This is a genomic window from Wolbachia pipientis, assembly GCF_030373985.1.
GTDB lineage: Bacteria > Pseudomonadota > Alphaproteobacteria > Rickettsiales > Anaplasmataceae > Wolbachia > Wolbachia pipientis_D.
On sequence record NZ_JAUCRB010000005.1, the window covers coordinates 1 to 57,671 of the forward strand.

At 34.8% G+C, this 57,671-nt stretch carries 47 protein-coding genes, 1 tRNA gene, 1 other RNA gene and 2 pseudogenes (1 of these 51 running past the window's edge); 31 read left to right on the forward strand and 20 right to left on the reverse strand.

The features are described 5' to 3' along the window. From QUS22_RS04630 to QUS22_RS04670, 9 genes are all read left to right on the forward strand, one after another. A partial coding sequence (locus tag QUS22_RS04630; protein ID WP_289513904.1) for an EF-Tu C-terminal domain-related protein occupies positions 1 to 92 on the forward strand: 92 nt, incomplete at its 5' end. Positions 93 to 104: 12 nt separating this feature from the next. Next, positions 105 to 177 (forward strand) — tRNA-Trp (locus QUS22_RS04635). 19 nt (positions 178 to 196) lie between these two features. Continuing rightward, the gene (secE, locus tag QUS22_RS04640) at positions 197 to 397 is read left to right on the forward strand and encodes a preprotein translocase subunit SecE (protein WP_289513825.1); all 201 of its coding nucleotides are present in this window, start codon (positions 197 to 199) and stop codon (positions 395 to 397) included. Beyond that, entirely contained in the window at positions 387 to 1,223 is an 837-nt protein-coding gene (gene nusG, locus QUS22_RS04645; protein ID WP_289513826.1) for a transcription termination/antitermination protein NusG, read from the forward strand. Before secE ends, nusG begins: the two co-directional genes overlap by 11 nt. A 2-nt stretch (positions 1,224 to 1,225) precedes the next feature. Further along, positions 1,226 to 1,666 (forward strand): uL11 family ribosomal protein, encoded by a 441-nt coding sequence (locus tag QUS22_RS04650; protein WP_289513827.1) that lies wholly within the window; start codon positions 1,226 to 1,228, stop codon positions 1,664 to 1,666. Positions 1,667 to 1,670: 4 nt separating this feature from the next. Beyond that, the gene (gene rplA, locus QUS22_RS04655) at positions 1,671 to 2,324 is read left to right on the forward strand and encodes a 50S ribosomal protein L1 (RefSeq protein ID WP_289513828.1); all 654 of its coding nucleotides are present in this window, start codon (positions 1,671 to 1,673) and stop codon (positions 2,322 to 2,324) included. 12 nt (positions 2,325 to 2,336) lie between these two features. Beyond that, a complete protein-coding gene (rplJ, locus tag QUS22_RS04660; RefSeq protein WP_289513829.1) occupies positions 2,337 to 2,855 on the forward strand; it encodes a 50S ribosomal protein L10 in 519 nt (172 codons plus the stop codon). Positions 2,856 to 2,880: 25 nt separating this feature from the next. Then, complete coding sequence (rplL, locus tag QUS22_RS04665) at positions 2,881 to 3,282, forward strand: 50S ribosomal protein L7/L12 (protein WP_289513830.1); 402 nt, start codon at positions 2,881 to 2,883, stop codon at positions 3,280 to 3,282. A 65-nt stretch (positions 3,283 to 3,347) separates the two neighbouring features. Next, complete coding sequence (locus QUS22_RS04670) at positions 3,348 to 11,873, forward strand: DNA-directed RNA polymerase subunit beta/beta' (RefSeq protein WP_289513831.1); 8,526 nt, start codon at positions 3,348 to 3,350, stop codon at positions 11,871 to 11,873. A 483-nt stretch (positions 11,874 to 12,356) separates the two neighbouring features. Here QUS22_RS04670 and ubiA read toward each other — a convergent pair whose 3' ends face one another. The 7 genes from ubiA to acnA form a co-directional block, all read right to left on the reverse strand. After that, on the reverse strand, positions 12,357 to 13,214 hold the full coding sequence (gene ubiA / locus QUS22_RS04675) for a 4-hydroxybenzoate octaprenyltransferase (protein WP_289513832.1): 858 nt from the start codon (positions 13,212 to 13,214) through the stop codon (positions 12,357 to 12,359). 3 nt (positions 13,215 to 13,217) lie between these two features. Then, on the reverse strand, positions 13,218 to 13,562 hold the full coding sequence (locus QUS22_RS04680; protein ID WP_289513833.1) for a ribosome-binding factor A: 345 nt from the start codon (positions 13,560 to 13,562) through the stop codon (positions 13,218 to 13,220). Positions 13,563 to 13,571: 9 nt separating this feature from the next. Then, positions 13,572 to 15,893: a translation initiation factor IF-2 gene (infB, locus tag QUS22_RS04685; protein ID WP_289513834.1), complete on the reverse strand. Its 2,322-nt coding sequence runs from the start codon at positions 15,891 to 15,893 to the stop codon at positions 13,572 to 13,574. 8 nt (positions 15,894 to 15,901) lie between these two features. Next, positions 15,902 to 17,464, reverse strand: a complete 1,563-nt coding sequence (gene nusA / locus QUS22_RS04690; protein WP_289513905.1) for a transcription termination factor NusA — start codon at positions 17,462 to 17,464, stop codon at positions 15,902 to 15,904. A gap of 87 nt (positions 17,465 to 17,551) precedes the next feature. Then, positions 17,552 to 20,626: an efflux RND transporter permease subunit gene (locus QUS22_RS04695; RefSeq protein ID WP_289513835.1), complete on the reverse strand. Its 3,075-nt coding sequence runs from the start codon at positions 20,624 to 20,626 to the stop codon at positions 17,552 to 17,554. A gap of 699 nt (positions 20,627 to 21,325) precedes the next feature. Continuing rightward, the gene (gene putA, locus QUS22_RS04700; protein WP_289513836.1) at positions 21,326 to 24,466 is read right to left on the reverse strand and encodes a bifunctional proline dehydrogenase/L-glutamate gamma-semialdehyde dehydrogenase PutA; all 3,141 of its coding nucleotides are present in this window, start codon (positions 24,464 to 24,466) and stop codon (positions 21,326 to 21,328) included. A gap of 132 nt (positions 24,467 to 24,598) precedes the next feature. Beyond that, on the reverse strand, positions 24,599 to 27,202 hold the full coding sequence (gene acnA, locus QUS22_RS04705; protein ID WP_289513837.1) for an aconitate hydratase AcnA: 2,604 nt from the start codon (positions 27,200 to 27,202) through the stop codon (positions 24,599 to 24,601). A 912-nt stretch (positions 27,203 to 28,114) separates the two neighbouring features. Here acnA and QUS22_RS05670 point away from each other — a divergent pair. Beyond that, positions 28,115 to 28,272, forward strand: a pseudogene (locus tag QUS22_RS05670) (IS982 family transposase); the annotation flags it as partial. 108 nt (positions 28,273 to 28,380) lie between these two features. Here QUS22_RS05670 and QUS22_RS04710 read toward each other — a convergent pair. Beyond that, positions 28,381 to 29,592 carry an MFS transporter gene (locus QUS22_RS04710; RefSeq protein ID WP_289513838.1) on the reverse strand — a complete coding sequence of 404 codons (1,212 nt, stop codon included), beginning with the start codon at positions 29,590 to 29,592 and terminating at the stop codon, positions 28,381 to 28,383. Positions 29,593 to 29,830: 238 nt separating this feature from the next. Between QUS22_RS04710 and rsmH the strand changes: the two genes are divergently transcribed. Both rsmH and ftsL read left to right on the forward strand, forming a co-directional pair. Beyond that, the gene (gene rsmH / locus QUS22_RS04715) at positions 29,831 to 30,826 is read left to right on the forward strand and encodes a 16S rRNA (cytosine(1402)-N(4))-methyltransferase RsmH (protein WP_289513839.1); all 996 of its coding nucleotides are present in this window, start codon (positions 29,831 to 29,833) and stop codon (positions 30,824 to 30,826) included. After that, on the forward strand, positions 30,823 to 31,128 hold the full coding sequence (gene ftsL / locus QUS22_RS04720) for a cell division protein FtsL (RefSeq protein WP_289513840.1): 306 nt from the start codon (positions 30,823 to 30,825) through the stop codon (positions 31,126 to 31,128). Before rsmH ends, ftsL begins: the two co-directional genes overlap by 4 nt. Positions 31,129 to 31,155: 27 nt before the next feature. Here the strand turns inward: ftsL and QUS22_RS04725 are convergent, their stop codons facing one another. The 3 genes from QUS22_RS04725 to QUS22_RS04740 form a co-directional block, all read right to left on the reverse strand. Next, positions 31,156 to 32,283 carry an ankyrin repeat domain-containing protein gene (locus tag QUS22_RS04725; protein WP_353477746.1) on the reverse strand — a complete coding sequence of 376 codons (1,128 nt, stop codon included), beginning with the start codon at positions 32,281 to 32,283 and terminating at the stop codon, positions 31,156 to 31,158. Between the two features lie 15 nt (positions 32,284 to 32,298). Beyond that, positions 32,299 to 32,541, reverse strand: coding sequence for an ankyrin repeat domain-containing protein (locus QUS22_RS04735; protein WP_289513843.1), 243 nt, complete (start codon positions 32,539 to 32,541; stop codon positions 32,299 to 32,301). Positions 32,542 to 33,093: 552 nt separating this feature from the next. Further along, positions 33,094 to 33,768, reverse strand: a complete 675-nt coding sequence (locus tag QUS22_RS04740) for a septal ring lytic transglycosylase RlpA family protein (protein WP_353477744.1) — start codon at positions 33,766 to 33,768, stop codon at positions 33,094 to 33,096. 26 nt (positions 33,769 to 33,794) lie between these two features. Between QUS22_RS04740 and QUS22_RS04745 the strand changes: the two genes are divergently transcribed. The 10 genes from QUS22_RS04745 to QUS22_RS04790 all read left to right on the forward strand — a co-directional run bounded on the left by QUS22_RS04745 (position 33,795) and on the right by QUS22_RS04790 (position 44,479). Then, entirely contained in the window at positions 33,795 to 35,333 is a 1,539-nt protein-coding gene (locus tag QUS22_RS04745; protein WP_289513845.1) for a UDP-N-acetylmuramate--L-alanine ligase, read from the forward strand. Positions 35,334 to 35,337: 4 nt separating this feature from the next. Next, positions 35,338 to 36,603, forward strand: coding sequence for a phosphopyruvate hydratase (gene eno, locus QUS22_RS04750; RefSeq protein WP_289513846.1), 1,266 nt, complete (start codon positions 35,338 to 35,340; stop codon positions 36,601 to 36,603). Next, complete coding sequence (gene cgtA, locus QUS22_RS04755) at positions 36,600 to 37,622, forward strand: Obg family GTPase CgtA (RefSeq protein ID WP_289513847.1); 1,023 nt, start codon at positions 36,600 to 36,602, stop codon at positions 37,620 to 37,622. Before eno ends, cgtA begins: the two co-directional genes overlap by 4 nt. Before the next feature lie 368 nt (positions 37,623 to 37,990). Next, positions 37,991 to 38,326: a transfer-messenger RNA gene (gene ssrA / locus QUS22_RS04760) on the forward strand. Between the two features lie 22 nt (positions 38,327 to 38,348). Beyond that, positions 38,349 to 38,786: a ClpXP protease specificity-enhancing factor SspB gene (locus tag QUS22_RS04765; protein ID WP_289513848.1), complete on the forward strand. Its 438-nt coding sequence runs from the start codon at positions 38,349 to 38,351 to the stop codon at positions 38,784 to 38,786. 743 nt (positions 38,787 to 39,529) lie between these two features. Beyond that, positions 39,530 to 39,805 (forward strand): hypothetical protein, encoded by a 276-nt coding sequence (locus tag QUS22_RS04770; protein ID WP_289513849.1) that lies wholly within the window; start codon positions 39,530 to 39,532, stop codon positions 39,803 to 39,805. 623 nt (positions 39,806 to 40,428) lie between these two features. Continuing rightward, positions 40,429 to 40,704 carry a YggT family protein gene (locus QUS22_RS04775; protein ID WP_289513850.1) on the forward strand — a complete coding sequence of 92 codons (276 nt, stop codon included), beginning with the start codon at positions 40,429 to 40,431 and terminating at the stop codon, positions 40,702 to 40,704. A gap of 4 nt (positions 40,705 to 40,708) precedes the next feature. After that, positions 40,709 to 42,832, forward strand: a complete 2,124-nt coding sequence (locus QUS22_RS04780) for a DNA translocase FtsK (RefSeq protein ID WP_289513851.1) — start codon at positions 40,709 to 40,711, stop codon at positions 42,830 to 42,832. A 66-nt stretch (positions 42,833 to 42,898) separates the two neighbouring features. After that, positions 42,899 to 43,879: a phospho-N-acetylmuramoyl-pentapeptide-transferase gene (mraY, locus tag QUS22_RS04785; protein ID WP_289513852.1), complete on the forward strand. Its 981-nt coding sequence runs from the start codon at positions 42,899 to 42,901 to the stop codon at positions 43,877 to 43,879. Between the two features lie 6 nt (positions 43,880 to 43,885). After that, the gene (locus tag QUS22_RS04790; RefSeq protein WP_289513853.1) at positions 43,886 to 44,479 is read left to right on the forward strand and encodes a ribonuclease HII; all 594 of its coding nucleotides are present in this window, start codon (positions 43,886 to 43,888) and stop codon (positions 44,477 to 44,479) included. 12 nt (positions 44,480 to 44,491) lie between these two features. On the opposite strand, the gene QUS22_RS04795 is transcribed toward QUS22_RS04790, so the two are convergent. The 5 genes from QUS22_RS04795 to QUS22_RS04815 form a co-directional block, all read right to left on the reverse strand. After that, entirely contained in the window at positions 44,492 to 45,160 is a 669-nt protein-coding gene (locus QUS22_RS04795; protein ID WP_289513854.1) for a VirB8/TrbF family protein, read from the reverse strand. Positions 45,161 to 45,209: 49 nt separating this feature from the next. Then, positions 45,210 to 45,854, reverse strand: a complete 645-nt coding sequence (locus QUS22_RS04800) for a hypothetical protein (protein ID WP_289513855.1) — start codon at positions 45,852 to 45,854, stop codon at positions 45,210 to 45,212. Further along, on the reverse strand, positions 45,838 to 46,005 hold the full coding sequence (locus QUS22_RS04805; RefSeq protein ID WP_289513856.1) for a hypothetical protein: 168 nt from the start codon (positions 46,003 to 46,005) through the stop codon (positions 45,838 to 45,840). Before QUS22_RS04805 ends, QUS22_RS04800 begins: the two co-directional genes overlap by 17 nt. Before the next feature lie 67 nt (positions 46,006 to 46,072). Then, positions 46,073 to 46,900 (reverse strand): DNA polymerase III subunit delta', encoded by an 828-nt coding sequence (locus QUS22_RS04810; RefSeq protein ID WP_410543821.1) that lies wholly within the window; start codon positions 46,898 to 46,900, stop codon positions 46,073 to 46,075. Between the two features lie 17 nt (positions 46,901 to 46,917). Then, on the reverse strand, positions 46,918 to 47,505 hold the full coding sequence (locus tag QUS22_RS04815) for an L-threonylcarbamoyladenylate synthase (protein ID WP_289513857.1): 588 nt from the start codon (positions 47,503 to 47,505) through the stop codon (positions 46,918 to 46,920). A gap of 624 nt (positions 47,506 to 48,129) precedes the next feature. Between QUS22_RS04815 and yajC the strand changes: the two genes are divergently transcribed. The 4 genes and pseudogenes from yajC to QUS22_RS04835 all read left to right on the forward strand — a co-directional run. Continuing rightward, the gene (gene yajC, locus QUS22_RS04820) at positions 48,130 to 48,570 is read left to right on the forward strand and encodes a preprotein translocase subunit YajC (protein WP_289513858.1); all 441 of its coding nucleotides are present in this window, start codon (positions 48,130 to 48,132) and stop codon (positions 48,568 to 48,570) included. A gap of 27 nt (positions 48,571 to 48,597) precedes the next feature. Then, the gene (glmS, locus tag QUS22_RS04825; RefSeq protein ID WP_289513859.1) at positions 48,598 to 50,418 is read left to right on the forward strand and encodes a glutamine--fructose-6-phosphate transaminase (isomerizing); all 1,821 of its coding nucleotides are present in this window, start codon (positions 48,598 to 48,600) and stop codon (positions 50,416 to 50,418) included. 1,039 nt (positions 50,419 to 51,457) lie between these two features. Continuing rightward, positions 51,458 to 51,682: an ankyrin repeat domain-containing protein gene (locus tag QUS22_RS04830; protein WP_289513907.1), complete on the forward strand. Its 225-nt coding sequence runs from the start codon at positions 51,458 to 51,460 to the stop codon at positions 51,680 to 51,682. Between the two features lie 49 nt (positions 51,683 to 51,731). Beyond that, positions 51,732 to 52,121 (forward strand): annotated as a pseudogene (locus QUS22_RS04835) (ankyrin repeat domain-containing protein); the annotation flags it as partial. 470 nt (positions 52,122 to 52,591) lie between these two features. Here the strand turns inward: QUS22_RS04835 and QUS22_RS04840 are convergent. Next, complete coding sequence (locus QUS22_RS04840) at positions 52,592 to 53,389, reverse strand: SDR family oxidoreductase (protein ID WP_289513861.1); 798 nt, start codon at positions 53,387 to 53,389, stop codon at positions 52,592 to 52,594. A gap of 5 nt (positions 53,390 to 53,394) precedes the next feature. Next, complete coding sequence (locus tag QUS22_RS04845; RefSeq protein WP_289513862.1) at positions 53,395 to 54,039, reverse strand: alpha/beta hydrolase; 645 nt, start codon at positions 54,037 to 54,039, stop codon at positions 53,395 to 53,397. Positions 54,040 to 54,197: 158 nt separating this feature from the next. On the opposite strand from QUS22_RS04845, the gene QUS22_RS04850 reads away from it, so the two are divergent. The 5 genes from QUS22_RS04850 (at position 54,198) to QUS22_RS04870 (ending at position 56,848) form a co-directional block, all read left to right on the forward strand. Further along, positions 54,198 to 54,497 carry an ETC complex I subunit gene (locus QUS22_RS04850; RefSeq protein ID WP_289513863.1) on the forward strand — a complete coding sequence of 100 codons (300 nt, stop codon included), beginning with the start codon at positions 54,198 to 54,200 and terminating at the stop codon, positions 54,495 to 54,497. A 209-nt stretch (positions 54,498 to 54,706) separates the two neighbouring features. Beyond that, positions 54,707 to 55,078: a hypothetical protein gene (locus QUS22_RS04855; protein WP_289513864.1), complete on the forward strand. Its 372-nt coding sequence runs from the start codon at positions 54,707 to 54,709 to the stop codon at positions 55,076 to 55,078. Between the two features lie 10 nt (positions 55,079 to 55,088). Beyond that, positions 55,089 to 55,469 (forward strand): hypothetical protein, encoded by a 381-nt coding sequence (locus QUS22_RS04860; RefSeq protein ID WP_289513865.1) that lies wholly within the window; start codon positions 55,089 to 55,091, stop codon positions 55,467 to 55,469. Positions 55,470 to 56,081: 612 nt separating this feature from the next. Then, positions 56,082 to 56,279: a hypothetical protein gene (locus QUS22_RS04865; protein WP_289513866.1), complete on the forward strand. Its 198-nt coding sequence runs from the start codon at positions 56,082 to 56,084 to the stop codon at positions 56,277 to 56,279. Positions 56,280 to 56,419: 140 nt separating this feature from the next. Then, positions 56,420 to 56,848, forward strand: coding sequence for a hypothetical protein (locus QUS22_RS04870; RefSeq protein WP_289513867.1), 429 nt, complete (start codon positions 56,420 to 56,422; stop codon positions 56,846 to 56,848). Between the two features lie 343 nt (positions 56,849 to 57,191). On the opposite strand, the gene QUS22_RS04875 is transcribed toward QUS22_RS04870, so the two are convergent. Continuing rightward, positions 57,192 to 57,602: a DUF1284 domain-containing protein gene (locus tag QUS22_RS04875; protein ID WP_289513868.1), complete on the reverse strand. Its 411-nt coding sequence runs from the start codon at positions 57,600 to 57,602 to the stop codon at positions 57,192 to 57,194. Then, positions 57,599 to 57,671: the final stretch of a biotin transporter BioY gene (locus QUS22_RS04880; RefSeq protein ID WP_289513869.1), read on the reverse strand. The gene runs 455 nt beyond the window's last position; only the last 73 of its 528 coding nucleotides appear in the window; the start codon falls outside the window, past its right edge; the stop codon is at positions 57,599 to 57,601. Before QUS22_RS04880 ends, QUS22_RS04875 begins: the two co-directional genes overlap by 4 nt.

Here is a 57,671-nt window from a genome sequence, read left to right on the forward strand (position 1 = left end):
CATCGATAGCGATGGATAAGGGATTACGTTTTGCAATAAGAGAAGGTGGTAAAACTGTTGGTTCTGGTGTCGTTTCCGAAATTTTGGAGTAGATGAGAAACCATAGGAGTGTAGCTCAATTGGTAGAGCGCTGGTCTCCAAAACCAGAGGCTGTAGGTTCAATCCCTATCGCTCCTGCATTAATTTTATGTGAAAAATGTTAAAAAGTTTGAGTGTTTTTTTTTGTGGTATAAAACAAGAAATAAGGAGAATTGCCTGGGTGAAGAAGCAAGAGGTGCTATCATCTTTATTCGTTGTGGCAATCTTTATATTATGCTTCTCAGTTTTCTTTTGTCTTGTAGATTTCACATCTCTTTGCACGATTAAGGCTTTATTTGGGATTATTTATGGAACATGAATATAAATGGTACACTATTAAGGTTAATTACGGGCATGAGAGACATGTGCGTAAGTTGGTAAGTAGTGCTATCTATTTCAAAGAGGTATTTATTCCTTATCAAACGGTATGTAATTCAAAACCTGATATAAAAGAGTTATATGAAGTGTACGTGTGCATGCATTTATGCGATGAGAGCAAAGATATTTTGAATCAAACGCCAGGGTTCTGCAATGGTGAACCTGGGAATTTTGACGTAGTTTCAGATAATGAAGTGAGTTTAAAGCGTAGAGAGTTCAATAAATACAAATGGTATATTTTGAGAGTCGCTTCCAATTATGAAGAGAAAGTTTGCCAACATATATTAGAAAATTCCATAAGATTAGGGATTAATGATTACTTTAAGGAAGTTTTTATCCCATACGAAGAGCCAAGTGAGGCAGAATTAAGATCTAAAAAAACTGCTAAGCGAAGGAAATGCTTTCCTGGTTATGTTTTTTTATATGTAAATTTGTGTGATGAAGTGTTAAACTTTGTCAATAGTATACCAAAGTCCCTTAAAGTCTATGGATTCTTAAAAAATGGCAATATTCCCAAAGTAATTTCAGACAATGAAATTCTCTCAATGCGTGATGCACTTTATAATGCTCAAGAGGCAAAAAAGTTAAGTCACGGTTATGAAAAAGGGGAAAAGGTGAAAATTAATGATGGTCTCTTTCAAAATTTTACTGGTAGGGTAGATACGATTAATGATGAGAAAAAAATTATTAATGTAGAAGTGTTGATTTTAGGTAAGCCAACAATAATAGAGTTAGATTTGGCTCAAGTAGAGAAAATAAAGGATTAATTATGAGTGTTGTAGTTGCTAAGATTAACTTACTAATGGAAGCTGGAAAAGCAGTACCCGGACCAAAAATTGCTTCAGTGCTTGGTCCGCGCGGTATACCTGTTCCTAAGTTTTGCGAGGCTTTTAATAAAGTGGCTAGCAGAGCTAACGCTAATTATAAAGTAGGTGACCTGGTAACAGTGCGAATCTCCATAAAGGACGATCGCTCTCACGATTTTACTGTCAGTGGACCACCTGTGGCTTACTTGCTTAAACAGGAGGCTAAATTGAGCAAAAGTTCTAGTAATCCAGGTAAAGAATTGGTGGCTAAATTGCCTATGTCTGCTATAATTAAGGTAGCAAAATGTAAAATGGCTGACATGAAAGTGGATAATGAGAATTCAGCAGTAAAAATGGTTGTCGGTACTGCTAAATCTATGGGTATAGAAGTTATAGAAGGTTAGAAACATGAACACATATCACGATAGCCCTAAACAATGTTTAGAAAAGATTATTGAATCTGCTTCAGCAAAGTTTAAAGAATCAATTGACATTGCGGTTAACTTAGGTGTAGATTCACGTAAATCTGAAGAACAGGTGCGTGGTACGGTAATTTTGCCTAAAGGTATTGGAAAAGACATCAAAGTAGCTGTTTTTGCCCAAGATAAGCATTTATTAGAAGCTGAAAAAGCTGGTGCCGACATTGTAGGAGGAGAAGATTTAGTTGAAGAAATGAAAAAGGGTAGAAAACTAGATGTTGATTGGTGCATCACTACTCCCGACTTCATAGCAAAGATCACTCCTATTGCAAAAATATTAGGTGCTAAAGGATTGATGCCTAACCCCAAGTTTGGTACCGTAACTTCTAACTTCGTAGAAGTTATTAAGATCATTAAGTCTGGTCAAATAAAATTTAAGACAGATAAAAATGGTATTATTCACGGTAAATTAGGAAACATCAAGTTCGGTGTTGATGATTTGCTAGAAAATTTGAAAGCCTTTCTTAAAGTAATTAAAAATAATAAACCTATTTCCGTAAAAGGGGTGTATTTTAAGAGTGTTTTTTTAAATTCAACTATGGGCAAAGCTTATAAGATAAACAAAGTGGAAGATATAATTTAAGGGAGTAACACTGTGAAGCGTGAAAGTAAGGATGAGTTTATACAGAACATAATGAATGTGTTTGTAAATAATGATTTCTTAATACTGGTAAATTTTAAATCTATAAATGCCAATGATTCATTAATTCTTAGGAATGGCCTAAAGTCTATAGCAGGTGGGATATTAGTAGTTAAAAATACTTTAGCGCGTTTAGCTTTGGAAAGAGCCGATAGATTTTCTTATTTATCAGATAAATTCTCTGGTCCTGTAGCTATTATATACTCCAGTAGTGTAGTAGAAGCTGCAAAGCTAATAGTTGATTTCACTGATGCTAATAAAGAAAAGATGTCTGTGATTTGCGCAGCTCACTTAAATCAACTACTTACAGTGGAAGATGTTAATAAACTGGCTAAGTTGCCCTCTCTGGATGAGTTGCTTATTAAAATTATGCGTTTAATATCTTATAATATTCCTGCACGGTTGGCGTCATCTGTTAATTCATCTTCCATGAGACTTATCAGGGTGTTGGATTATTATAGTTCTAAAAAATAAATTTGTTGTTAAGTAAGGTAATAGTATGAGTAATGTAACAAACGATTTGGTTGATAAAATATTATCTTTAAACCTACTAGAGGCATCTGAACTTGTAAAAGCTCTAGAACAGAAAATAGGGTTACCTACTGGTTCTTTCACTGGTGGAGTTGTTGGTGCTAGCGCACCTACTAGTGATAATACTGCTGGTTCTGCTGCTCAAGAAAAAGCTGAATGCAAAGTTGTGATTAAAGAAATTGATGCAAGCAAAAAAATGGAAATTATCAGGACGGTAAGAAAGATTAATTCTGAACTAGGCTTAAAAGAAGCAAAAGAGTTAGTTGAATCTTTGCCTAAAGATTTAACTGCTAATATTTCTAGAGATGAAGCAGAAAAAATAAAGCAACAACTCATTGAAGCAGGAGCAATCAAAGTGGAACTCGAATAGGACGCTTATTTTAATATATTAATTTTATATTAATGTAGCGCTTTTAGTTAATTTAGGGTATTTTAATGGATGGTTCTTCTTATATGTGTGTTTCTGGTGCTTTTGTTCCTAGGGTCTCTTATTCTAGGTCGATTGACTTAAAAGATTCTTTACTAGATTTGGTTAAAGTTCAAAAAGAGTCATACAAGTCGTTTACTCCCGGCAGTCATGGTAATGAAAGACTTGAATCAATCTTTCATTCAGTTTTTCCGGTAAATGATCCTCTACATAGGGCTACTATTGAGTTTATAAGCTGTAAAATAGATAATCCTAGGTATGATGAGTCTGATTGTATAAAGCGCAGCATAACTTTTTCTGCTCGAGTCATTGCTTCTATACGTCTTGTTGTTATGCAGGATGGTATTTCTCTTGATGAATATAGAGAGATTAAAGAGAGTGGAGATCATTCTAAGCTTGCAACCATTATAAAGTTTATAGAGGAGCAGGAAGTTCACTTTTGTGAGTTGCCGATAATGACTGACAAAGGTACTTTTATCATCAATGGTGTAGAAAAAGTTATCGTCTCACAGATGCACAGGTCTCCTGGTGTATTTTTTGATAGTGATAAGGGAAAAACCTACAACTCAGGTAAACTAATCTATTCCGCTAGGGTTATTCCTTATAGAGGTTCCTGGCTTGATATTGAATTTGATGTTAAAGACCATTTATATTTCCGTATTGATAGGAAAAGAAAATTACCAGTCTCAGTTTTATTAAAGGCATTGGGCTTATCAAATAATGACATATTTGATAAATTTTATGAAAAGATAAAATATGTAAAATATAGGAATGGTTGGAAAGTACCTTTCATTCCTGATAAATTTAAGGGAGTTAGGTTACCTTTTGACTTAATTGATGTTGAAGGCAATGTGTTACTTAAAGCTAATGTTCGTATTACCTCAAGATTAGCTAAAAAGCTACATGAAGATGGACTAAAAGAGTATTTAGTACCTTTTGATTCTATATGTGGTTTATTCCTCGCAGAAGATTTAATAGATAGCGTTAGCTCTACAAAAATTTTATCTGCTGGTGAGACTATAAAGGTGGAAGACGTAAAAAAGCTTGAGTTACTATCTATAGGTGAAATATCAGTATTAAATATCGACAATCTATCTGTTGGACCTTATATATTAAATACACTTTTTCTAGATGAAAACATGTCTTATCAGGATGCGCTGTATGAAATATATAAAGTCTTGCGTCCTGGTGAAGTTCCTGTTTTGGAGATAGTAGAAGAGTTTTTCCATAACCTTTTCTTTAATCCTGAGTATTACGATCTGTCTAATATTGGTAGATTGAAGCTTAACTCCTATCTTGGGTTGCACTATGACGAAAATTTAACTGTTCTAACACATGAAGATATTATTGAAATTGTAAGAAAAATAGTACTGTTACGTGACGGTCAAGGATCTGTGGACGACATTGATCACTTAGGAAATAGAAGAGTAAGATCAGTCGGAGAGTTTGTAGAAAATCAGTTTAGAGCTGGGTTGCTAAAACTGGAACGTGTAATAATTGATTCTATGTCTACTTCTGGTTTAGATAAAGTTTCCCCATCTGATTTTATTAATCCTAAAGTGTTAACTAACGTTTTAAGAGATTTTTTCAATTCTTCTCAATTATCCCAGTTTATGGATCAGACTAATCCATTATCTGAGATAACACATAAAAGAAGGTTATCAGCATTAGGTCCAGGCGGTTTAACGAGAGACCGTGCAGGGTTTGAAGTGCGTGATGTTCATCCAACTCATTATGGGAGAATTTGTCCCATTGAAACTCCTGAAGGACAAAATATAGGACTAATCAATAGTTTAGCTATATATGCACGCGTTAATAAATATGGTTTTATTGAAAGCCCTTATAGAAAAGTAGTTAATAGAGTTGTCACTGGTCAAATTGAGTATCTATCTGCAATAGATGAAGGTTCATATTATATAGCTGATACCAGTGCAAAGCTTGACGAAAGTAATCGTTTTATCGATGACATGCTATACTGCAGATATGCTGGCAGTTTCGTCATGGTAAGTAGTGATCAGGTGAGCTATATCGACATATCTCCTAAACAGGTAATATCAGTTGCAGCTTCCCTAATCCCATTTTTAGAAAATGATGATGCCAACAGAGCATTAATGGGCTCGAACATGCAACGTCAAGCTGTACCTTTATTAAAGCCAACTGCTCCTTTGGTTGCAACTGGTATGGAATCTTTTGTAGCTTCTGGTTCTGGTGCTGTAGTTTTGGCAAAGCGTGATGGTATAGTCGATAGTGTTGATAGTAATTCTATAGTTATACGTGCTTTTGATGAGAAAAGGGTTAATTACCTGGGTGTGGATATTTATCATTTAAAGAAATTTCAACGTTCCAACCATAACACTTGCATTAATCAAAGACCGCTAGTACGCGTAGGTGATTATGTTAAAGAGAGTGATGTAATAGCTGATGGCGCTGCAATTAATAGCGGCGAGCTAGCACTTGGTAAAAATTTGCTAGTCGCTTTTATGTCTTGGCAAGGTTATAATTTTGAAGACTCGATTATTATTTCCAGCGAAGTTGTTAAAAAAGACCTATTTACCTCTATCCACATAGAAGAATTTGAATGTGTTGTACATGATACTCCTTTAGGGTCAGAGAAAATAACTCGCGCTATACCTGGTATTAATGAAGAAAATTTATATCACTTAGATGATAACGGTATAGTAAAAATTGGTACAAGAGTAGGTCCAGGTTATATTCTGGTAGGTAAAGTTACACCTAAACCTTCTCTTTCATTACCTCCTGAAACAAAGTTGTTAATGACGATTTTTGGTGAAAAGTCATTCGATTGTGCAGATTCCTCTTTGTACACATCTCTGGACGTTGAAGGAACAGTGATTGATGTACGAGTCTTTACGCGCAGAGGGGTTGAAGAAAATGAAAGGGCATTGCTTATTAAGCAAAAAGAAATAGATGACTTAGAGAAAGAGCGAGACTATATAGTCAATGTTACTAGTGAGTATTTCTATGATGAACTGAAAAAGCTTTTAGTTCATTCTGGCTCTCAAGACCAAGAAAAACTTGATACTATTGAACATGAACAATGGTGGAATATAGGATTAAAAAATCGATCTATTTCTGAACAAGTTAAGAGTTTAAAAAAGGATTTTGATGAAAAAGTATCAAATGTAATAACACAGTTTAAGCAGAAAGTAGAAAAACTGGATGAAGGCTATGACTTACCTCAGGGTGTGTCAATGTCAGTAAAAGTTTTCATTGCTGTAAAGCACAGTCTACAGCCGGGAGATAAAATGGCTGGTAGACATGGAAACAAAGGTGTGATTTCCCGAGTTGTACCAGTGGAAGATATGCCTTATTTGGAAGATGGTACTCCTGTTGATATTATCCTCAATCCTCTTGGTGTTCCATCAAGAATGAATGTGGGACAAATACTGGAAACTCATATAGGTTGGGCTTGCAAAAGATTAGGAAAAAAGGTAAGTAACATTCTTGATGAAATCAATGAAACTAAGAGTGTTTTCTGTAAAGAAATTAGATCTCTTAATGATGACAGTTTTGCAAAATTTGCAGCAGCGTATCTTGATAACAGAAACATTGAGGAAGTTAGTGATAACGAAATAACTGTTTCTATTTTTAACACATCTAGTACAAATACACTAGATGGTGAGCTAAACGCGTTAGTGGAAAATTATTTAAACTCTTGTAAAAGCTTGTATGACAGTTTACGTAACTTCCTTATCAAAGTATATAGCTGTGGTAGTGATGTATCCATCTGTAACAATATTCGTGAGGTTAGTGATAGTGACTTGATTGAGTTTGCATATAAATTACGTGATGGCGTCCCTGTTGCTGCACCTGTATTTGAAGGTCCAAAAGATGAAAAAATAACAAAATTATTTGAACTTGCTGATTTGGACAATTCTGGACAAACTGTATTGTACAACGGTTGCACCGGTGAAAAATTTGACCGTAAGGTTACGGTTGGTTATATGTACATGCTTAAGTTACACCACCTAGTTGATGATAAAATTCATGCACGTTCAGTAGGGCCTTATAGTTTGGTTACCCAGCAACCTCTTGGAGGGAAATCCCATTTCGGTGGTCAGCGTTTTGGTGAAATGGAATGTTGGGCATTGCAAGCATATGGTGCTGCTTATACTTTACAGGAAATGTTAACCGTAAAGTCTGATGACATTAATGGTAGGATTAAGATTTATGAATCAATAATAAAAGGTGACAGTAATTTTGAATGTGGGACTCCTGAATCTTTCAATGTGATGATAAAAGAACTACGTTCTTTATGTTTAAATGTCGCCTTAAAGCAAAATGATGTGGTCATTGGAGATATATCTCATACTAACATCGCACAGTCTTTTGATAAGATTAGTATATCGGTTGCTAGCCCTGAAAATATAAAATCTATGTCTTATGGTGAGATAAAAGACGTTTCAACTGCAAATTATCGCACATTTAAAGTTGAGAAAGGTGGATTATTTTGTCCAAAGGTTTTTGGTCCTGTTAATGACGACGAATGTTTATGTGGAAAATACAAAAAAAGAAGACATAGAGGTCGTATATGTGAAAAGTGTGGAGTGGAAGTTACATCTTCTAAAGTAAGAAGAGAAAGAATGGGTCATATAGAGCTTGCGTCTCCTGTTGCTCATATATGGTTTTTGAAGTCACTTCCTTCAAGGATTGGAGCATTATTAGATATGTCTCTTAGAGATATTGAGAATATTTTATATAGCAATAATTATATTGTAATAGATCCTCTCGTTTCTCCCTTTGAAAAAGGTGAGATTATTAGTGAAAAATCCTATAACGAGGCTAAAGATAGCTATGGGGTTGATAGCTTTGTAGCTATGCAAGGTGTTGAAGCAATAAGAGAGTTGCTAACTCGTCTAGATTTACATGAAATTAGAAAGGATTTAAGACTAGAGTTAGAGTCCGTTGCTTCCGAAATAAGAAGAAAGAAAATTATAAAGAGATTACGTATTATTGAAAATTTTATCAAGTCTGGAAATAGACCTGAGTGGATGATACTTACGACTATACCTATTTTACCACCTGACTTGCGCCCTTTAGTATCTCTCGAAAGTGGCCGTCCTGCAGTTTCTGATCTGAATCATCATTATAGGACTATTATTAATAGAAATAATCGATTGAGAAAACTATTAAGCTTGAATCCTCCTGAGATTATGATCCGTAACGAGAAAAGGATGTTGCAAGAAGCAGTTGATTCCCTTTTTGATAATAGTCGTCGTAATGCCTTGACAAATAAGGCTGGTGCTGCCGGGTATAAAAAATCTATTAGCGATATGCTAAAAGGGAAACAAGGTCGTTTCCGCCAGAACCTTTTAGGAAAAAGAGTAGACTATTCTGGACGTTCCGTAATAGTTGTTGGCCCAACTTTAAAGTTAAATCAGTGTGGATTACCAAAAAGAATGGCTCTTGAGTTATTCAAGCCTTTTATTTACTCAAAGCTTAAGATGTATGGTATGGCTCCAACTATTAAGTTTGCTAGTAAATTGATAAGAGCAGAGAAACCGGAAGTTTGGGATATGCTTGAAGAGGTAATAAAAGAACATCCTGTTTTGCTCAATAGAGCACCCACTCTACATAGACTTGGTATTCAGGCTTTCGAGCCAATTCTTATTGAAGGTAAAGCAATACAGCTTCATCCACTTGTCTGCACAGCATTTAACGCTGATTTTGATGGCGATCAAATGGCAGTACATGTGCCGATTTCATTAGAAGCTCAGCTTGAAGCTAGAGTGTTGATGATGTCAACTAATAATGTTTTAAGCCCTTCTAATGGCAGACCGATCATAGTTCCTAGTAAAGATATAATACTTGGCATATACTACTTAACTTTGCAAGGACAAACTGACAAAAAAAATAATCTACCATTTTTGGGTACCTTTGGTGAAGTTGAACATTCTTTGATTGATGGTACTTTGCATATCCACTCTAGTATAAAGTATAGGATGGAATACATTAGCAGTAACGGTGAAACTTACTATAGAACTATTTGTACAACCCCTGGCCGCTTAATATTATGGCAGATATTTCCTAAACATGAGAATCTAAGCTTTGACCTTGTAAATCAGGTATTAACAGTTAAGGAAGTAACTAACATAGTTGATTTAGTATACCGTAATTGTGGTCAAAGTGCCACGGTGGAATTTTCTGACAGATTAATGGTACTCGGCTTTGAGTACGCTACATTTTCTGGCATTTCTTTCAGTCGTTGTGACATGGTTATACCTGAAACTAAAGCTACACACGTTAATCACGCGAGGAACGAAATTAAGAAATTCTCTATGCAATATCAAGATGGGCTAATAACCAGAAGTGAGAGGTATAACAAAGTTATAGACGAGTGGTCTAAGTGTACAGATATGATAGCCAACGATATGTTAAAAGCTATATCTATATACGATGCAAGTAGTAAGTATAATTCAGTGTATATGATGGTTAACTCTGGTGCAAGAGGTTCTACTTCACAGATGAAACAGCTAGCTGGAATGCGAGGGCTCATGACCAAGCCTTCTGGTGAGATTATAGAAACACCTATAATTTCCAATTTCCGTGAAGGGTTAAATGTATTTGAGTACTTTAATTCTACTCATGGTGCACGTAAAGGTCTTGCTGATACTGCACTTAAAACTGCAAACTCAGGATACCTAACTCGTCGTTTAGTTGATGTGTCTCAAAATTGTATAGTTATAAAGCATGACTGTAAAACCAAAGATGGTCTTGTTGTGAGAGCTACAGTTGAAGGAGGAACTATAGTTGCATCTTTAGAGAGTGTTGTGCTTGGTAGAACAGCTGCAAATGATATATATAATCCAGTGACAAAAGAATTGCTGGTGAAAGCAGGAGAATTAATCGATGAGCACAAGGTAAAACAAATCAGTATTGCAGGTCTTGATGCTGTAAAAATCAGATCACCTTTAACCTGTGAAGTAAGCCCAGGTGTATGTGCTTTGTGTTATGGAAGAGATCTTGCAACTGGTAGAATTGTTTCAATAGGCGAAGCAGTTGGCGTGATAGCTGCTCAATCTGTTGGAGAGCCAGGTACTCAGTTAACGATGCGTACTTTCCACATAGGTGGAGTAATGACCAGGGGTGTTGAATCCTCAAATATTATAGCTTCTATTAATGCTAAAATAAAATTAAACAACAGTAATATAATTGTAGATAAAAATGGAGATAAAATTGTAATAAGTCGTTCTTGTGAAGTCGTATTGATTGACAGTCTTGGTAGTGAGAAGTTAAGGCATAGTGTACCTTATGGTGCTAAACTTTATGTAGATGAATGCCAGTCAGTAAAAATTGGTGATAAAGTTGCAGAATGGGATCCTTACACATTACCTATCATTACGGAGAAGACTGGTACAGTGTCTTACCAAGATCTAAAAGATGGAGTGTCAATCACTGAGGTTATGGATGAATCTACAGGAATATCAAGTAAAGTAGTAAAAGATTGGAAATCGCACTCTGGTGGAGCTAATTTACGTCCTCGTATAGTGCTACTTGATGATAATGGTGAAGTAATGACACTCGCAAGCGGCGTTGAAGCATGTTATTTTATACCAATCGGTGCAGTACTCAATGTACAAGATGGCCAGAAGGTTCATGCAGGTGACATCATTACAAGAACGCCAAGGGAATCAGTCAAAACTCGTGATATTACTGGTGGTCTGCCTAGAGTTATAGAGTTGTTTGAAGCACGACGTCCTAGGGAGCATGCTATTGTTAGTGAAATAGATGGCCATGTAGCGTTTTCTGAGAAAGATCGGAGAGGCAAACGTAGTATATTAATTAAACCTGTGGATGAGCAGATTTCTCCAGTCGAGTATTTGGTACCAAGAAGCAAGCATGTAATAGTTAACGAGGGTGATTTTGTGCGTAAAGGTGATCTATTGATGGATGGTGATCCAGATCTCCATGATATTTTGCGTGTACTTGGGCTAGAAGCCTTAGCACATTACATGATTTCTGAAATACAGAAAGTTTATAGATTGCAGGGTGTTCGTATAGATAACAAGCATTTAGAGGTGATATTAAAACAGATGTTACAAAAAGTAGAAATTACTGATCCTTGTGATACTATGTACTTGGTCGGTGAAAGTATTGACAAGTTAGAAGTTGATAGAGAAAACGATGCTATGAATAACTCTGGCAAGCGGCCAGCTAGCTATCTTCCTATTTTGCAGGGGATTACTAGAGCAAGTCTTGAAACTAACTCCTTTATTTCTGCTGCCTCCTTTCAAGAGACAACGAAAGTGCTAACAGAAGCAGCATTCTGTGGAAAAGAAGACCCTTTAAATGGATTAAAAGAAAATGTCATAGTAGGAAGATTAATTCCTGCTGGTACGGGTTTGATTATGAGTAAGATCAGAGCACTTTCACTTTGCGATGATATAGATAAATATGAAAAATATTTTGATATCGAAGCTTACGATGAGAAGTTGTTAGAAAGTAATAGTTGTCACTCACATCCTTGCGAGAAAGAAAGCGTAGAAGCTTCACATTACGATCAGTCAAATTAAATGAGCTAGTAAAGACTAGTAACTGTACTATTTACAACTGCATGTATGTTGTAATTTAAAGACAATAGCTAAAAATATTTGTATTCCTTCAACAGAGTAGCTTCGAAGGAAAAAAATAGATGGTAGCGCATAATTAAATGGTCAATAACAAAACATTGGTGATAATGAAAGGTCAAATGTTTAAACTGTTAATTAGCCTTGCAGAGCTATGCAGGATTTGAAGGAAAAAATACTAAAAATTTGAGGAAGAAAATAGAGTCTTAAAAGCAGAAAATGCTTAGCTGAGAAAGTTTCTGCATATTGACGAAACCGGCTATCATACTAAGGGTAAAGCAGGTTGGTGCTAGATGTTTGTCAATAATGAGGTAAGCTTTATTCAGTTACCAAACTCAAGAAGAGTGAAATTTTTAAAGAACTACCCAAATAAGGCGCCCTCAAGTACCCTAAATTTCTTGGAGAACCTTTTTATTGGTTAACTATATTTCAGTTTACAACCCTATCTAAAAAAATGCTAAAAAAAAGCAGCAGTCCTACGTAAGAGTTATTTTTAAATATGGACATACATTGACTAGAGTCGTCAAGATTGAGATCTTTATATTGGAGGTGAAACATGAACCCTATGACAAGTAGAGTGATATAAAAAATGTTATTTAATGATGACAAGATACCAGCATATAGCCATGCCATAAGAGATATTAAGTAAAACCTTTTCAACCAACATTTTGTTGCATCACCAAAATACAATGCTGTTGATTTTATTCCTAGTTTTTCATCATCCTTTTTATCTTGATGAGCGTATATGGTATCATAACCGAGTGTCCAAAAGATGCATCCTGCATAAAAGAGCATAGGCTCTATACTGACCTGGTTCTTCACTGCCGACCAGCCCATGAGCGATCCCATATTAAAAGTAAACCCTAAAAACAACTGCGGCCACCAAACATAACGCTTTAATAAAGGATAAACAGTTATCATACACATTGAAATTATCCCAAGTATAAGTGTAGTTTTATTGGTGAGTAGTAGGATTATTAGTGCAATAGATAGTAATAGAAAAAGTAAAATCAAAGCCTGCTTTACGTTTAGTGCACCACTTGCAAGTGGTCTACATTTTGTTCGTTCAACATGTGCATCTATTTCTCTGTCGAAAATATCATTGATTATGCAACCTGCAGGTCTCATTAAGAATGCACCTACAGTAAACAAAATAAGGAGAAAAAAAGTCTTCCATGATAGAGAAGTTGAGGCTAGGACAACGCCACTCAAACTGGGGAACAATACAAGCCACAAACCTGTTACACTATACAGCCTCATCAATGAAAAGTAATAGTTGAAATGCATTGATTAAGTGTGGTTACTTAGTATCTTGCTTACATTGACGAAATTATCGAATGCTAAATCAGGTTTGAAAACTAACTGAGGTATAAATCGCAAATCAACATAACTCAATATGGATTTACGTATTAACCACGCAGATTGGTTGATTTCATTAACAATAGTGTTAATATTGCAATTCCTTTCGCTTAGTGAAGACAACACGATATATACATCTGCTTTTTTTAAATCTTTACTTAATTTTACATCAAATACCACTATATCTTTATCGAATATCTTACCTTCCATTAAGACTCTAGATATTGCTCTATGTAACACAGACGCTATTTTTAGGCTTCGGATTTCTTTTCTCATATTTAGCTACTACAATATTCTTTCCTCTTGCACTAATTGATAAACTTCTAGAATATCTCCCGCTTTAATGTCGAAATTACCATCCAGAGACATTCCACACTCAAAGTTTGTAACTACTTCTTTAACATCATCCTTAAATCTACGCAATGTTTTCAATTTTCCTTCGTGTATTAATTTATTGTTGCGTATTACCTTAATTAAAGAATCTTTTTTTACGACTCCATCATTCACATAACATCCAATAATATTGCCAGCTTTAGATGGATTAAATATCTGCCTCACAGAGGCAGAGCCAATACGCACTTCTCGTGTTACAGGCTTTAACATTTTAATTAAGCGCATTTGCATACTGTCAATAAGTTCATATATTACATTATAAGTGTGTATTTCTATACCTTTTTGCTTTGCCAAATCTCTTATTTTTGAATCTACTTTGACATTAAACGCCAAAATTACTGAGTTCGATGCTTCTGCAAGCAGTACATCAGAATCTGTTATTCCTCCTACTGCTTTGTGTAGGATATTTAATTTCACTTGACCTTTACGAAGCTTATCAATTGAATTTGATATTGCTTCAATAGAACCACTTACATCGCACTTTAAAACTACAGATAGCTCTTCTATTTCACTATCGTTACAACTGAATATATCTAAATTACTATTGCTTGAATTTTCTTCCTTTTTCTTGATTAACTCTAACCTGTATTCAACTATTTCACGTGCCTGCTTTTCAGAACTTACAACAACAAATTTATCTCCAGCATTTGGCACGCCGTTTAAACCAGTAATTTCAACCGGAGTAGAGGGTAATGCTGTCTTTTCTCTTTGACCAAGGTGATTAACCATACTGCGTACTTTACCATACGTTGTACCCACCACCAACATATCACCAACTTTTAGTGTTCCTTCTTCAACTATCAATGTAGCTGATATTCCTTTGGCTTTATCTATCTTAGATTCTACCACCCACCCAAGTGCTCGACAATCTTCTATTGCCTCAAGCTTCATTAATTCAGCAATTAACAAAATTGCCTCTTCTAGTTTGTCTAAGTTGATTTTCTTTTTTGCTGATACTGGCACAACCATAACATCACCACCAAGTTCTTCAGGAATAAGATCATATTGAGGTAAACTACTAACTATCCTTTCTACATCACCAGATTGCGACTTATCGATCTTATTAATAGCAACTATAATAGAAACATCTGCTGCTTTTGCGTGGCTTATTGCCTCAACTGTCTGTTTCATTATTCCATCATCAGCTGCAACTACTATTACAACTATATTGGTAATGTTGGCGCCACATTCACGCATTGCAGTGAACGCCTCATGCCCTGGTGTATCAATAAAAGTAATTTTCTGCTCATCTTTTGTAATTATCTGATAAGCACCTATGTGTTGAGTTATCCCACCTGATTCATTTTCTGCAACATTAGACTCGCGAAATGCATCGAGCAATGAAGTTTTACCATGATCAACGTGCCCCATAAAAGTAACAACCGGCGGCTTAGGTCTTTTAAGTAAGTTTCCTCTGTCTTCTATGAAAAATAAATCCCTCTCTTTGTCAGCATCACTTACTCGTTTAGCTGCATGATTGAATTTTTCCACTATTTCACATGCTATATCCGGGTTCACCAAATCATCCACTCCGTAACTCTCATTAACTTCTTCTTTTAACACTTTTAGCACACTTTTACTATCTTCTGCCATACGAATAGATAATTCCCTGATTGTGATCTTGTCTGGTACTATAACTTCCCTTGATATATTTTTACCTTTAGTGAACTTTGATTTTTTATTTCTTATACCAAACCTTTGCTTAAACACAAAAGATTGTTCAAGCTTATCATCTATTGAATGTGCAATTATTAGCTTGGAATGCTTAGAATATATATCTTTGCTAGCCTTTAAAGGCTTTTTATTAGCATTCTCATCGTCAATTCCATCTTCAGTTAGCTTAACTAAGCTAGCACCATTCAAGCCTTTCTTTTTGGTTTCTTTAAATGCAGCATCCGAAATGCCATCTTCATCATCAACCTTTTTACAACTATCTTCTTCCGCTACTACTTCTTTTTCTTCTTTTAGATTCCTTTCTTTCAGTAAAGCAGCATTCTGTACAGCATTAATACGGAAAACTTGCTCTTTTTCTGTTAAAGAACCTAATTTACTCTTATATTGTTCTTCTGACCCATGAGGTTTTTTTCTTCTTTTTTTTACTATCGTAGCTACTGTACTTGCACTTGCCGAAGAGGCCAAATTAACACCCAATTTAAGCTTGCTAAAGCCTTGAAGTGTTAATTTTTTACTACTGATATCTTCTTCATTATTCATATTGTTTGTTATACTACACCAAGCCTCTTACGCGCTTCCATGATTATTGAGTCCACTGTATCTTTTAAATTTTCTTTATCGCTTGCTGAAGAAGAAAGTATACTACAAAATTCATAACTTGACAAATCTGCTATGTCCTCTAAAGTTTTGATACCATGTTTACTGAGAGCAATTTTATCATCTATTGACAAAGGTAAATTTATTACCTGATCTTTCATACCTAAACCTCTTAAACCTTCTATTTTTTTATCATTTTCTGCTTTTAGATACTTATTTGCCCTGTTACGCAATTCATTCGCAATATCCTCGTTAAAGCCTTCTATTGAAGCAAGCTCTTTAATTGAAGCATTGGATATATCCTCCACACTTGAAAAACCTTCTGTGACTAACAGTTGACCCATAATCTCCTCTAAATTTAGAGCTTCAGCAAACAAAACTGAACACTGACTAAGTTCCCTACCCCGCCTCTCTGATTCCTGCTGAGTACTCAGTATCTCAATCTTCCACCCAACAAGCTCTGAGGCTAATCTTACATTTTGACCTTTCTTTCCTATAGCTAAGCTCAATTGATCTTCAGCAACTATTAATTCTACACAATTTTCATTCTCGTCAATAATAACCTTCGACACTTCTGCAGGAGTAATTGCCTTAATAACAAATTGGCCTAGGTCTGAAGAGTAATGTATGACATCAATTTTTTCTCCATTTAATTCATGTATGATGGTTTTTATTCTCTCCCCCTTAACTCCAACACAAGCACCTACTGGATCGATGTTCTTATCAGGAGAAAAAACAGCAACTTTAGACCTTGAACCAGCATCTCTAGCTATACCTTTAATTTTTACCAAACCATCAGCAATTTCTGGTATCTCTTGATTTAACAATGCTTCCAAAAAACCCTCATGGGCCCTAGAAAGAATAATTTGGCGCCCATCGTCAGAACGCTTAACAGTTTGTATATAAGCTTTAACCTTATCACCTTCACGAAATGACTCACCACCGATTAAATTTCGCAATGGAAGGTACGCCTTAGCACCATTTATGTCTATAATCAGATCTGAATATTCCACTTGTTTAACAATACCATATCTTATTTCTCCCACCTTATCTTTAAATTCCTCATATTGCTTTTTTAATTCTTCATATTTAATTACTTGAGCAATTCTTTGTTGGGCAATTCTTGCTGAAGCAAGATCAGTGTTAAGAGAAAGCAATTCATTAATAGTATCCCCAACTTTTGCACCTTCTTTTATTAACTTGGCTCGTGTAAGAGTAATTGATTCACATCCAGCAGTCTCTTCCCTATTTGGTCCATCATCAATAACCTTTAACTCTCTGTATGAGGTAACTTTTCCTGTGCTTCTATTTATATTAACTACAATCTTATTTTTGCTACCATATTTTTGACGGGCCACTGCTTCTATGGCACTTTCTAATGCCTTCATTATAACTTCAAAATCTAGACCTTTTTGCAGTGAAAGCTCCCCTGCTGTCTTTATTATATCAATGCTTCCAACCAAATTATTTTTGTCACTTTTCTGTTTAACACTGCTTTTGCGATTAGCAACCATACAAATAAACCCTATACAATTAGTTATAATTATAACTTCAACGGGCAAAAAATACTATCCTCAATGTTAAATAATTGTTAATTTAAGTCAAGTTTTTTCATGTCTTTGCATCACAAGCAAAGCAGGAGTAAAAAATAAGGTTAAAGCCGTTGCAGCTAATACTCCACATGCTATTGTTGTTGAAATGTCAACCCACCACTGGCTTGATGGGGCATCATATGTGATTTGTAACGTGAAAAAATTGATATTTAACTTGGTGATCATCGGTATTAAGCCAAGAACTGTGGTTGAAACAGTAAGCAATATTGGCCTAACACGAGAAATTGAAGCATTTATTACACATTGCTTAATGTCATTTTTGCGTACCTTAACTTGGTGATGAAAATCATCAAGTAATAGTATATTATTATTCACTATGATCCCTGCTAAAGCAATTATTCCTACTCCACACATAACAATTACAAAAACTTTATGGATGAGGAAGAAAACAAAGAACACACATGTAGTAGATAAAAATACTGCCGTCATTACAATGAACGTATGATATACACTATTAAAGTGTGTCATTAATACCAAGATCATCAAAGTAATTGCCAGTATAAAAGCCTTTAACAAAAAGGCCCCTGACTTTTGTTGATTTTCTTTATCACCTTTAAAATCAATTTTTATTTTCTTACCCCAGTCTCGAGCAATTGAATCTTGAATGAACTTAACTCTTTCATCAACCAAATAGCTAGGGTCAACATCAGCAGAGATTGTCACTGCGCGTGATCCATTAGTCCTATTCAGTTTGCTTATCTTTTTTTCGGGAGCATATTTCACTATGTTGCTCATAGGATACGGGCCATTGGCCGTACTAATAAAAAGATTCTCTATAGCCTTCATGTTACGATCCCTTTCAGGAAAACGAAGTATAATATCTACTTCCTGATCCAGGTTACTTGATCTATATTTTCCAATCAATAATCCACTTGTAACCATTTTTATGAAATCGCCAATAGTTGAAACACTTACTTCAGAACTTGCAGCCTTGTTCTTGTCAACACTTATGTTCCACTCTATTTTAGGTGTTGACCTGCTATCTTGGATATTTATAAACCCTGATGAAGGTTGATCCATAATTTTTAGAATTTGCCCTGCTGCTAAATCCAAACTAGACTCATCCCCACTGAGATTAATTTGTATTGGCTTGTCAGCTGACGGTCCTAAATTCTCTTCTTGAATATCAATTACCACTCCCTTAATACCCTGCACACTGCTTCTTATATCATTCAATATGTCACTAGCTTTGCGCCTGAGGTTCCAATCCACAAGTTCTAGTTGGATCTTAGCGATAACATCATCATCAAACAATCCTGACTTAGCGTAGAAAACTTTAACATCTTTTTCCACATTTAAAATAAGATTTTCTACTTCTCTAAGTAGAAGATCTCGTTCCTTAGCTGATAAGCTTTCTTTTGCTTTAACACTGATAAAAATATTATCTGAGTCCACCTTCGGGAAAAACTTTACTCCAGGGCCAAAAGTGAAGTACAACACACTAAACGAAAACAAAACGAATACAACAGCACATACAAATTTTTTAGGATGGTTTAAGACTTTTTCTAGCATGCATACGTAAGCCCTTATTATAGGCCCAGTACTCTTTATTTCACCGCTTTCTATTGCACTCATCCTTTCAATTTTCTCTTTCGAAGTTACCGAGGGCCTGCCAAATATAGCACCAAGTGTTGATATGAAAACCAAAGCCATGATGAGCGAACCAATCAAAGTTAAAATCATTGTAATTGGTATATACTGCATGAACTTACCGACTGTGTCAGGCCACAATAACAGAGGAAAAAATACTACCAATTTAGTCAACGTTGACGATAGAACTGGACAGAACATATCATGGACTGAAGTGTGAAAGGCTTCTACCTTATCCATTCCGCAGATCATCTTTCTATCAGCATATTCGCTAATTACAATTGCATCATCAACCAACATACCAACTGCCATAATTAAGCTAAAAAGTACAACTATATTTAAAGTTATGCCCATGAAGTAAAGAGCTATTATTCCAATAAGAAAGGAACCAGGTATCGAAAGGGCCACAAGGATAGCTATCCTTGTGCCCATAGAGAGTATTATTATAACTAATACTAACAACACAGCAAATATTATGCTATTTTCCAGATCATCAAGTACATTGCGGACATTTTTCGATTGGTCGTTCAAATACACCACTTTTAGATTTTTAGGTAACTGATCTTTTGCCTTATCCATTAAGTATTTTACTTGATTCACTGTATCTATTATGTTCTTGCCATTACGTTTTGAAATTTCTAATACAACACTAGACAATCCGTTAATGCGAGCAAATTCTTTATAATCTTCAAATCTAGGATACACTTTTGCCACATCCTTTATTCTCAAGACTGCATCGCCTTGAGATCTAATAGGAATATTCATAATATCTTCTATATCTTTTAATAATCCTGATACCTTGATTGAGTATCTGCCTGTGTCACTGTCAAGAGACCCAACTCTTACTAATTTATTATTGTTTAACATAGCATGAAATATTTCATCTAATTGAATGTTATATCTTGTGAGAACTGTGGGCTCAATTATCACTTCCACGGTCTCCTTACGCATACCTGCCACTTTAACTTTGAGAACATTTGGCAGAGATTCTATTTCCTTTTTTAATTTAAGCGCTATCTCAGTTAAAGCCCTTTCCGGTAAATTACCAATCAATCCAACATTTAATATAGGAAATAAGCTTAAGTTTACTTCACTGATTATCGGAGATTCTGCTTCAATAGGTAATTTTGATTTTATATCTGAAAGCTTTGAACGGACGTTACTGAGCACTTCCTTATTACTGTACTCTATGCCAAATTTAAGTATTATATGGGCACCACCATTAGTTGCCAGAGCCTGCAGCTCCTTAACTCCTTCTATAGACCTTAATTCATTTTCTATTGGAATAACTAATAACTTCTCACTATCTTCAACGGAAATTCCAGAAAATCCAATAAACACACTTATTATAGGAATTTGTATACCTGGGTTGCTTTCTCTTGGCATTTTTATATAAGCATATGAACCAAAGGTAAAAATCACTATAAGCAACAATATTACTGTCCTGTTCCTCTCTACGAGCAAGCTTTTCATGTTAATATTTTATTGAATATGCATACTTTTATACAACATTATATCTAAGATACGTTATATATTAATTAATTCTTATATAACTTTTAGAATATCTATATTAAGTATTAAAATCATCACTAAATTACAATAGACCTCCTGTATAACCTAGAAAAAAGGTAATTATTTAAAATATTAGCTTTTTTGTGTGCTCTTAAATTGCAACTAATCAAAACATTAGGAAATTTACTAAATAAAAAAAGGCAAAAGAAGCCCCGGTTAATATCTATTTTCAGTATTGGCGTTTTTTAAGTCTTAAACAGTGCAATCTAGCTGCCTTTAAACTTCAACTAATCTTAGCTTTAATGCTTAAGCAATTTACCAAGCAGAAAAAAGACAAAAAAACCACGTGGTAGCTAATTACTCCACTCTTTATTAAAATTTGACGTTGGGTGATGTCTTGAACGCTTTATAAGCGCATTTCAACTTATATAAGACAAAACCTAGAAATTTCATAAAGACATACGACGCACATAGTACAAAAAATTAAACAATAGTACGCCAAACACAAGTTTTCTTGTCTTTTTAATCTGCACAGACTGGGAAGTTAAATAATACCTTTAAGGACTGGCAAGATTTGTCAAGGAATTTCTTCATTTCTGACGGTCCTAACACACTATCAAAAACTATACAAGAAGTCTATTTTCAAAAGAAAAATTCAAATCAATCCAAACACATAAGCTTAGTATTGCCGCCAAATGCTGTAGTATTGACACTTACAACCTTTTCTGTAGAAAAACGCTGTAAATAATGAGGCCCCCCAATTTTCGGCCCAGTGCCAGATAATCCTCTACCGCCAAATGGTTGTACGCCAACTACTGCGCCTATCTGATTGCGATTGATGTACACATTTCCAACCGATATCTTCTTACTTATTAAATCAATCCGACTTTGTATACGGCTTTGCAAAGAAAACGTAAGCCCATATCCTGTATTGTTTATATCACTTATAACTTCACTTAACTGTGACTTATTAAAGCGAATGATATGTAAAATAGGGCCGAACACTTCTTGCTTTAGTTGCGAAATTTTTTGTATCTCATAAATGTATGGAGGAAAGAAATAACCACTATGAGAATTTGCATCTATGGATACTTTAGATAAAAGGCTTGAATCTTTATCCCTCGACTTTTTCTCTGTGTATTTAGTCAGCATATCAATAGATGCTTTGTCAATTATTGGACCAATATCAGTGCTAAGTTGTATTGGATCACCAATCTTTAATTCTTGAGCCGCATCACATATCATTTTTATCTGTCTTTCTGCTATATCTTCTTGAATAAATAGCACTCTAAGCGCAGAACAACGTTGACCACTACTCCGAAATGCAGAAAGTAAAACGTCTGTAGTCACTTGCTCTAAGAGAGCAGAACTGTCAATAACCATGGCATTTAATCCGCCAGTTTCAGCGATAAGTGGTACAATGGGGCCATCCCTACTAGCAAGCATTTTGTTAATCATTTGAGCGGTTTGTATCGAACCAGTAAAAGCTACACCAGAGATTCTATTATCTAGCACTAATGTTTTACCTAAATATTGACCATCCCCTGGAATAAAGTGCAGCACATTCTTTGGTATTCCAGCTTCATGTAGTATCTTAACAGCTTCATAGGCAATAATTGGCGTTTGCTCTGCTGAGCTTGCCAGCACTGTATTACCTGCTGCAAGCGCAGCTGAAACCTGTCCAATAAAGGTAGCGAGTGGAAAATTCCACGGTGATATGCACAAAAAAACTCCTCTGCCTTCAAAAAAAATGAAGTTATCTTCACCTGTTGGGCCTAGTAATTTTTTCCAGTTATTCAGTTCATTTTTTGCTATCATTGCATAATAACGCAAAAAGTCGACTGCCTCTCTTACCTCTGCTATTGCATCGGGTAAAATTTTTCCTGCTTCTACGATCAGGATGTAAATCACATCTTTCATTCTTTCCTCAAGCAAATCTGCAGCTCTTTCAAGGTGTTTAGCACGCTCTTCTGCTAAAACATTCTGCCATTCAATAAAAGCACTATGTGCTATTTCAAGAGCACTTAAAGCTTGATCACTTGTTGTATTCGACACTTCTCCTATTACATTTTTCAAATGTGCTGGATTAACCACTTCAGTAAATTCAGCACTATCAAACAGTAACTCTCCATTAATTATTGGTCCAACCTGCCATTTCTTTTCATCAAGCTCTTTAATATAATTTGCAAATCGTGAAATTGTAACTGAATCGCTAATATCCATTCCTAAAGAGTTTTTCCTTCCCTCTCCAAAAATATCTTGTGGTAGTGAAATGCTTGGATGAGGCTCATACTCTAAGCTTTTGGCTTTTTCTAACGGATCTGAAATTAGCTCCTCAATTTTAACATTAGGATCATTTATTTGATTGATAAACGAACTATTAGCCCCATTTTCTAGAAGGCACCTAATAAGGTACGGTAATAAATCACTATGTTTACCAACTGGTGTACATATACGGCAATTGATATTTGTTGCAAGTTCTGACATTGCATAATCATATAAGCCCTTACCCATTCCGTATAAGCGCTGAAACTCAAACCCAGGATGATTTTTGTCAGCAAGCTCTATTATAGTAGCAAAAGTGTAGGCATTATGAGTGCCAAAACATGGATAAAAATGACTTGATTTACTTAAAAGTTTCTGTGCGCAGGCAAGGTAGCATACATCTGTGTAGCTTTTTCTCGTAAACACTGGGTACCCACTTAACCCTAATTCTTGTGCGCGCTTGATTTCTGAGTCCCAATATGCTCCTTTCACAAGTCTCGCCATGATTTTATGCTTTGAACGAATAGCAACATCTTCGACAAAATCGAGAACAGACAAAGCACGTTTCTGATACGCTTGCACAGCCAAGCCAAGTCCTTCCCACTCAGAAAGTGACTCATCGAGACGCAATTGCTCGAATAACACTAATGACATCTCAAGCCTTTCAGATTCTTCTGCACTTATACATAATGAAATGTTATACTTTTTTGCTTCACGACAGAGCTCCAATACCTTAGCTTTCAGCCCATCAGCTATATTACCAAATTTGCTAAACTCATAACGGGGATGCAATGAAGATAATCTAATTGAAATTCCATGAGACTTAAAGCAATCGTCTATATCAGTGGATTCACCTATGGCTTTTATTGAGTACATATATGAATTGAAATATTCTTCTGCATCATCAGCTGTATGCACAACTTTACCGGGCATATCAAAAGAATATAAATATTTGCTATAGTCATCTGACTGTATACTTTTTAATGCTTTTTCCATGGTTTCTCCAACAATAAAGTGCTGACCAAGTGCTAGCATTGCTTGCTTCACTGCTTTGCGGATTATTGGCTCTCCTAAATTTTTAAGTAATCTAGAAATTGCGTGATAGAGTTTTGGATCTTCTCCATTCTTTCCCAATATACTGCTTCCTATTACTAAACTCCACGTAGAAGCATTAACAAACAATGAAGATGAACGTCCTAAGTGTTTATTCCATTCTTGATTAACAATTTTGTCTTTGATTAGTTCATCTATTGTATAGTCATCTGGTATTCTAAGTAGTGATTCAGCAAGACACATTAGCGCTATTCCTTCGTCATTGGAAAGAGAGTATTGCTGCATAAAAGAATCTATGATATCTAATTTATTACCTTTGATTTTTTCAGCAACTTGTTTTGCAATATTATAAATTCTATTTTTCGAATCAGCCGAGAGTTCTATTTTTTCTACAAGATAACGCACATAACTTTTTTCATCAGTACGATAAAAGCCTTGTAAACGTTTTCTCAATTCGTTAGGTTCTTGTATAGAGCTGATCATGATTATCCACAAAATACCCATTACTATATAAGGTGAAATTATATCATAACTTCGCGTAGAATGTATTATTATTTACATCAAGGACCAGAATAGACTAAAAAAACTAGTGCTTACTGTAATAACTTTACTAAGTCAAGAAGACTGTGCGAGTATGTAGCTCAACACTCCACCACTCATAAAGTATTTCATCTCAGTTGCAGTTAGTACACAACACTTGAGCTGAATCGATTGCCCTGAATCATCCTTCTTTTTGATGATACATTCTAGATTTCCATTTGGCACTATTTCACCTTTTATGCTTATTGTTTCGTTACCATCAAATATCTTTCTGGTTACTCCACTCTGAAATACAAGCGGAAGGACACCCATACCGACTAAGTTGGACCTATGTATGCGTTCAAAGCTTTCTGCAATTACAGCTTTAATTCCTAGTAACGCTGTACCCTTTGCTGCCCAATCTCTGCTTGAACCTGTGCCATATTCTTTTCCTGCAACAACAACTAATGGAACAGCTTCTTCTTTATAGCGCATTGCTGCATCAAAAATTGACATAGTCTCTTGAGAAGGAATATATTTTGTATAGCTACCCTCAATGCTCACCATTTCATTTCTTATTCTGATATTAGCAAAGGTCCCACGCATCATCACGTTGTGGTTACCACGACGAGATCCATATGAATTAAAGTCCTGTGGTTCAATTCCAAGATTTTTTAAATATATACCTGCAGGACTATTTGAGGCAATATTTCCAGCAGGGGAAATGTGGTCAGTGGTCACGCTATCACCAAATATTGCTAATATTCGTGCATCCTTTATGTCGACCACTCTATATTTATCATTCTTCGTTGATAGACTATCAAAGTAATGAGGATTTTGTATGTAAGAGCTTTTAGTATCCCAATTATAAATTTCACTTTTCTCGAACTTTATCTTTTGCCAATGTTTATCACCAGAGAAAACATTTTCATACTTTTGTATGAACATCTCACGTGTTACTACACTTTGAATGCAATCTCCAATTTCACTATTCGTTGGCCATATATCTTTAAGATAAACGTTATTCCCATTCTTATCTTTACATATAGGGTCTTTTGTCAGATCAATTTGTACAGTACCTGCAAGTGCATACACAACAACAAGCGGCGGAGATGCCAAGTAGTTAGCTTTGGCTAAAGGATGAATTCTTCCTTCAAAATTACGATTACCAGATAAAACCGCAGCGACGGTTAAGTTTTTACTTTTTATATCATTCTCAATATCTTTATCAAGTGGACCGGAATTTCCAATGCATGTTGTACAGCCATACCCAACTAAGTTAAAACCTAAAGCATCTAGGTCTTTTTGTAATCCTGATTTTTCTAAATACTCCGTTACAACTTGTGATCCTGGGGCAAGAGAGGTTTTAACCCAGGGTTTTGATCCTATTCCAAGTTTGACTGCATTACGAGCTACAAGACCAGCAGCAATCATCACGCTTGGGTTTGAGGTATTGGTGCAGCTGGTTATTGCAGCAATAACCACACTTCCATCTCGAAGTTTATCACTTTCCTTTGACTCATTAATTGGAAACGATGTAGAAAAAGACTCTGACACTTGTGGAAGAAAAACCTTATCCTGTGGTCTTTTGGGACCAGCCATCACCGGCTTCACGTTTGATAAATCAAGCTCCAGTATATCGAAAAACGCTAACTCATTGCTGCTACGCCACAGTCCTTGTTCTTTTGCATAGACTTCGACCAACTTAATCAGCTCTTCTGGCCTCCCAGTTAAGCTTAAATAAGCTAGTGTTTTCTGATCAATTGGAAAAAATCCACAGGTTGCACCATACTCCGGAGCCATGTTGGCTATGGTTGCTCTATCTGCCACAGATAGATAATCTAAACCATCACCGAAAAATTCTACAAATTTACCAACAACACCTTTTGTTCTTAAGACATTTGTAATTGTTAGTACTAGATCAGTTGCAGTCACTTCTCCTAGAAGCCTTCCAGTTAATTTAAACCCTACTACCTCTGGAATCACCATACTAATAGGTTGACCAAGCATTACGGATTCAGCTTCTATTCCTCCAACGCCCCAACCAAGAACTGATAAGCCGTTAACCATTGTAGTGTGGCTATCCGTGCCAACTAAGGTATCTGGATATACAACCCCATCCTCGTTACATACAACTTGTGCTAAATATTCAAGATTTACTTGGTGACAAATTCCAGTACCTGGCGGCACTACTCTAAAATTTGTGAAGGATGATTCTCCCCACTTTAAGAATTGATATCTCTCTAAATTTCTTTTTACTTCTAGTTCAACATTTTTACCGAATGCAGAAGCGTTTCCATAACTATCCACTTGAACAGAGTGGTCGATCACAAGATCAACAGGGACGGACGGATTTATTTTACTTGGATCACTTCCACTTTTCCTCATATAACTGCGCATTGATGCTAAATCGACAATCGCAGGAACTCCTGTAAAATCCTGCATCAATACCCTTGCTGGTTTGTAGCTAATTTCGTGATTAGCATATTTACTAACGCAACTTGCTAGCATTTTTATATCATCCAGCTTTACATTAATTCCGTCTTCGTTGCGTAACAAATTTTCAAGTAAAACTTTTAGTGAACAGGGCAATTTAGTTAGATCCACTCCTAAAGATTTACCAGCACTGCTTAGGCTAAAGTAGCTGCATGATTTTCCATCAATGTTTAAAGTTGCTTTTGAATTTAAAGAATTGCTCATCTTATATAATCGTTATTTAAGTCGAGGAGGACCACAATATTACCATCCCGATATTACTGCATAACCGTACTAATTTCCTGTGTTGCTATAGAGCATGCAAATCACCAATGTTACCGGCAGTTGGTGCTTGATAGCTACATCTGCTGCAAAAATTTTAGGATAAACATCCTGATTGTCAATAATAAACTGAGGTAATCCTGCCTAAGACAAATACCATTTCATGTCAAGCTTGGTAAAGGAAAATAATACCTTTGCGGTAATTGGCTGGCATAGAAACGGGACTAAAAATTGAATGCAAAAACTACTTGACAAGTTTCGACAGTCTCATCACTACAGTAATGAGAGTTTTTATAACTCTAAGGTTTGTTTTTGATCTGCAGGCTCAATGACAAAATTCAGTGAAAAACTCAAAGTATTTTTTAGTGATTGTATCAAGTTATTAGGGCTGCATGTCTTTTAAATTCTTTCTACATTCAGCCAGATAGTGCTTAAACTAAGCGTCAGCACATTATTACAGTGCCAATTTAAAGTATTAAAGGGTCAAAACTCGCTACTCGTGGGTTCTCTGCCTTTTTTCACTTAGTAAGTTTCTTAATGTTTAGATTAGTTGCAGTTTAAGAGTCCAAAACAAGGTGTCACTCCAATGCTCCTATGATGTCATGCAAGTAGCTGACACTGGAGTCCAGCATTAATCATACGATTTCATCACATAAATCTTTCCATCCTTGATCTATTTCTTCAATTAAGTTTATTTTCCATTTTCTCCACCAGCTTTTAGGAGCTTTTCTCTACTCATTGCTAAATTTATGTCTTGAAACTCTTCATAACGCTAACTATGGATTAGAAAAATATTAAGATAGGAGGAAAAAAGGGTAAACTCCAGTATTTAAGCAAAAAATAGGAGGTTACCCAATAAGTAAGAACAAAACAGAATTGTTTTGTTTTATAGATGATTACTGTAAAATAATAGATGAAAACTTTGCAAGCAGATTACTACTAAAAGGCAAAAAACCTATATAGAGTACCAGATAACGTATTCTGAAATTACAACAATAATTCCACTATATCAGTAACCTAGATGTGAAAACTTTAAATCATAAGGCTGGGCTAATTCCTTTCAAAAACAAACATTCATACACTTCATAAATGCTTGTAGCTTTGGGTAATCTTAAAGAAAGCTAATCCTCAATTTTCGATATTGCAACTAGCCCAATTAATGCGCAGAAAATCATGTAAAAGCTTGCTGAAGTTTCTTGTCCTGTAAACTTGATTACTGTTGTGCATATAAATGGTGCAAGGCCACCAAAAAATCCAGCAGCTATATTTCTTGATAAACTAAATCCGCTGTACCGCACCTTTGTTGGAAATAATCCGCACATAAGCGCACTGACAGGACCAAGCGATGCGGCTATTGGAATTATAAAGAGAACGTGTGCCATTATGGTTAGCAAGTTATCACCACTTAGTATTAGTGAAAAAACTGGATAACTTACTACTATAAAAGCCATAAATGCAAATTTCATGACTTTTTTTCTCCCTATCTTATCAGAAAGTATTGCAAATAATATGGTCAATCCTCCGAGTGCAATTTGACTCAGTATTTCCACTATATAGCTAAAATGAGCATTTATTGATGACGTAAGCACATTGAAAAATACTAAGTATATATAAAGAGATGAATTTTCAACTATGTCAACCCCTACTGATATCAGAAAAGGTTTTTTATAGCTATTTAATAACTCTTTTAATGGTAACTTAGGTGGATTTTTCTGCTTCTTATACTCCGGACTCTCATTAAGTATATATCTTGTATATATGCTGATTAATCCCATTCCTAAACTGACAACGAAAGGTAGCCTCCACCCCCAAGACTCAAAATTAGATACTTTCTTGCATATGAGTACCACTGTAAGACTTAAGATTGAACCAAGAATTGCACTTAATACTTCAATGCTGCCGAAGAATCCTTTCTTGTTTTTAGTGGCATGCTCTATTAAAAAAGGTGCATTTCCTGCTTCTCCTCCAAGAGATATCCCTTGCAATAACCTTAAACATACCACCAACATTGATGCTAGTATTCCAACATTTTGATACCCAGGAACGAAGGCAATTAATACAGTCGATAGAGTCATCAATGTAATAGAGAGCAATAAAGCAACCTTTCTTCCATATTTATCACCAATATGGCCAAATATCGCAGCGCCGATTGGTCTCATTAAGAAGCCCGCTGCAAACACTCCAAAAGCCTTCAGTACACTAATCAATTGATCATCTGATGGGAAAAAAACACTGCCGATTATGCTTATCAGGTGGCCAAAAAGCATATGGTCATACCACAATAAAGTATTACAAATTAAACTCGAGAGTACTACTTTTGTTATTTGTTGCATAATCTTACAGTTTGTTTGATATTATAGCATAATACCTTGCTTTTTCAGATGTGATAAGAAAATGTGAGCGTTGTGTGAATATTATATTAATAATGACATTTCATTAAATCTCAATATTTTTATATCCTTGACTATATTCAGTATTTTCATACCATCACCCATATATTCTCATAAAATACCATGCTTCAATGAGAAAGCTATTTTTATCTGCATAAACAAGGTCTTGCGATAGAATGCTATGACACATATACCAGTTTTATTAAAAGAGATGCTATCACAACTATCACCACAAAATAATGGTATATATGTGGATGCTACTTTTGGAGCCGGGGGATACAGTAAAGCAATATTGGAGTCAGCTGATTGCAAGGTGTATGCAATTGATAGAGATGAAACGGTTGTTAAATTTTATGATAACTTAAACATCAAGCATCCAGGCAGAATAGAGCTATTTATTGAAAAATTTAGCAACATAAAAAATATATTAAATAATAATAGCTTTGAGCTAGAACCCTCTATTATCTCAAAATTTTCTCCTGTCATCCTAGCTGGAGTCCAGAAAAAAAATGTGCGGTCACGCCCTGGAATGACACCAGATGGATCTATTAATGTTGTAGATGGAGTTATATTCGACATTGGAGTTTCATCTATGCAGCTTGATAGCGGAGAGAGAGGATTCTCATTTTTACATGATGGTCCGCTTGATATGCGCATGGATAACTCTTCCCATATAAGCGCTTCAACATTTGTTAACGCTTTGCGTGAAGAAGAAATTGCAAATGCTATATATAACTACGGAGGCGAGCGTCATTCTCGCAAAATTGCCAGAGCGATAGTAAACGTACGAAAGAAAAAAACTATCAAAACTACACTTGAACTTGCAGACATTGTGCGTTCCGTGGTATCCCGTAGAAAAAGCAAGATTGATACTGCGACTAGGACATTTCAGGCAATTAGAATATGGGTAAATGATGAGCTGGAAGAACTTAAAAAGGGCATTAAAGCTGCATCTGAAATGCTAAATAAAAATGGCAAACTAATTGTCATCACTTTTCATTCTTTAGAAGACCGTATAGTCAAAACTTTTTTTAAAGATTTATGTGAGCCGAAATCTGCTGACTTTAAGAGATTTTCTCTTTTAAATAAAAAAGTGATCAAAGCAAGTGCAGAAGAAGTAAATGCAAATCCACGTTCACGTTCAGCAAAGCTAAGAGCTATACAGAGGTTATCATGAAAGTTTTTTGTATCATTTTGATAACTTCGTTCTTTCTTAGCATTGTAGTCCTATTCAGGGTAAAATCGCACGTTCAGTCACTAAATAGAGAGCTAATAAGAATAAAACGTGAAATTAAGTTAGTGCAGAGTGACATAAAAGTTTTACAAGCAGAGTGGAGTTATTTGAGTAATCCAAAAAGGCTTGCAAAGCTTATGGAGGAATACCTAAAAAACAACTCTTTAATACTAGCCAGCCAGTTTAAAGATCTTGACTCTCTAAATGGCCGCAGTGTGTTAGCACAACTCAAAAACCCGGATTGATGACTAATGTACTTTACAAGACTAAACTTAAATATAGAGTAAGTTTTTCAGCATAGCTTTAGTTTTTCTGTATGTTTTACTTCTTTCTCTATATTTGACTATAGGCTTGAAAATAAATGGTAATCCTAAAATTGTTGCACTTAAAGCTAGGGTTAAAAGTATACAAAAGGTTTTATGCTTCCCGTGTAGTTCTTTCAGGTGAAGTAGCAAGAATCTGCAAAACTTTCTATAGTTTTCTTTGATGTCTTTTTTGCTATTAACTTTGCTGATAAACGTGTCTATTGCAGTATAACCGTCTTTGCACTTAATACTAAGGTCTGCTCCTTTTTCTATTAGGAGCTGAGCTATATCAAAATGATCCTTTTGAACAGCAAGGTGCAGAGGTGTAAAACTTGGTTGCTCACAGATATTCATACTAGCTTTAACTGCCAGTAACATTCTCACAATTTTTGTATGGCCTCTTTTAGCTGCTAAATGCAGAGGAGTTCTGTTACATTTAGTGACAGCATTAACATCTACCTTAAACTTCAATAAGAGCTCGACTGCTTTAGTGTTATCATTATAGCTGGCTTTATGTAACCGGGCATTACCATTGAAATCTTGATCGTTTGCTTCTATTCCTTTTGAAACAAGAAATGCTACCATTTTCTTATTGTTATGTTCAAGAGCACAGTCCAATGAATCAAAACCATGGTTGTTTTTTGTACAAATAAATTCTTTAAAGTTGGCCTTTGCTTGCCATTTATTTACAATAAGTTTCACTATTTGCATTTTGTTGTTATACGCTGCTAGGAAAAGCGTAGTATTATTTTCTACGTTTTTTGCTTCTATGTTTGCCCCTTTCTTTATCAGGTACTCTATAATTTCTGCCCTACTTTCGTAATGTGCATTACATTGATAAATGGTTAAAAGCAAAGGGGTGTGAAAATTATTGTCTTTACATTCAAGATTTGCTCCGCCATCAATTAAAGCTTGAACACTTCTTTTGGAGCCATATAGTGAAGCTACGTGAAGAGGGGTATAGCCTACTTGGGCATCTTTTGCATTAACTTTTGCGCCTCTTACTATCAGAAAATCTATTAACTCCTTATCATCTAGTAGTGCAGCAAGGTGCAGTGAAGTAAATCCATTTTTATCCTTAGAATTAATTGTCAGTTGATTAACAAGAAGTTAAGCAATTTTCTTGTGCCCATGCATAACAGCATAATGCAGTGGATTTCTACTTTCGTTGTCTATGGCACTAAAATCAGCTTCATGCTCTAACAATGATTTTACTTTAGCTACATCACCTTCTTTTGTAAATTTATGCAAAAGAGTAATTCCATTTACATCTTTTGAGTTAATATCAAATCCACTCTCTACTAATTGGTTTATATCTTCCTCATGCGCCATACCGTTTGAATTTCTAATCAAACCCCTCTCGCATCAATAATATTCTTAATTAATTAAGTTTGAGTGAATCTGCGAGAAGTATATTAGACTTCTTGTATACCCATATAACAAACTTTTGACAGAGCATTAGGGTTATCCAGAAACGAAAAAGTTGCTTAACAAGCCTCGGCAACTTCCTTATCATGAAACTAAAGCTATTAATTTATTTTCAATTTGTGCAGATTAAACGATGAAAGTACAGCGTAGTTGGTGTATTGTGTTTAATTTTTTGCACTATGTGCACCTTATATCTTTATAAACCTTACCTAGGGCTCCAGAGATTTTTCCCCTATATAAGCTGAAACGCGCTTATAAAGCGTTTAAGACAGTATAGAACGTCAAATTGAAGGATTAGAGAGTGAAAACCAGCTATCACGTGATTTCTTTTGCCTTTTTTTCGCTTAGTAAATTTCTTAGCATTTACAGCTAAAGCAATTTAAGACACACAAAAAACGCTAATATTTTAAATAATTACCTTTTTTCTAGCTTATGCAAGAAGTCTATTATAATTTGCTTGGACAGGAACCAGTGTTTTTACTTATAACTCACTTTCACGCAATATCGATCGTTCTTAAAAAGCACTCTAACGTTTTTTATTCCTTGATTACGAAGCTTTGATGCGGCTGATTTAGCAGCCTGAGCGTTTACAAAAAATGCGACATATCCCTTACTTTCTGCACTGTCTTGTTTTGGGTGACGTTTTTGCACTTCTTTTTCATACTGCTTTCTATAATGAGGAGTTTTTTGTATTAACCGTTCCGACATTTTCCTTAAATACTGAACCTTTACCTTTGCAAGCCCAGATTTATGAAGTCCTAAAACTTTCGCTGCCTTTTCTGATAGATCTATTATCCTACCTTCAACAAATGGCCCTCTATCGTTAATCCTTATAACAAGTTTCCTTCCATTTTCTAAGTTAGTGACAAGAACAAAGCAAGGCAGAGGCAAAGTCTTATGTGCCGCAGAAATTAAGTGACGGTTAAACACTTCACCATTTGCTGTAAGTGTGCCATGATCTTCTATTCCATACCAAGAAGCTATTCCTACTTCTTCGTGATGATTACAATGTTTTGGATGATAAGTTATACCATTGACTGTGTAGCTATTACCAATTTTGTAATGACCTGCAGTATCATTACACCTACTGCGAAAACCGCAACTACTTATCAAAACAAACATTAGGCATAGAAGGGCTAGATTTTTTATCATTGTATTTAGTGAAAGGGTTCGATACCATGAGGATTGTAAGTTATACTATAATAAATTTGGTAATAAGTAAACGTTTACTGCCAAATATGAACAGTTCTCAGAAAGAAATAATACATATAATTGGTATAGGTGGAATTGGAATGAGCGCAATTGCTGAAATTCTTCATAATTTCAATTATGAAGTCCAAGGCAGTGATATGCGATTAAACGACAATTTAGATAGGTTACAAAAACTAGGTATAAAGGTCTATATTGGTCATAATGCCGATAATGTTAAGCAAGCTCAAGTGGTTGTACATTCTTCTGCAATAAAATCTGATAATGTAGAGTTATTTGCGGCAAGAAATAACAATAAAACCGTTTTGCATAGATCAGACATGCTTGCTGAAATTACGAAAGACAAATATGTGGTAGCAGTTTCAGGGTCAAGTGGAAAGACGACAACAACGGCTATGATTGCTTCCATTTTTGATCATTCTAATGGACCCCTTTCTGTTATTTCAACATACTCTCCTGTCATTCAAGTAGCTGACACTGGTATCAAGAAAAAAGATTTAGATTCCAGCGTCACGCGCTGGAATGACACCAACATGGGAATTGATGCAACTGTAATTGTGGGGGGGATATTAAACTCCTACAAGAGTAATTCAAAACTTGGCAAGAGTAACATTTTTTTAATAGAAGCTGATGAGTCTGATGGAACTATGCTAAAAATCCCTGCGAATATTGCTGTTATAACGAGCGTTAACAGCGACCATATAGATCATTACGGTACATTTGATGATATCAAAAATGCATTTTCTCAATTTGCAAACAACGCAGATTTTACAATTTTACCTGATTCTATGGTTATTAGTTGCGATGCAAGCAATTCCATAACGTTTGGGCTTGAGAATGGCAACATAAGAGCCAGCAACATCAAACAACACAATAACAGCATGAAATTTGACGTGTTGATTGATAATAACCACAAAATAAAAAATGTGGTACTATCAAACGCAGTAGGTATTCACAAAGTTAGCAATGCCCTAGCTGCAATATCGGTTGCAATAAAATTTGGTATCAGCAGTGCGGATATTAAGAAAGGCCTTTTAGAGTTTAAAGGAGTAGCAAGAAGATTTTCTTTAATTGCCAATATTAAAGGTGTTAAGTTCATTGAAGACTATGCTCATCATCCAACCGAAATACATGCAACCCTGGCAGCAACACGCTTGATCACTAAAGGAAAGGTAGTAGGAATTATCGAGCCACTTCGTTTTGCTCGTATTCGTAATTTTTTTGATGCATTCATACAAGTTTTTATGATGTTTGACCATGTAATCCTTACCACTGTTCATCCTCCAGAAGATAAGCCTATTCCAGGCTGTGGGATTGACAATATACAAGAAGCTTTAATCAGTAATGGATTTAATAACGTAAAGATTATGAACGATGCTTTGCTCATTTCACACTTTATCAGTGATTCAACAAATTTAGGCGATGTAGTACTATTTATTGGTGCTGGTAATAATATAGCTAAATTGGCAAAAGAAACCGCAGCACTTATGCCAGAAGTAGAAGTTTAATGTGATGAAAAAGGTAATTAACAATGTGTTTGCGAGAGAAATTTTAGATAGCAGGGGTTACCCTACCATTGAGGTAGAAATTGAACTCTGTGATGGAGCAGTAAGTAGAGCCTCTGTGCCTTCTGGAGCTTCAACAGGTAAACTAGAAGCTTTAGAATTGAGGGATCAAGACAAAAAAAGGTATTGTGGTAAAGGAGTGCTGAAAGCCGTTCAAGCTGTAAATGAGATGATAGCAGATGAAATTATTGGCATGGATGCAACAGACCAGAGTGCAATTGATAAAGCTTTAATTGAGTTGGATGGAACAAAAAACAAATCTAAGCTCGGAGCAAATGCAATTTTAGGTGTGTCTCTTGCAGCTGCAAAAGCGGCAGCAAGCAGTTTCAAAATGCCATTGTATAGGTATTTGGGAGGCGAACAGGCGAGTGTTATGCCGTTTCCAATGATTAACATAATTAATGGTGGAGCACATGCAGACAATAAACTCGATTTTCAAGAATTTATGATTATTCCTATTGGAGCTGAAACTTTTAGTGAAGCAGTCAGGATGTCTACAGAGGTGTTCCATAACTTGCGCAATATTCTTAAGAAAAAGGGTTATAGTACAAATGTAGGAGATGAAGGTGGTTTTGCACCAAATATAAAAAGCACAACAGAAGTGCTCTACTTGATCATACATGCTATAGAGTCTGCCGGTTACTCAGTGCAAAACCACTTTGCACTGGGTCTTGATGTTGCTTCATCTACTTTTTATGAAGATAGAATTTACAAATTTGAAAATAGAGAGCTCACTTCGGAGGAATTAGTTGAGTACTATTGTGACCTTGTAGAAAAATATCCGATAATTTCTATAGAAGATGCAATGAGTGAAGACGATTACGAAGGCTGGAAGTTACTTACTGCAAAACTTGGAAAAAAAATTCAACTAGTCGGAGATGATTTGTTCGTTACAAATTGTCAGCTAATACGTAAGGGAATAGAGGAAAAAATGGCAAATACTGTATTGATCAAACCGAATCAAATAGGGACATTAACAGAAACTTTTGCTGCTATTGGAATAGCAAAATCAGGTGGCTATAAAACTGTGATTTCTCATCGCTCAGGTGAAACAGAGGACACAACAATATCCCACATAGCGGTTGCATCAAATTGTGGGCAAATAAAGGCTGGCTCGCTATCGCGTTCTGATAGACTTGCGAAGTATAATGAGCTGATGAGAATAGAAGTCACGTTAGGAAGAAATGCTAAATATTGTCGTGGGTTAGTATGAACTTCATAGACGAAGTTAAATTGTATTTAAAAGCAGGTGATGGCGGTGATGGCTGCATGAGTTTTCGTCGAGAAAAATTCGTTGAGTTTGGTGGCCCAAATGGTGGTAATGGAGGTAAGGGGGGAGACATAGTTTTTGTCAGCAATACAAATCTCAACACTTTACTCAACTTCCGTTACAAAAGACATTTTAAAGCAGGTGATGGAAAAAGCGGTGCAAGCAGAGATAGATCTGGTACAGTAGGGAAAGACGTTATACTTAAAGTACCGGTTGGTACACAAATAGTCGATGAAAAAAGTAAGGAGGTAATAATAGATCTTAATAAGCCTGATATGGAATTCCAAATAGCAAAAGGTGGCAAAGGTGGGCTTGGGAATACCAATTTTAAGTCTTCTATTAATAGGGCGCCGAGGCATTTTACTTGCGGTCAGCCTGGCGAAGAAAAATATGTATTATTAAAACTAAAAATTTTGTCTGATGTTGGCATTATTGGTATGCCGAATGCAGGTAAATCTAAATTTTTAACTCGCTGTTCAAATGTAGATACAAAAGTAGGGAATTATCCTTTCACCACAATAAGACCTCATTTAGGTGTAGCAAAAGTGGATGATAGCGAAATTGTGATAGCAGATATTCCTGGAATAATCACTGATGCTCACCTTGGAGTTGGACTTGGGCATAAATTTTTAAAGCACATAGAAAGGTGTAAAGCTTTACTACATTTAATTGATGTAACTCATGATAATGTCATCTCAACTTATGATTGTACACACAATGAGCTGAAGCTTTACAATAATGACCTTGTTAAAAAAGAAGAAGTTGTAGTGCTAAACAAATGTGACTTACTGAGGGAAGCTGAAATTCTTGAAAAAAAGAGCTACTTAGCCAAGTATCTTAATAAAGAAATACTGTGCTTATCAATTGATGGCGACCTACAGCCCATTCTAAGATTATTAAGTGAAAAATTGAAAAAAAGCAACCCTAAGGAAATTGATGTATATGATCCTTTTAAGGCATAAATTTCCTATTCAATAGCCATGCAGGTGCTTATAAACTAAATCCTATTGATAGGTCCTACCTAACTTCAGCTTGAGTAGTTCTTTGTTAAGAATACGGAATTTAGGGATAGAACCTCCCCCATGTAAAAAAGATTCAGGAAAAGTGAGCACACCTTAGACAGAAATGTATGTATCCTTGCAAGCAATACATTTTTTACTAAATTTGGTTGTTTAATAAAAAAGCCTTCAGGCGGAGATAAATTTTGAGCTTTTCAAACATCTCTACTGTAATTAGAGTAACATTGGATAAATAAATAAAGTAATTTTTTATATGGTAGATATCCAGAAATTTTAATTTTGTTTTAGCTATCGGTCAGCTTAAGGTTAAATATCTTGACATTTATTAGACATTACTATATAATAGCCATGTGCGTTTTATACACTACAGCAATAAAATTACCTTGTAATAGGTGTATTGGACCCGAGGGCAGTGCTCGGCGCCTCCACCATATTTTTAATTCACATGGGGGCGAATAAGGATCGACATGCATAGTAAAGATGGTAACTTTGCTCGGTTAGACACCACCGCTAAGAGTTCATAATTTAAATGCAAACGATAATTTTGCTGCCGATGGTAATGTAGCATTAGCTGCTTAATTTAAGTACTATAATTTCATTACTACAAGCACGGTTCAGGGGACACCGGGTAACAGAAGTTCCCCAAGAGTTGACGTGTATAAGAGTTATATGGATAAAGCAGATTACAAGAAATCACTTAACTCTACTAAGTTTCAAGTTATCAAAAAGGTTTTAGATATCATATCAGTTAACGGTTTTACTCCGCACTTAGAAATATTATTTTTCACGTACATTAATGGTGTTATCGTGCCAGACTACCTGAGAAGGTCATACCCTACTCAAATGCTTATTATATTACAGTATCAATTTTATGATTTAAAAGTTTTTGAGGATAAATTTAGAGTCAGTTTAAGTTTCCATGGGAAACGGGAGCAAGTCACTATACCATTTTTTGCTATTAATGAGTTTCGTGATAAAGTTTCGGGAGATGTTTTAATATTTGACAAAATCAGCATCAATTCTGAAAAAGAATATAAAAGTGAAAAATGTACTGAAGAATTACCAAATGGCAGTATTATATCCATAGACCAACTTCGTGATAAGTAGTTGCTTATGAGATGTTTAAAAGTCTTTTCTCTGGCTTTGACAGAATCTCGTTTGACTTTATTGCTGTATAACAATCATCACTAAAAAAGATCTCTCAAACCTATATAAAAAGGCTATAGAGAGATTTACTTTACCTATGACCTGTTTTATTAGTAATAAATTACCAAATACTTTCTCACTTTTTAATTAACTTCATTAAACATTAGAATAATAAATTATGTTTATTTAACTCTTGATTAAAATATTAATTGCCTAACAATATAAATTGCTATATTCTCAACTAGTATAATTAAGAATTTAAGTGATTAATATGCCAAAATATGCTAAGAAATATACTAATAATATTGCTGAGTCTAATACATTAAGAGTTTACTCTTTCAAAGATAATTCTCAAATTAGAGTGTTTTTCAAAACTGTAAATGGAGAATTTGATAGAGTTTTTCGGGACAAAAAGTGACGAAGTTCTTAAATTAAGCTACCAATCTAAAAGGTCATAAAAACAAATTTGCCATTAGTAAAAATGTAGAACAGTGTATTATTTAAGATATAAAATGTATAAGTAGAATTAATGGCAGATATATAATAAAGAATCTATCACCTGATAAACAATATGAAGAACTATTTAAAAGTGAGCAAGCCATCCAATCTGATTTAAATAGTTTTATGTCACGCAGCATATCAAAAAGCGTGCACTTGAAAGATAGATTTGAAGAAATCTTGGACTTTGACCCCGAAGAAGGGTTATGTCACACGTTAAACTATTTTATTGTTCTATAGGATTGAAGAATAAAGAAGATTTTATTAAGCTTTTCAGTCTTGACAGTGCTGTATCTGAGCAAGATTTTATAACTTATGTTATTGATAAAAGCGAAAAACAAGCACCTAAATTACTAGCAATACAAATGCTGCTAAAGTGCTTACTTATTTTTGACGTTCAGAGCATTGACAAACGTGAAGGGTATCCATTTTATACAAACGAAGTAATATCGAACAATCACGTGAAGATTTATCCTTTATAAGAAGGGCAAGTCCATATTGATCAAGAACGAGTCAACCGTGTCTTAAATGATATAAGAACCGGGCATTACTTAGAATTTAATTTCTCCTGTTATACTTATAATAAAAAAGGTAACACTGATAATACTCATTACTCTTCTTATGAAGAAAGTGACAGTGGTGACTCTATAGAGAGTAATGATTATAACGAAGGCGCTACATATTATATTCTGGTCTATAAAGCGAGAAAATAGTAAATATGTATTTTTTGATTCTAACAAAGGAGTAATTGGTTTTTGCCCTAACACATGAATTGCTAACTTAACTTCTGAAGGAACTTTTGAGGTAGTAGAGTTAACTGTAAATTCTTACCCATATGATAAATATATTGAAAATTCTCCGACTTTTCCTGATGGTTGTGAGATTTTTATTACACTTAGAAACGCAACATCAATGTTAGAGAAAGCTGAAAAATTTTACGAAACAACAAAAGGCATAAGCTCAAAGTTATAGACATACCAGTTAATAAGCAGACTAATAAGTTATTATTTACACCTGTCCTAGTGTAAAAATGAATAATTGTTGTAAGACTTGATTTATACTACGCTACATAATAAATTTTAGTGTAAATTAGTGAAGATTAGCTATGCATCCAATCATATACTTACTTAACCTGCTACTTGATCTTTATAGCTTCATTCTAATATGTTGGGTTATCCTAGATTGGCTAATTAAGCTCAATGTGATAAGCATGTATAACGAAGTCGTAAGCAACGTAATGCACACTTTGAACCGACTCACCCATCTACCACTAAAGGTTATGAGAAGGTATATACAGCCGTTTAACGGGCTGGATTTGTCTGTAATGGTATTGCTAATAGTAATTCACCTTGTAAAATATACAATAAATTACTACTTTTAAGTAGATGTTAAAAAAATACCTGAAATCAGTAATATACCTATCGCTCCTAATATATATATATATATCAGTTCTTAGCTACAACTATAAAGACCCATCCCTAAACACAGCCACAGATGAAGAAGTGACGAATTTAGGTGGAATAGTAGGTTCGTATTTAGCTGATATATTAGTTCAATTTCTTGGATTAACTAGTATAGCAGTAGCTACAACAGCAGTTTATTTTTTGATCTCTAGGCCATCAAAAAGGTTGCTGAAAATTCTTTACTTAACATTAGTCAATTTAGGAGTATGCGCTATGTTACCACAACTTTCACTCGGCATCACTGCAAGGTATATGCATGGTGGAGTAATAGGAAATTTACTAACTAATAACTGCCCATTTTACGTATTCACTATAGCAATATCTATAGGTGTTGTAGGTCTGATTGGTTGGAAGAGAATAATTTACTCTCTACTCTTCCTATGTAAAGAGATAACTTACCTTTTTGTAAAGGTTCTGTTTTTTAGATTACGTAAAACTGCTGAGTATTCAATTACACCATCAGTAGTAGAGGCAGAACATGGAACTCAAATTACCACCAGACAACAACCAAAAGAAAGACAGAAAAAAACTACCAGAGAAATTTTTGAACCTTCTGATAAATTTGAGTTTCCAAGCATTCATTTACTTTCTAAGTCAGAAGAATCTTTGCAGAGAAAACATCTGAATGAAATTGAAAGCAATAAGAACTTATCTTTGTTGGAGCAGGTCCTTAATGATTTTGGCGTGCAAGGAAAAATTATCAGTGTATGCTATGGGCCAGTTGTGACTTTATATAAGCTTGAACCACAAGCTGGCACGAAATCTGCAAGAGTAATTGGCCTTGCAGATGACATTGCACGTTCAATGAGTGCACTCTCTGCGCGTATTTCAATAATACGTGGACAAAATGCTATGGGAATAGAGTTACCAAACAAGGAAAGAGAAATTGTCATGCTGCGTGATTTACTCGAATCTTCAGAATATCAAAATGCAAATTTAAATCTTCCAATTGCGCTTGGCAAAGAAATAAGCGGGAAACCAGTTGTTGCGGATCTGGCCAAAATGCCTCACTTGCTTGTTGCTGGAACCACAGGATCAGGCAAATCAGTTGCGATTAACACTATGATTCTTTCACTCGTTTATCGATTAAGCCCTGATGAATGTAAAATGATAATGATCGACCCCAAGATGCTTGAGCTTTCAATATATGATACAATACCGCATCTAATAACACCAGTAGTAACAGAGCCAAAAAAAGCTGTTATTGCTCTTAAGTGGATAGTAAAAGAGATGGAAAATCGCTATCGCATGATGTCGTATTTAAACGTACGCAATGTAATAAACTATAACCAAAAAATTACGGAAGCGATAAATAGCGGAACAGAATTAGAGCGTGTCGTGCAAATTGGGTTTAACTCAACAACAGGCAAACCTTTGTTTGAAAAAATGCCGATTAAAATGGAGACGTTTCCGTACATTGTGGTGATTGTAGATGAAATGGCAGATTTAATGCTTGTTGCTGGTAAAGAAATAGAGTGCTCCATTCAACGTTTAGCCCAGATGGCTCGTGCTGCAGGAATACACATCATAATGGCAACACAACGTCCATCTGTGGATGTGATAACAGGCGTGATAAAAGCAAACTTTCCAACAAGAATCAGTTTTGCTGTATCTTCTAAGATAGATAGCCGTACAATACTTGGTGAGCAAGGAGCTGAACAATTGCTCGGTATGGGTGATATGCTCTATATGGCCTCCGGTGGTAAGATCATTCGAGTCCATGGCCCGTTTGTGAGCGATGACGAAGTGCAAAACATAGTTGATCATCTGAAAACGCAAGGTGAGCCAAACTACATGGAGGAAATCACCAAAGAAGATGAAAATTCTTCTACGGAATTGGGTGGTGAAGCAGAGGATGAAGAGAATGATCTATACAAGCAAGCAGTGGCTATCATTCAAAGGGATCAAAAAGTTTCAACTAGTTACATTCAACGACAACTTAGAATAGGCTATAACAGAGCTGCAAATATTGTTGAAAGGATGGAAAAAGAAGGTATTATCAGTGCTCCAAATTACTCAGGAAAGAGAGAGATATTGGTAGAATGACTAGCAAATCATCTTTACTATGATATCTGCAAGCAGCTGATATAATACTTAATTTAAACAAGATTAATGGGCTTACCTACAAAAATATTTTTCACCTCGTTTATTTTTGGATTTATTCTTTCCCCTTATTTTATAAAGCTTCTAAAAAAAATCAGCAAAAATGGGCAACCACTCAGGTTATGCGGACCAAAAAGTCATTTAATTACAAAAAGAAATACTCCTACTATGGGTGGGATAGTAATACTGATTTCCTCTTTATTACCAATTCTACTTTGGGCTCAGTTAACACCAGAGATTCTATTGCTGGTATTTATAACTCTATTTTTTGTTCTGATTGGATTTATTGACGATTATTTAAAATTAAAAGCAAACGACCATCAAGGTTTAGGCACAAAAGCCAAAATACTTATCCAATTTGCTTTTGTCTTGCTTGGTATGTTTGTGTTTAAATTATACTTCACTGAGGGTTTTACGAAGACGTTCTTATTTAAAGGAATAATGATCGACTTTAGCTACCTATATGTTCCGTTTGCTACATTTGTAATAGTCGGCTCTGCTAATGCTGTAAACCTCACAGATGGCATAGATGGCCTTGCTGCAACTCAAGCTATCACTTCTTTTGTTTCTTTAGGACTAGTTGCATACGTGACTCAAGCGGACATGAGCATCATTTTATTCTGCATTGCGTTTATAGGAGCGATTTTAAGTTTCTTGTGGTTTAATACACATCCAGCAAAAATATTTATGGGTGACGTTGGCAGTTTATCAATCGGTGCAGCTTTAGGATTAACCAGCGTTTTAATTAAAAGGGAAGTGCTTTTCGCTGTTATTGGAATAATCTTTGTAATAGAAACGCTATCTGTAATTATTCAGGTATTATATTTTAAATACACAAAATTTAGATATGGAGAGGGAAAAAGAGTTTTTTTTATGGCACCAATACACCACCATTTTGAGAAGAAGGGATGGTCAGAGAATGAAATAGTTGTGAAATCTTGGATAATTGCTATTACCTGTTCAATCTTCACTATAGCTTTCTTGTTATAAAAACTTATGGCATATCCAGATTTTACGTTAGAAAATAAATTACCAGGAGTGATAGCAGGGGTGGACGAAGTTGGAAGGGGCCCACTAGCTGGTCCAGTAATGTCTGCAGCTGTAGTGCTTACCGATAGGGTAATCATTAAAGGAATTAACGATTCAAAGAAATTGACTGCTAAAAATAGGCAAGTTCTATATGAAAAAATAATGTCTGTTGCAAAGTTTAGTGTAGGGATAGCAAGCGTAGAAGAAATAAATTCATACAATATTTTGCAAGCAACGAAACTTTCAATGGAGCGTGCATTGATGGATTTAGGTCTAGAATTAGATTATGTACTGGTTGATGGTAACCAACTACCTAAAGTAAAATGGCAAGTAAAGCCCGTAGTAAACGGCGATAATTTGAGTATATTAATTGCAGCAGCTTCAATCGTTGCAAAAGTTACAAGAGATCAGCTGATGCAGGAATTGCACAACAAATATCCGGAATACAACTGGTATAAAAATAAAGGGTATGGGACAAAAGAGCACATAGACGCCATAAACCTTTATGGTGTTACAGAACATCATAGAAAAAACTTTGCACCTATTTTGAAACTACGCTGAACGAATATAAGATTATTTGTATTTATAACCATCAACAATAAATTTAAATGGTATTATACCGGCTAGAGTTGCTTTTATATTAGACAGAGTAAAGCTGATGTCAACAGTCTGATTTTTTACCTCCTTATTTTGCGCAGTTGTAAAAACTACAGTAGCATTTCCAGCAAGTGTGACTAGGTTCTTGATTGATCGATCGACAGATAACTTTATTACATTTATGTTGGAAATTTTTCTTTGAGATGAAAGCAAATCACCGGCTTCATTGTTAATTCTTTCCTGAAAATCTTGACAAATTCTATATAAAGAATTGTTTTTTATGAAGTTTTTTTGGTACTTTAGTTCGACAACTTTATTAGATTCATACATTTCAACGTATTTACTCACTAAGTACCTTGCTACGACAGTGTATTCATCTTCATCTTTACTAAAACTAAGCTTACGCATTACAGAAAACTCATCTTCTGTGTGATCAACATACTTCACAAAATTTAGATCTTTTTTAATAGGAAGCAACAGATATATGTTCAGTAATAATAAACATAAACACACCAAGAGAAATGATACTATTAGTACCATCCAAGACCTCTCTACTACACAAAACAGATATCTATGATAGTACCATTCAACTGCTTTACTGAAATAACTCTTGTTTTTTACTGATTCAAGCAGTTTATTTTCCATAATATAAAGCACGATTAGATTGTTACAACAGCAGTAGATCTCAAAAACTTCAAAGTATATCTAAATTTTCTAAAATAGGGTGAATGATTATGTTACCTTGCTCCGCAATAAGGTAGAATTTGTCGATTCTGCTCACATCCAAATTTATCATTTTTACGCCAAAATTTTCAGGATCATAAGTATTAACTTCTGCACTTTTGTGATAATTATAATAATGTAATTTATTTTGATTGTCAGAACAACCAAACTCATCAATAAGGGTTCCCACCTTTCTGCCTTTACCACTTTTAACTAGCCCAAATAAGTCAATTACATGATTTTGTGATCCAGGCTCTACAGACCCTTCTGCGGCAAAAAACTTAGGTGTATGGCCAACACATTCCTTCAAATTAAAGTTATGAGGCTTTTTTACACTACCCAAATTTACAAATTTATATTCATCTGAAACAACAGAATATTGCGGATCATACTTTTTATGTTCTAAAAACTCATTGCCTAAAATGTTGCAAAACGTTAATTTATAATCACCATCATTTAACTTAATGACCTTAAGATAACGAAAATCTCTAGGGATTTCTACTTCTTCTTTCGTAATTTGATTGCGTACAACAAACTCATCGTTAAACATATGGTAGCCAATTTTTGGTAAAGTAGCTATATTTATTGCCTTGTTTAACTTAAAATTTGCATTCATAAATGCCACCTAACAACTCCTTTCCTTTTTCTAAGGTTACTTCTTGATCTGAAGCTATACTTTTAATTAAGCTTAATTCCTTCTTCATGTTCAGTATGGCATTTGTTAGAACCTCTATTGACTGCCATATGGTTAACTTATTAACCGTCAAATTATGTACTCTTAATACTAAATCAATAAGATTCTATCTTAAATTTATGTTGAAAGTATTATACTCCTTAAACTGATGCTATGATATTAACTATATTAGCTAAAACATGCTTTTTATCTAAGTGAAGTTGTTTGGCAGTAACAAAAAGTTCATCTATTTTCTTCCACTGACCTAGCAGAATTTCAACATCGGGTGCCACTCTCTTTATGCTTTCTAAAATAAAGGTCTGAATTATATATGATGCTAGTTCTAGCTCTATTTCGCTATTAATGACTTTATTGACCACATCAGAATTCTTTAAATTACGAAGTAATTTATAAAAGCACCTGTATGATTCATAAGTATTGCTGCTTATTGTATTTATTATCATTCCTGGCGTTCCAGGAAATAAAGCAATGATCTCATCAAATATTTGATCGTCAAGTTTACATTGAGATGAAACAACATGCTTCGTTTCATCATAAGTTAGTGGTAGTAAATTCAGCTGAAAGCACCTACACTTAATAGTGGTTTGTATATTGTATGGCATATGGCTAATTATGAATATTTTAGAGTTTTTTGGTGGCTCTTCTAATGTTTTTAATATTGCATTTCTAGCGTTGTTCGTCATTGCCTCTAAGCTATCTATTATAGCTATCTTATATTCTGATTGAATAGGACTTAAGTGCAGGAAGTTTTTCATCTCTCTCACTTTTTCTACACCTATTGTATCACCTTCAACGGTACGTAAATCTAGTGCTACTTTGTCATAGTTCTTTATAAGAAACCAATTAGAAAAGGATTTTGCAAGTGTTGCTTTTCCTATACCTTTTTTACCACAGATTAGCCAAGATTGAACAGATAAGTTGTTCATTAATTTTGTTTTGGCTTGATCATGGCCTATAACTTTTTTCACTTTTTCTCCTATAGAACTCAGTCTGAAAGCATATTATTTACCATTTGTAATGAAACTTCACCCTCTCTTAAAACCTTAATCTTATTTCCAGTTAAGTCAATAATAGTAGATTCTATACCGGAAACTAATTCATCATCTTCAACCACTACAGATAAATGTTGTTTGATAGATCTAGGTATATTGCTTGCTTTGCATGCACTTTTTTCTCCTGAAGCATTGATACTAGTTGCAACTATTGGAGCTTTCAGCTCGTTTAATATTGAAATTGCTATAGGATGATCAGGAATTCTTATGCCTATACTGCCTTTGAAGAATTCATTCGGTAATATGTTGTTATTTCTGAGCGGTAAAATATAGGTGATTGGCCCAGGAGAAAAGTGATTTATTAAACCGATATATTTCTCCCCTGGCTTTGCTATTTTTGTCAAACTGTAAATATCATTAACAAATACAGATAACGGCTTATTTTGAGAACGTTTTTTTATCTTATATATTTTCTTTATGGCTCCGCTATCTAGTGCGCTACAAGCAAGGGCATACACTGTTTCTGTTGGAAAACACACTAACAAGTTGTTCTGTATTGCATTTATTGTTTCAGATATCATACAGCTAATAACTTACATTCACAGTACTCAAGAAGTGAATAATTTTATGTAACCATTTTGATGCCAACTTCAGTGAATCTTGTTGACTTTACCGATAGTTTCTCTGGAGCCATACTGAATAACAAGTACTTAAGACACCATAAAAAAGTTCGTTATAACTGCAAAAACTTCTTTGCTAAATTATATTTAAAAACTACTAAAAACATAAATTGTCATTGTAAGAGCCTAGTTTAACAGATTTTCTCTGTTTAGTGCTAGATATAGGTCGCTGAGGTTAGTAAAACCACAATAACCTATTTAAGGATAGCATTGACACAACTTGCTTTTTTCAAGCAATTTATTATATTGATTTTGGTTACTATCTCTCATTCCTTCTGGCATATTTTTCTTTAGCAGTTAAATAGTTATTTCATGATGAATTTTATTGTGACTACTAAATTTTTTAGTTATCGTGCAATAAGGCTATGCAAGTGTCGGCTACTTCGATGGCAGAAAATGATGCAAGAAGTTTTCCATCTTTTGCAGGAGATATTATTTTCTTTCATCAAACTTGACATGAAATGGTGTTGTAATTATTACTTAAGCAGGTTTACCTCAATTTATCGTTAATAATTAGGATTAAATATGTTTATTTCTGAAGTTTTTGCAGCAGATGTGACTAATAATGTATCAAGTGTTGGTGCATCTTTTGCTAATCTTATTCCATTGATTTTAATATGTGTAGTAATTTATTTTTTTATTATCCGTCCACATCACAAAAGATTAAAAGAACATAGAAAGATGGTAGATCAAATAAAGCGTGGTAATATGGTCGTTACTTCTGGTGGAATAATAGGCGAAATTAACAAAGTTGATGAAGCAAATGCACAGTTTACAATAGAAATAGCTCCAAAAGTTGAGATAAAAATCTTAAAGTCCGCTATATCTGAAGTTTTAAACAAAGAAGCCCAGACGTTAGTAGCCAAGCCAACTGAAAAAGGCAAAATTGAGAAAAACAACAAAAAGAATAAAAGTCAATCAGAGAAAAGTAGAAAGGGGCGAGATAATAAAAACGAAAGTGCCTAGTAACTCTAAAGAAAGGTTCACTTGGTTGTGTGTGGAATACTTGGCGTAGTAAGTAATGGTAATTCAGTAATACCAACGTTGCTGGCTGGATTACGGAAGTTGGAATATAGGGGTTATGATTCTTCGGGTATAGCAATCATAGGCAATGAAGGCAAAATAGAAGTTAAAAAATCAGCAGGAAAAGTCGAAAGGTTATGTGAAATTGTTAGTAACGACAAGGTATCTAGTAGTACTATTGGCATAGCACATACCCGTTGGGCTACACATGGAGCTCCAGACCTTAAAAATGCTCATCCTATTTATACAAATAACGTTGTTGTAGTTCATAATGGCATAATTGAGAATTACAATCTGCTAAAAAAGGGTCTAGAAGAAAGGGGAATGCCGTTTCATACTGACACCGACACAGAGGTCATACCAAACATGCTAACACTATATCTTAATGAAGGATTATCACCTATTGATTCTTTATGTAAGTGTTTAAGCAACCTACACGGCTCGTTCGCTTTAGCCCTATTATTTGCGGAATACCCAGATGCTCTATTTGTTGCAAAAAGAAATTTACCCTTAGCAATAGGTTATAACTGTAACACCATGTTTGCTACATCCGATTCTAATGCTTTGAGTGCACTGGTGGAGCGGATATCGTATCTAGAAGATGATGACATTGCAGTGATAAAGTCCAGCGGAGTTAGTATATACAATAATGGTGCACAAGTTAACCGTAGTATAGAAAACAATAGTCCAAGCAATTTTCTAATTGGCAAAAATGGTTACTCTAGCTTCATGCTAAAAGAGATCTTTGAACAGCCTTGTGCACTAAACAAAACAATAAGTCAATTTTACAAAAGGTATAAAGGGGTAATATCTACTAACAAAAAATTATTTTCTGAGCTGAATTACATTACTGTAGTTGGATGCGGATCATCTTATTTTGCTGGGCTAATAGCAAAATATTGGTTAGAAAGTGTTGCTCAAGTTCGAGTGTATCTGGAAATCTCATCAGAATTTAGGTATAGCAACATAAGGCTAGAAGAAGGGAGCATTGGGTTATTTCTCTCTCAATCTGGTGAAACTGCAGATACCGTCGAAGCACTGCGCTACGCAAAATCACAGAGGCAAATGATCATTAGCATAACCAATACATTTAACAGTAGCATTGAAAAAATTTCAGATATTGTGTTGCATACTCTTGCTGGACCAGAAATCGGTGTTGCTTCAACGAAAACCTTTTCTGCGCAGCTTGCGACTTTAGCGTGCTTTGCCTTAGAACTAGCAAAAATAAAAGGTACATTAAATGAAAAGAGAATAAAACAGCTAAGCAGTGCTATCAACTCTATCCCTGAATATGTTGAGCATGTTTTAGATTCGATGAAAATACAACATATATCAAGCAGTATATTAGAACATAACAACATTATTTTAATCGGTAGAGGAAGCTCATATGGAGTTGCAATGGAAGGTGCATTAAAGATAAAAGAACTTTCATACATAAATACCATTGGCATCGCGGCAGGAGAGATGAAGCACGGTTCAATTGCTTTGATAGATTCGTCTGTACTTGTTATAGCAGTTATCCCATACGACAGTTTATTTTTTAAAACGCTATCCAATATACAAGAAATTATTGCAAGAAAAGGCAGAGTAATTGCCTTCAGTAACAAGCAAGGAGTGCCATTCTTAAGAGAAATTTGTAAGGATGTAGTACAACTCCCAGATGCTGATAGTTTTATCTTTCCGATCATCTATAGTGTTGCTATGCAATTCCTTGCTTACTCTACTGCAGTAAAAAAAGGGTTAGATGCCGATTGTCCAAGAAATTTAGCTAAGTCTGTTACTGTTGAGTAATTCACTCTTTATTATCATCCCAACACGTAACGCTAGGCCATGAGATCTATAAAAACTACTTGACAAGTTTGAACAACTTCTTTACCCCGGAGCTAAGGGCTTTAAAATTAGTTCTTATCTGCAGATTCAATGACAAAATTTAGTAAAAAACTGAAAGTATTTTTTGGCAGGTTACATCAAAGCATTGGGGCTGCATGTCCTTTAAATTTTTTCACATTCAGCCAAAATCGCTCTTAAACTAAGCCTCAGCGAATTATTACAGCGCCAAGTCACAGTATTAGAGGGTTAAAACTCGCAGCTAGTGGTTTTTTTGCCTTTTTTCTTTTTTGGTAAATTTGTTAATGTTTGCAGCTAACGTGAACTGGGTAACCTATAAAAAAATAGATCCTAGTGTCCGCTACTTGGATGACAGGAGAAAGAAGATTATAGGTGAAATGAGATCCCAGTATCACGCACTGGGATGACACCCTTTTGCCAACATTATATACTGAGATGAAGGAAAATAGTGTACTTGGATGATAAGAGAAGGGCTACTTGAATGACGTTTTTCCTATGACATCAATTTCAACCACAATTTCGATTTTTTAACAAATTTAGGAGGCAAGCATGAATTTCAATATTTTTCAAAGAAGCAAAACACATAAACATTCTGCTCTACAGAGCATAATGTAGCCAAGTTGGAGTGAGCGTAATTATGTGAGTTCTGCTGAAGAAGGCTACGTCAAAAATGTTATCACCTTTTAAACAATCAATATGATAACAAATGCCGCATCTTCAGTACCGTTTATCTTATATCGGCTTACTAACCAAGGAAAATCACAACTAAAATCCATCCTTTACTGAAGTTACTTTATTCTCCTAAGCCTCATGACACTTAACGAAAAAAGAGAAGCACTTGGCTTACCGCCGTTGCCGGGTGGTGAGAGATTTGATTAAAAACCTTATATATAATGAAAGTATATTAACATTAATGAATATAAAACATTTGTTTTGCATTATTATATTAATAATAATAATTTTAAGGTAGCTTACGAATAAAATACAACAGTTAAATGAACAGCTTGCAAACGCTGTTAAAGAAAGAAACTTAGAGAGAGTTAAGGAATTGATAGGAGATGGAGCAGAAGTTAAAGTAGTATATCGGCATGGATTTACTCCTTTGCACTTAGCTATTAACTCTGGCTGTAAAGAGATAGTAGGTTTTTTACTTAACAAAGGAGCGTATACTAAAATAGGGCCTTCCATATGTCAAGCTGTCAGCTAATGACAAAGATATGGTGAAGTTTTTGCTTGCATAAGGAGAGAGTGTTAATGCAATAAATCAGGATGAAAATACTCCTTTATACTTAGCTGCTCTACATGACTACGAAGAGATGGCAGAGTTTTTACTTGAAGAAGGATCAAATATTAATGCAGTAAATCGATTTGGATTTACTCCTTTATCTTTGTCTTTTGCTGATCGAGTAGATGTTGCTACACTGATAGCAAATCACATAGCAAAGTTAGAAACTGTTGATTTTTATGTAAGTGAAGAGAACTTACAAAGAAAAGATGAATTTATAAACACTTTAAACGAGATGCGTAATAATTATTTACAGCATTTTCAAAACTGTCAGAGAGAAGCCAAAAAGATTGAAAAAGAAAATAAGCAACTATATGACTTTTTAAGAGAAAGCAATATTGATGATCTAGTCAGTATATGAGAAAGAAATAAAAATGTACGCAGTAAGTTCGGCAACCAAGAAAGCTTACAATAGCAATATCAAGAATATGCCCATATTTTAATTAACAAGGCTAATTAAGTAGAGAAAGAGATTTTTCTGCATAACCAGAAACTATTAATTGATGCTTCATCAATACATTACGGACGTAATTTTCAAGCGATGACATTTGCTGGTATAGAAAACTTTTTTAAAGTTTACAGTGGTGATTTTAATGAAAGGCTAGGAAATGGAGGAATAACTCTGATTAACTTTATAAATTTTGAGAATATTGCAAAAGAGATATCCCTACACCGACAGTAACAAGCATTTAAAAAGCTTGTAGAAAGTAGTGCACCGGGTAGAGATCTTAACAGTCCAAACGCTGAACAACTTCAAGCATCTACCCAGACTGTTTAGCTAACCGCTGGTTGCATGCAGTTGTGTATCTGTGGTGATTCGTGCAACCTAAGCTATAACAATGGCTTCAACATCTCCAGCCCCACCTTATAGTTAGGATAAATCAGAGAGACACCAAGATCTCTTTTAACTTTAACATTACTCACTTTTTTTGATCCTAAATAAAAACTCTGCACATAACCAGGCAAGGAAGAAACCTCTACCAGCTTTGGAACACTAACATTTAGAAGTTTAGCTGCGTATACTACCACTTCAGACTGTGTAGTAGGTAAATCATCTGCACAATTGTACACTTCACCAGGTTTTATCTTTTGCATGGAAGAAAATAGAATATTCGATATATCTTCAACATGAATACGAGAAAAAAAATGCCCTTCTTTTTGCACATTTCTTGCTTTGTTAAGCTGTAAATCAATTAATAGGTTTCTACCAGGACCGTATATTCCAGCTAAACGAAAAACATGTACAGGTAATTTGCTATTTAGCCATTTCTTTTCAGATCTAAGGCGGTTTTCTCCTCTGCTTTCTATGGGTTTCGTTTCAGATTCTTCTGTAACCCAATTACCAGCATGATCACCATAGACGCTAGTTGCGGACAAATAACCGAGCCATTTGATACTTTGAAAGTAATGACCATACCTCTCCAGCACATCATCACCATCTGGAGGAATAGAAATCAAAACATGTGTTATGTCTTGAAACGTACCTTTGCTCACTTCGTCATAATTAAAAAGGTCGACATCCTGTAAGTCTTGATTTCTTGAAGTACCATTAACTTTCCAACCTAAACTCAGTAACTTTTTCGATAGAAACCTAGCTACATATCCATAACCAAAGCAAAACAAGTGCATGGAAATTAGTTTTTGAAATTTTTCTTAATAAACTCTACACCTAATTTTATTCCTTCCTCATTAATAATATGTCCTAATGCATGAATTGGGTGCCCTTCAACATTTACTCCATTTTCTTTCAGAGCTTTAACTGCTAAGTCAAGAGAAGAAAAAGGTACCACATCGTCAGCATCACCGTGAATAACACACATGTTAGGTTTCGATTTAATCTTCGGTGCAACTTTTGAAGGTGAAAGAAACCTACCAGAATATGCAACAACTGACGCACAAGACTGAGAGCGGGTGAGAGCTGTGTGTATCGCAAGCATCGCACCTTGAGAAAACCCAACTAAAGAAAGTTGTGCATCTTTTAAGTTAAGCTCTTTCAACTGCGCATCAATAAAATGATTTACTATTGACGTAGCATTTTTTAATCCATTATATAGTGCTTCTTCACTGCGATCCTCCAAACTAAACCATTGATAACCGTCACCTACTTCTCCTTCAAACGGTGCATTGGGTACTACAAAACATGAATCAGGCAAAGATTTGCTCATAATTTTAGCAAGGTGAACGAAGTTATCACCACTCGAGCCCCAACCATGTAAACAAACAATTAAATTTTTCTTATCTTTACTTGCACAAATTTCTGGACCTTTAAGTTCAATCATTTCTTTTCTTTTTGTTTTATACCTTTATTTAACACTGATTTTTAAATTTGTAAAAACTATATTGAATGTTTTTCTATTATAAAGATAGAAGAAAACTATGTTAATTGCTTGTACAAGGACTTATTTGGATATATATTTTAGTTTATTTAACAAGCACCATGGACACTGATGATAAAGTAGTTTTTAAGATTTATAAACCAGCAAAAACTGCCACACAATCTGGTCTAGGTAACACACGTTTTTGGTACCTAAAAACTGAACCTGACTCTTACTATATTGAACCTCTAATGGGGTGGATTGGTTCAAAAAACCCAAAAAAGCAGATTGTATTAAAGTTTGATTCCCTTGAAAAAGCAGTATCCTACGCAAAAAAACGCAATATTAAATATATAATTGAAATGCCAAAAGATGTTAAGAGGCGTCCAAAATCTTATGCAAGTAATTTCATATCAAAGTAAGTCCTATTGTAGGATGTAGTAGTTTATGCTTCACAGAAGCTCTGCTATTCAACTTGTTCATCCATTTTTTATCAAGCTCGAAACACAAATAATTCTTATTTTAATACGAACAATACCTGCTATCATAATTATAGCACATACTAATTTAGTAATAGATTAACTAATAAGCATTATAATATTGCTAATTGTAAATTTACTGAGAGGTTTCTATGAGTGAAAAGAAGTACATTTTTAAGATAGCAAAAGGCGAACCAATTGACCCTAAATTAACAAAAGAAAAAATTTATAGAATAAAACTAGTAGCAGAAGATTCTCAAGAAAGTAAACAAGAAGTAACCTTAGATGAACCTTATTTTATACAATATAAACTGCTTAATAACGAAGATTGTAGTCTTGCTTGCAGTCCGGTTAACGGCCTCATTGATAATATCGACAATACAAAAGCTAAATCTTTTTGCTCAGACGACTATCCTTGCATTAATAATAACGAAGTATTTAAAACTGTAAAAATAACACGGAGCGGGGATAACAAATATCAATTGATGGTCAATAATAGAAACGACATCCACCTTATTAGATAAATTGCTTGTTTTGTATGAATCTTTTCTTTTACCTAATCCTTCATTAGAATTCCCCGTAAATGATTCGACGTTGAAAGAATATTATGACAGGCAATCTAATACGGGAGAAATGCAACTAACTGTTAGTGGGCGCGGCGACCAAACAGGTCATAGTGGCTTATTAATTAAAGACCTTAGCGGGAATATAGTCTGCAAGGTACATAGTAACATGCTGGTTATAACAGAAAAAACAAAACTTACAGAATACCTTGGTGAATTACTACAAAAAGATTATGAATACGTTACTGTAGCTACAAGCAATAAAACTAAAACTATGATGACCTTGCAATCTACATTTCAGATAGAGATGGAAATCCTATTGCTGATACAAACAATGTTAATGTTCAATTGAGCAATATATTAAAGAACTCAAATTTATATAATTCTATAAACTGTCAACAAATCTCAAAGGGTATACTTAAAAATCCAACCAATGATCAACTTCAAGTTTTAGTAGAGCACTTATTCAGCGATCAACTTCCAGTCTTAGCAGAACACTTAACAGATGACCAACTCCTAGCTTTAGTATAGTATTTCAGTAATGAACAGTTACAAACTCTTACTAAGGAATTGAATGAGACAAAACTGAAAATTATTGTCCCTGTTTTAAATGAAGATCAACTTGAAATTTTAGTGAGAGAATTAAAACCATATCAGGTGAAAAACATTCTATCTTGCCTTAAAACAGATCAGTTCAAGACACTTATTAGATGATCTAGTTTGTAGAACTAGAAAAAGATTTAGCTGAGCACCGCCTCGCTATCCTTTCTAAGGAATTAGAAGATAACCAACTTAGAACCCTACTAAATTATCTCGAGGAGATAAATTAAAGGATTTAGTTAATAAGCTAGACCATGACAAGCTTGAAGTAATAGCTCAGGATTTGATTGACCCTGGCAGAATCGAAATTATAATTGATCACCTGTCTATCAATCCTGAAAAACCTTAAACTTTTGCTAACAAAATGCACGACCAACAATTTGCAGAATTTTTAAATAAACTAAACGCAAAAAACCTAAAAGACATTATTCATAAGCTACCTCATGAGAAAGCCATACCTATGATTGATACTTTTTGCAAGAACAATCAATTCAGAAATGTTCTTGATATGATAAAAGGAAAACTTGAAAATCAGAACAAGCAAACCACAGAAGTTATTTAGATGCCTAAGCAAATCAAGAAGGATATGCCAAAAATTGCTCAGGCTCCAGATCTTGCAGTGGTAGACAGTAGTAACAATTCGATACTATTTGTATAACAGTAATTTATAAAGTAATTAATTTTTTATAGGAGGACTTTATTATGAACAAAAATAATATAGAATTCTATTCTGGCAAAGAAGTTTCACAAAAAAGTGAATTACACAAACTTCAGAAACCAGAGTTTATAAAACCTGAAATGAAGGAGATAAGTACTAGTAAGGGAAAGTTCAATATAACTCAGAATATGAAACAAGAGGATATTGATAATGTGCAACCAATCGGACTAAATGTTAAATATCCTAAGTACTTTTATGATGGCCTTATGCATAGTATTAATACATACAACAATGATATGGATACTGCTATCAAAAAAGGTATGGTAGAACCACATTCACTAACTACAGATAGCATAGGACAAAGGACAAGCAATATAAAAAGTGAACTAAAAAAACTTTGGGAGAAAATGCCAGAAATTGCGGAAGCTTTTCTATCACCCCATGTTACTGAAGAAGAAAATATATTACTTTAGTGGAAAAGGTAATAACCTGATGTCAAGCTGTTGCCTTCATTACATACTATATCAGTATAAGTTTTAAAACTTTAATTTTTTATGTAGGTAATTTATATGAAAATAGATCAAATCTTACAAACTGATGAGTTGAATGCAATATTAATAGAGGAAAGGGAAAAAGTTGAAAAACCAAATTAATATGTTGGTAATGATGACGGTAGCCTAATAAAAAGGCCAAATGATTTAGGGTTTAGGGTACAAACTTTAGAAGGTAGCAGTATTAGTAAAGATGCTTAGAATTAGATACATTACGGTGGAATAAAAGATAGCCAGGTGAGCTATTTCTTGTGCACAAGTGTTTTTAATGCATTAGGTAGAAATGGCAATCCAAAAGGGCATTCATGCATATTCCACATTGCTTCCAGTCGCACCCCTTACATGCGTAATCAAATTTCTTCAAAGACATTTTCTTTCTAATTTTTTTTACCACTTCATTCCAGGTCAAAATCTCACCAATTTTTATTCCTAAAACTTTCATATGCCTTCTATCTAGCTCTAAAACTTTAGCTTGTTTAGTGCATTTACCTTGTTCGGTCTGGTTTGGGCAAGCACTGCAGATACCATCAAGATTACCGACTACTTTGATTCGAGTATTGGGGTCATTGATTACTTTATTCGCTATCTTTCTATAGTTCTTCACAAAACCCTGAGAATACCCATACCCTTGAAATGCAAGAGTGCACATGAAATGATGAGGACGAAACCTTATCATTTTTTCAAATACTGTAAAGCCGCTACAAGTAAAAAAATCTTCACTAAACCAGGCAGGATAAACGGCAGA

What these genes read in the sequence shown, in the direction of transcription:
- QUS22_RS04870 (WP_289513867.1), top strand. Translation starts at nt 56,420, where the DNA reads ATGAACAAAAATAATATAGAATTCTATTCTGGCAAAGAAGTTTCACAA.
- QUS22_RS04815 (WP_289513857.1), bottom strand. Translation starts at nt 47,505, where the DNA reads ATGATATCTGAAACAATAAATGCAATACAGAACAACTTGTTAGTGTGT.
- secE (WP_289513825.1), top strand. Translation starts at nt 197, where the DNA reads ATGTTAAAAAGTTTGAGTGTTTTTTTTTGTGGTATAAAACAAGAAATA.
- QUS22_RS04650 (WP_289513827.1), top strand. Translation starts at nt 1,226, where the DNA reads ATGAGTGTTGTAGTTGCTAAGATTAACTTACTAATGGAAGCTGGAAAA.
- ubiA (WP_289513832.1), bottom strand. Translation starts at nt 13,214, where the DNA reads ATGCATTTCAACTATTACTTTTCATTGATGAGGCTGTATAGTGTAACA.
- QUS22_RS04670 (WP_289513831.1), top strand. Translation starts at nt 3,348, where the DNA reads ATGGATGGTTCTTCTTATATGTGTGTTTCTGGTGCTTTTGTTCCTAGG.
- QUS22_RS04695 (WP_289513835.1), bottom strand. Translation starts at nt 20,626, where the DNA reads ATGAAAAGCTTGCTCGTAGAGAGGAACAGGACAGTAATATTGTTGCTT.
- nusG (WP_289513826.1), top strand. Translation starts at nt 387, where the DNA reads ATGGAACATGAATATAAATGGTACACTATTAAGGTTAATTACGGGCAT.
- acnA (WP_289513837.1), bottom strand. Translation starts at nt 27,202, where the DNA reads ATGAGCAATTCTTTAAATTCAAAAGCAACTTTAAACATTGATGGAAAA.
- nusA (WP_289513905.1), bottom strand. Translation starts at nt 17,464, where the DNA reads ATGGTTGCTAATCGCAAAAGCAGTGTTAAACAGAAAAGTGACAAAAAT.
- eno (WP_289513846.1), top strand. Translation starts at nt 35,338, where the DNA reads ATGAAAAAGGTAATTAACAATGTGTTTGCGAGAGAAATTTTAGATAGC.
- QUS22_RS04745 (WP_289513845.1), top strand. Translation starts at nt 33,795, where the DNA reads ATGAGGATTGTAAGTTATACTATAATAAATTTGGTAATAAGTAAACGT.
- rsmH (WP_289513839.1), top strand. Translation starts at nt 29,831, where the DNA reads ATGACACATATACCAGTTTTATTAAAAGAGATGCTATCACAACTATCA.
- QUS22_RS04850 (WP_289513863.1), top strand. Translation starts at nt 54,198, where the DNA reads ATGGACACTGATGATAAAGTAGTTTTTAAGATTTATAAACCAGCAAAA.
- putA (WP_289513836.1), bottom strand. Translation starts at nt 24,466, where the DNA reads ATGATCAGCTCTATACAAGAACCTAACGAATTGAGAAAACGTTTACAA.
- rplL (WP_289513830.1), top strand. Translation starts at nt 2,881, where the DNA reads ATGAGTAATGTAACAAACGATTTGGTTGATAAAATATTATCTTTAAAC.
- QUS22_RS04710 (WP_289513838.1), bottom strand. Translation starts at nt 29,592, where the DNA reads ATGCAACAAATAACAAAAGTAGTACTCTCGAGTTTAATTTGTAATACT.
- cgtA (WP_289513847.1), top strand. Translation starts at nt 36,600, where the DNA reads ATGAACTTCATAGACGAAGTTAAATTGTATTTAAAAGCAGGTGATGGC.
- QUS22_RS04790 (WP_289513853.1), top strand. Translation starts at nt 43,886, where the DNA reads ATGGCATATCCAGATTTTACGTTAGAAAATAAATTACCAGGAGTGATA.
- ftsL (WP_289513840.1), top strand. Translation starts at nt 30,823, where the DNA reads ATGAAAGTTTTTTGTATCATTTTGATAACTTCGTTCTTTCTTAGCATT.
- QUS22_RS04765 (WP_289513848.1), top strand. Translation starts at nt 38,349, where the DNA reads ATGGATAAAGCAGATTACAAGAAATCACTTAACTCTACTAAGTTTCAA.
- infB (WP_289513834.1), bottom strand. Translation starts at nt 15,893, where the DNA reads ATGAATAATGAAGAAGATATCAGTAGTAAAAAATTAACACTTCAAGGC.
- QUS22_RS04865 (WP_289513866.1), top strand. Translation starts at nt 56,082, where the DNA reads ATGCACGACCAACAATTTGCAGAATTTTTAAATAAACTAAACGCAAAA.
- rplA (WP_289513828.1), top strand. Translation starts at nt 1,671, where the DNA reads ATGAACACATATCACGATAGCCCTAAACAATGTTTAGAAAAGATTATT.
- mraY (WP_289513852.1), top strand. Translation starts at nt 42,899, where the DNA reads ATGGGCTTACCTACAAAAATATTTTTCACCTCGTTTATTTTTGGATTT.
- QUS22_RS04795 (WP_289513854.1), bottom strand. Translation starts at nt 45,160, where the DNA reads ATGGAAAATAAACTGCTTGAATCAGTAAAAAACAAGAGTTATTTCAGT.
- QUS22_RS04800 (WP_289513855.1), bottom strand. Translation starts at nt 45,854, where the DNA reads ATGAATGCAAATTTTAAGTTAAACAAGGCAATAAATATAGCTACTTTA.
- QUS22_RS04740 (WP_353477744.1), bottom strand. Translation starts at nt 33,768, where the DNA reads ATGATAAAAAATCTAGCCCTTCTATGCCTAATGTTTGTTTTGATAAGT.
- QUS22_RS04775 (WP_289513850.1), top strand. Translation starts at nt 40,429, where the DNA reads ATGCATCCAATCATATACTTACTTAACCTGCTACTTGATCTTTATAGC.
- yajC (WP_289513858.1), top strand. Translation starts at nt 48,130, where the DNA reads ATGTTTATTTCTGAAGTTTTTGCAGCAGATGTGACTAATAATGTATCA.
- QUS22_RS04875 (WP_289513868.1), bottom strand. Translation starts at nt 57,602, where the DNA reads ATGATAAGGTTTCGTCCTCATCATTTCATGTGCACTCTTGCATTTCAA.
- QUS22_RS04840 (WP_289513861.1), bottom strand. Translation starts at nt 53,389, where the DNA reads ATGCACTTGTTTTGCTTTGGTTATGGATATGTAGCTAGGTTTCTATCG.
- QUS22_RS04855 (WP_289513864.1), top strand. Translation starts at nt 54,707, where the DNA reads ATGAGTGAAAAGAAGTACATTTTTAAGATAGCAAAAGGCGAACCAATT.
- QUS22_RS04780 (WP_289513851.1), top strand. Translation starts at nt 40,709, where the DNA reads ATGTTAAAAAAATACCTGAAATCAGTAATATACCTATCGCTCCTAATA.
- QUS22_RS04680 (WP_289513833.1), bottom strand. Translation starts at nt 13,562, where the DNA reads ATGAGAAAAGAAATCCGAAGCCTAAAAATAGCGTCTGTGTTACATAGA.
- QUS22_RS04770 (WP_289513849.1), top strand. Translation starts at nt 39,530, where the DNA reads ATGTCACACGTTAAACTATTTTATTGTTCTATAGGATTGAAGAATAAA.
- QUS22_RS04845 (WP_289513862.1), bottom strand. Translation starts at nt 54,039, where the DNA reads ATGATTGAACTTAAAGGTCCAGAAATTTGTGCAAGTAAAGATAAGAAA.